At 57.6% G+C, this 55,923-nt stretch carries 58 protein-coding genes, 6 pseudogenes and 1 riboswitch (2 of these 65 cut by a window edge); of the genes and pseudogenes, 36 read left to right on the plus strand and 28 right to left on the minus strand.

The features are described 5' to 3' along the window. Positions 1-848 carry the 5' portion of an NFACT family protein gene (locus tag SELIN_RS10165; protein WP_013506580.1) on the minus strand. 778 nt of this gene lie to the left of the window's left edge, so the window shows 848 of its 1,626 coding nt (coding positions 1-848); it begins with the start codon at positions 846-848; its stop codon lies off the left edge, out of view. Between the two features lie 6 nt (positions 849-854). Next, a complete protein-coding gene (gene hisD / locus SELIN_RS10170) occupies positions 855-2,150 on the minus strand; it encodes a histidinol dehydrogenase (RefSeq protein WP_198007085.1) in 1,296 nt (431 codons plus the stop codon). Between the two features lie 105 nt (positions 2,151-2,255). On the opposite strand from hisD, the gene SELIN_RS14160 reads away from it, so the two are divergent. Next, entirely contained in the window at positions 2,256-2,882 is a 627-nt protein-coding gene (locus SELIN_RS14160; RefSeq protein WP_013506582.1) for a histidine phosphatase family protein, read from the plus strand. A 223-nt stretch (positions 2,883-3,105) separates the two neighbouring features. Here the strand turns inward: SELIN_RS14160 and SELIN_RS10180 are convergent, their stop codons facing one another. Further along, positions 3,106-4,137, minus strand: coding sequence for a TRAP transporter substrate-binding protein (locus tag SELIN_RS10180; RefSeq protein ID WP_013506583.1), 1,032 nt, complete (start codon positions 4,135-4,137; stop codon positions 3,106-3,108). 240 nt (positions 4,138-4,377) lie between these two features. On the opposite strand from SELIN_RS10180, the gene SELIN_RS10185 reads away from it, so the two are divergent. From SELIN_RS10185 to SELIN_RS10195, 3 genes are all read left to right on the plus strand, one after another. After that, complete coding sequence (locus tag SELIN_RS10185) at positions 4,378-5,601, plus strand: SAM-dependent methyltransferase (protein ID WP_013506584.1); 1,224 nt, start codon at positions 4,378-4,380, stop codon at positions 5,599-5,601. A gap of 152 nt (positions 5,602-5,753) precedes the next feature. Beyond that, on the plus strand, positions 5,754-6,125 hold the full coding sequence (locus SELIN_RS10190; protein ID WP_013506585.1) for a hypothetical protein: 372 nt from the start codon (positions 5,754-5,756) through the stop codon (positions 6,123-6,125). A gap of 139 nt (positions 6,126-6,264) precedes the next feature. Beyond that, a complete protein-coding gene (locus tag SELIN_RS10195) occupies positions 6,265-7,227 on the plus strand; it encodes an SLAC1 anion channel family protein (protein ID WP_013506586.1) in 963 nt (320 codons plus the stop codon). 514 nt (positions 7,228-7,741) lie between these two features. Here the strand turns inward: SELIN_RS10195 and acuI are convergent. Together acuI and acuR are read right to left on the minus strand one after the other, a co-directional pair. After that, on the minus strand, positions 7,742-8,722 hold the full coding sequence (gene acuI, locus SELIN_RS10200; RefSeq protein ID WP_013506587.1) for an acrylyl-CoA reductase (NADPH): 981 nt from the start codon (positions 8,720-8,722) through the stop codon (positions 7,742-7,744). Positions 8,723-8,938: 216 nt separating this feature from the next. After that, positions 8,939-9,580, minus strand: a complete 642-nt coding sequence (gene acuR, locus SELIN_RS10205) for an acrylate utilization transcriptional regulator AcuR (protein WP_013506588.1) — start codon at positions 9,578-9,580, stop codon at positions 8,939-8,941. Between the two features lie 158 nt (positions 9,581-9,738). Here acuR and hoxE point away from each other — a divergent pair, with 158 nt between their 5' ends. The 7 genes from hoxE (at position 9,739) to SELIN_RS10230 (ending at position 16,557) form a co-directional block, all read left to right on the plus strand. Beyond that, the gene (gene hoxE / locus SELIN_RS10210; RefSeq protein ID WP_013506589.1) at positions 9,739-10,260 is read left to right on the plus strand and encodes a bidirectional hydrogenase complex protein HoxE; all 522 of its coding nucleotides are present in this window, start codon (positions 9,739-9,741) and stop codon (positions 10,258-10,260) included. Further along, positions 10,257-11,975, plus strand: coding sequence for a NuoF family protein (locus tag SELIN_RS10215; protein ID WP_013506590.1), 1,719 nt, complete (start codon positions 10,257-10,259; stop codon positions 11,973-11,975). Before hoxE ends, SELIN_RS10215 begins: the two co-directional genes overlap by 4 nt. After that, positions 11,975-12,682 carry a bidirectional hydrogenase complex protein HoxU gene (gene hoxU / locus SELIN_RS10220; protein WP_013506591.1) on the plus strand — a complete coding sequence of 236 codons (708 nt, stop codon included), beginning with the start codon at positions 11,975-11,977 and terminating at the stop codon, positions 12,680-12,682. Before SELIN_RS10215 ends, hoxU begins: the two co-directional genes overlap by 1 nt. A 372-nt stretch (positions 12,683-13,054) precedes the next feature. After that, complete coding sequence (locus tag SELIN_RS10225) at positions 13,055-13,597, plus strand: NADH-quinone oxidoreductase subunit B family protein (protein ID WP_041726888.1); 543 nt, start codon at positions 13,055-13,057, stop codon at positions 13,595-13,597. A 435-nt stretch (positions 13,598-14,032) separates the two neighbouring features. Continuing rightward, the gene (locus SELIN_RS15570) at positions 14,033-14,458 is read left to right on the plus strand and encodes a putative iron-sulfur cluster-binding metallochaperone (protein WP_013506593.1); all 426 of its coding nucleotides are present in this window, start codon (positions 14,033-14,035) and stop codon (positions 14,456-14,458) included. A 379-nt stretch (positions 14,459-14,837) separates the two neighbouring features. Next, the gene (locus SELIN_RS15520; protein WP_013506594.1) at positions 14,838-15,236 is read left to right on the plus strand and encodes a GFA family protein; all 399 of its coding nucleotides are present in this window, start codon (positions 14,838-14,840) and stop codon (positions 15,234-15,236) included. A 319-nt stretch (positions 15,237-15,555) separates the two neighbouring features. Beyond that, positions 15,556-16,557 carry a hypothetical protein gene (locus SELIN_RS10230; protein WP_013506595.1) on the plus strand — a complete coding sequence of 334 codons (1,002 nt, stop codon included), beginning with the start codon at positions 15,556-15,558 and terminating at the stop codon, positions 16,555-16,557. Positions 16,558-16,596: 39 nt separating this feature from the next. Here the strand turns inward: SELIN_RS10230 and SELIN_RS10235 are convergent, their stop codons facing one another. Next, positions 16,597-16,839 carry a type II toxin-antitoxin system Phd/YefM family antitoxin gene (locus SELIN_RS10235; RefSeq protein WP_013506596.1) on the minus strand — a complete coding sequence of 81 codons (243 nt, stop codon included), beginning with the start codon at positions 16,837-16,839 and terminating at the stop codon, positions 16,597-16,599. Positions 16,840-17,308: 469 nt separating this feature from the next. On the opposite strand from SELIN_RS10235, the gene SELIN_RS15265 reads away from it, so the two are divergent. Genes SELIN_RS15265 through SELIN_RS15525 form a run of 3 tightly spaced genes read left to right on the plus strand, consistent with a single transcriptional unit; the run spans position 17,309 to position 17,901 of the window. Continuing rightward, positions 17,309-17,539, plus strand: coding sequence for a hypothetical protein (locus SELIN_RS15265; protein WP_013506597.1), 231 nt, complete (start codon positions 17,309-17,311; stop codon positions 17,537-17,539). Then, positions 17,536-17,700, plus strand: a complete 165-nt coding sequence (locus SELIN_RS15270) for a PIN domain-containing protein (RefSeq protein ID WP_198007086.1) — start codon at positions 17,536-17,538, stop codon at positions 17,698-17,700. Before SELIN_RS15265 ends, SELIN_RS15270 begins: the two co-directional genes overlap by 4 nt. A gap of 6 nt (positions 17,701-17,706) precedes the next feature. After that, the gene (locus SELIN_RS15525) at positions 17,707-17,901 is read left to right on the plus strand and encodes a PIN domain-containing protein (protein ID WP_343122656.1); all 195 of its coding nucleotides are present in this window, start codon (positions 17,707-17,709) and stop codon (positions 17,899-17,901) included. Between the two features lie 141 nt (positions 17,902-18,042). Here SELIN_RS15525 and SELIN_RS10250 read toward each other — a convergent pair whose 3' ends face one another. Together SELIN_RS10250 and SELIN_RS15530 are read right to left on the minus strand one after the other, a co-directional pair. Continuing rightward, complete coding sequence (locus tag SELIN_RS10250) at positions 18,043-18,336, minus strand: HigA family addiction module antitoxin (RefSeq protein WP_013506598.1); 294 nt, start codon at positions 18,334-18,336, stop codon at positions 18,043-18,045. Further along, positions 18,336-18,521: pseudogene (locus tag SELIN_RS15530) on the minus strand (type II toxin-antitoxin system RelE/ParE family toxin); the annotation flags it as partial. The gene SELIN_RS10250 and the pseudogene SELIN_RS15530, both read right to left, overlap by 1 nt. A gap of 82 nt (positions 18,522-18,603) precedes the next feature. Between SELIN_RS15530 and SELIN_RS10255 the strand changes: the two are divergent. From SELIN_RS10255 to SELIN_RS10275, 4 genes and pseudogenes are all read left to right on the plus strand, one after another. Further along, positions 18,604-19,300: pseudogene (locus SELIN_RS10255) on the plus strand (IS5 family transposase); the annotation flags it as partial. Between the two features lie 60 nt (positions 19,301-19,360). After that, positions 19,361-20,534: pseudogene (locus SELIN_RS10265) on the plus strand (IS3 family transposase). 33 nt (positions 20,535-20,567) lie between these two features. Further along, a pseudogene (locus SELIN_RS10270) lies at positions 20,568-21,113 on the plus strand (IS3 family transposase); the annotation flags it as partial. Between the two features lie 84 nt (positions 21,114-21,197). Continuing rightward, complete coding sequence (locus SELIN_RS10275) at positions 21,198-22,199, plus strand: hypothetical protein (protein ID WP_013506600.1); 1,002 nt, start codon at positions 21,198-21,200, stop codon at positions 22,197-22,199. A gap of 39 nt (positions 22,200-22,238) precedes the next feature. Here SELIN_RS10275 and SELIN_RS15535 read toward each other — a convergent pair. The 3 genes and pseudogenes from SELIN_RS15535 to SELIN_RS15540 all read right to left on the minus strand — a co-directional run. Next, positions 22,239-22,378: pseudogene (locus SELIN_RS15535) on the minus strand (type II toxin-antitoxin system prevent-host-death family antitoxin); the annotation flags it as partial. A 172-nt stretch (positions 22,379-22,550) separates the two neighbouring features. After that, positions 22,551-23,388 (minus strand): IS5 family transposase gene (locus SELIN_RS14775; protein ID WP_156788060.1). Its coding sequence is split into 2 segments (ribosomal slippage): positions 22,551-22,982 and positions 22,984-23,388, totalling 837 coding nucleotides; the frame shifts between segments, so codons are not numbered across the junction. 154 nt (positions 23,389-23,542) lie between these two features. After that, positions 23,543-23,668: pseudogene (locus SELIN_RS15540) on the minus strand (type II toxin-antitoxin system prevent-host-death family antitoxin); the annotation flags it as partial. 361 nt (positions 23,669-24,029) lie between these two features. On the opposite strand from SELIN_RS15540, the gene SELIN_RS10290 reads away from it, so the two are divergent. Together SELIN_RS10290 and SELIN_RS10295 are read left to right on the plus strand one after the other, a co-directional pair. After that, complete coding sequence (locus SELIN_RS10290) at positions 24,030-24,656, plus strand: class I SAM-dependent methyltransferase (RefSeq protein ID WP_013506602.1); 627 nt, start codon at positions 24,030-24,032, stop codon at positions 24,654-24,656. Between the two features lie 102 nt (positions 24,657-24,758). Then, positions 24,759-25,283, plus strand: coding sequence for a lipocalin family protein (locus SELIN_RS10295; RefSeq protein ID WP_013506603.1), 525 nt, complete (start codon positions 24,759-24,761; stop codon positions 25,281-25,283). Positions 25,284-25,286: 3 nt separating this feature from the next. Here SELIN_RS10295 and SELIN_RS14165 read toward each other — a convergent pair whose 3' ends face one another. Further along, entirely contained in the window at positions 25,287-26,888 is a 1,602-nt protein-coding gene (locus SELIN_RS14165; protein ID WP_013506604.1) for a diguanylate cyclase, read from the minus strand. A 232-nt stretch (positions 26,889-27,120) separates the two neighbouring features. On the opposite strand from SELIN_RS14165, the gene SELIN_RS10305 reads away from it, so the two are divergent. The 5 genes from SELIN_RS10305 (at position 27,121) to SELIN_RS10325 (ending at position 31,150) form a co-directional block, all read left to right on the plus strand. After that, a complete protein-coding gene (locus tag SELIN_RS10305; protein WP_013506605.1) occupies positions 27,121-27,747 on the plus strand; it encodes a Crp/Fnr family transcriptional regulator in 627 nt (208 codons plus the stop codon). 58 nt (positions 27,748-27,805) lie between these two features. Further along, positions 27,806-28,546, plus strand: a complete 741-nt coding sequence (locus tag SELIN_RS10310) for an SDR family oxidoreductase (protein WP_013506606.1) — start codon at positions 27,806-27,808, stop codon at positions 28,544-28,546. 20 nt (positions 28,547-28,566) lie between these two features. Next, positions 28,567-29,121, plus strand: a complete 555-nt coding sequence (locus SELIN_RS10315; RefSeq protein WP_013506607.1) for a class I SAM-dependent methyltransferase — start codon at positions 28,567-28,569, stop codon at positions 29,119-29,121. A gap of 167 nt (positions 29,122-29,288) precedes the next feature. Beyond that, on the plus strand, positions 29,289-30,719 hold the full coding sequence (locus SELIN_RS10320) for a Ni/Fe hydrogenase subunit alpha (protein ID WP_013506608.1): 1,431 nt from the start codon (positions 29,289-29,291) through the stop codon (positions 30,717-30,719). After that, positions 30,719-31,150 (plus strand): hydrogenase maturation protease, encoded by a 432-nt coding sequence (locus SELIN_RS10325; RefSeq protein ID WP_013506609.1) that lies wholly within the window; start codon positions 30,719-30,721, stop codon positions 31,148-31,150. The genes SELIN_RS10320 and SELIN_RS10325 overlap by 1 nt, the downstream gene beginning before the upstream one ends. A gap of 117 nt (positions 31,151-31,267) precedes the next feature. On the opposite strand, the gene mgtE is transcribed toward SELIN_RS10325, so the two are convergent. The 5 genes from mgtE to SELIN_RS10355 all read right to left on the minus strand — a co-directional run bounded on the left by mgtE (position 31,268) and on the right by SELIN_RS10355 (position 37,626). After that, entirely contained in the window at positions 31,268-32,659 is a 1,392-nt protein-coding gene (gene mgtE / locus SELIN_RS10330; RefSeq protein ID WP_013506610.1) for a magnesium transporter, read from the minus strand. A 340-nt stretch (positions 32,660-32,999) separates the two neighbouring features. Further along, positions 33,000-33,785, minus strand: a complete 786-nt coding sequence (locus tag SELIN_RS10340) for an ATP-binding protein (protein ID WP_013506611.1) — start codon at positions 33,783-33,785, stop codon at positions 33,000-33,002. Beyond that, complete coding sequence (gene cooS / locus SELIN_RS10345; protein WP_013506612.1) at positions 33,782-35,755, minus strand: anaerobic carbon-monoxide dehydrogenase catalytic subunit; 1,974 nt, start codon at positions 35,753-35,755, stop codon at positions 33,782-33,784. The genes SELIN_RS10340 and cooS overlap by 4 nt, the downstream gene beginning before the upstream one ends. A gap of 109 nt (positions 35,756-35,864) precedes the next feature. Further along, a complete protein-coding gene (locus tag SELIN_RS10350; protein ID WP_013506613.1) occupies positions 35,865-36,551 on the minus strand; it encodes a Crp/Fnr family transcriptional regulator in 687 nt (228 codons plus the stop codon). A gap of 169 nt (positions 36,552-36,720) precedes the next feature. Next, positions 36,721-37,626, minus strand: coding sequence for an alpha/beta hydrolase (locus SELIN_RS10355; RefSeq protein ID WP_198007087.1), 906 nt, complete (start codon positions 37,624-37,626; stop codon positions 36,721-36,723). A gap of 312 nt (positions 37,627-37,938) precedes the next feature. Then, a riboswitch (cobalamin riboswitch) is annotated at positions 37,939-38,112 on the plus strand. Between the two features lie 212 nt (positions 38,113-38,324). Between SELIN_RS10355 and metE the strand changes: the two genes are divergently transcribed. Continuing rightward, positions 38,325-40,625: a 5-methyltetrahydropteroyltriglutamate--homocysteine S-methyltransferase gene (gene metE / locus SELIN_RS10360; RefSeq protein WP_013506615.1), complete on the plus strand. Its 2,301-nt coding sequence runs from the start codon at positions 38,325-38,327 to the stop codon at positions 40,623-40,625. 58 nt (positions 40,626-40,683) lie between these two features. On the opposite strand, the gene SELIN_RS10365 is transcribed toward metE, so the two are convergent. From SELIN_RS10365 to SELIN_RS15545, 11 genes are all read right to left on the minus strand, one after another. Beyond that, entirely contained in the window at positions 40,684-41,433 is a 750-nt protein-coding gene (locus SELIN_RS10365; protein WP_156788061.1) for an energy transducer TonB, read from the minus strand. Then, positions 41,399-41,803 (minus strand): ExbD/TolR family protein, encoded by a 405-nt coding sequence (locus SELIN_RS10370; protein WP_013506617.1) that lies wholly within the window; start codon positions 41,801-41,803, stop codon positions 41,399-41,401. The genes SELIN_RS10365 and SELIN_RS10370 overlap by 35 nt, the downstream gene beginning before the upstream one ends. Beyond that, positions 41,803-42,426, minus strand: coding sequence for a MotA/TolQ/ExbB proton channel family protein (locus tag SELIN_RS10375; protein WP_013506618.1), 624 nt, complete (start codon positions 42,424-42,426; stop codon positions 41,803-41,805). Before SELIN_RS10375 ends, SELIN_RS10370 begins: the two co-directional genes overlap by 1 nt. After that, a complete protein-coding gene (locus SELIN_RS10380; RefSeq protein WP_013506619.1) occupies positions 42,426-42,953 on the minus strand; it encodes a flavodoxin family protein in 528 nt (175 codons plus the stop codon). Before SELIN_RS10380 ends, SELIN_RS10375 begins: the two co-directional genes overlap by 1 nt. Continuing rightward, positions 42,950-43,474, minus strand: coding sequence for a heme utilization cystosolic carrier protein HutX (gene hutX, locus SELIN_RS10385; protein WP_013506620.1), 525 nt, complete (start codon positions 43,472-43,474; stop codon positions 42,950-42,952). Before hutX ends, SELIN_RS10380 begins: the two co-directional genes overlap by 4 nt. Positions 43,475-43,498: 24 nt before the next feature. Further along, positions 43,499-44,923 (minus strand): ABC transporter ATP-binding protein, encoded by a 1,425-nt coding sequence (locus SELIN_RS10390; RefSeq protein ID WP_013506621.1) that lies wholly within the window; start codon positions 44,921-44,923, stop codon positions 43,499-43,501. Between the two features lie 9 nt (positions 44,924-44,932). Next, positions 44,933-45,709 carry an energy-coupling factor transporter transmembrane component T family protein gene (locus SELIN_RS10395; protein ID WP_013506622.1) on the minus strand — a complete coding sequence of 259 codons (777 nt, stop codon included), beginning with the start codon at positions 45,707-45,709 and terminating at the stop codon, positions 44,933-44,935. Further along, a complete protein-coding gene (locus SELIN_RS10400) occupies positions 45,687-46,244 on the minus strand; it encodes an MptD family putative ECF transporter S component (protein WP_013506623.1) in 558 nt (185 codons plus the stop codon). Before SELIN_RS10400 ends, SELIN_RS10395 begins: the two co-directional genes overlap by 23 nt. Next, on the minus strand, positions 46,244-48,322 hold the full coding sequence (locus SELIN_RS10405; protein ID WP_013506624.1) for a TonB-dependent receptor plug domain-containing protein: 2,079 nt from the start codon (positions 48,320-48,322) through the stop codon (positions 46,244-46,246). The genes SELIN_RS10400 and SELIN_RS10405 overlap by 1 nt, the downstream gene beginning before the upstream one ends. Before the next feature lie 49 nt (positions 48,323-48,371). After that, positions 48,372-49,772, minus strand: a complete 1,401-nt coding sequence (gene hutW, locus SELIN_RS10410; RefSeq protein WP_156788062.1) for a heme anaerobic degradation radical SAM methyltransferase ChuW/HutW — start codon at positions 49,770-49,772, stop codon at positions 48,372-48,374. A 117-nt stretch (positions 49,773-49,889) separates the two neighbouring features. After that, positions 49,890-50,150: a Com family DNA-binding transcriptional regulator gene (locus tag SELIN_RS15545; RefSeq protein WP_083806017.1), complete on the minus strand. Its 261-nt coding sequence runs from the start codon at positions 50,148-50,150 to the stop codon at positions 49,890-49,892. 187 nt (positions 50,151-50,337) lie between these two features. Here SELIN_RS15545 and SELIN_RS10415 point away from each other — a divergent pair, with 187 nt between their 5' ends. The 10 genes from SELIN_RS10415 to SELIN_RS10460 form a co-directional block, all read left to right on the plus strand. Further along, complete coding sequence (locus SELIN_RS10415; RefSeq protein ID WP_013506627.1) at positions 50,338-51,135, plus strand: sensor histidine kinase; 798 nt, start codon at positions 50,338-50,340, stop codon at positions 51,133-51,135. A gap of 139 nt (positions 51,136-51,274) precedes the next feature. After that, a complete protein-coding gene (locus SELIN_RS10420; protein ID WP_041726049.1) occupies positions 51,275-51,595 on the plus strand; it encodes a hypothetical protein in 321 nt (106 codons plus the stop codon). Further along, positions 51,592-52,212, plus strand: coding sequence for a hypothetical protein (locus tag SELIN_RS10425; RefSeq protein ID WP_013506629.1), 621 nt, complete (start codon positions 51,592-51,594; stop codon positions 52,210-52,212). Before SELIN_RS10420 ends, SELIN_RS10425 begins: the two co-directional genes overlap by 4 nt. 4 nt (positions 52,213-52,216) lie before the next feature. Then, positions 52,217-52,525 carry a YtxH domain-containing protein gene (locus tag SELIN_RS10430; RefSeq protein ID WP_013506630.1) on the plus strand — a complete coding sequence of 103 codons (309 nt, stop codon included), beginning with the start codon at positions 52,217-52,219 and terminating at the stop codon, positions 52,523-52,525. After that, positions 52,518-52,835 (plus strand): hypothetical protein, encoded by a 318-nt coding sequence (locus tag SELIN_RS10435; RefSeq protein WP_013506631.1) that lies wholly within the window; start codon positions 52,518-52,520, stop codon positions 52,833-52,835. Before SELIN_RS10430 ends, SELIN_RS10435 begins: the two co-directional genes overlap by 8 nt. After that, entirely contained in the window at positions 52,822-53,166 is a 345-nt protein-coding gene (locus tag SELIN_RS10440; protein WP_013506632.1) for a hypothetical protein, read from the plus strand. The genes SELIN_RS10435 and SELIN_RS10440 overlap by 14 nt, the downstream gene beginning before the upstream one ends. Beyond that, on the plus strand, positions 53,166-55,328 hold the full coding sequence (locus tag SELIN_RS10445; protein WP_013506633.1) for a heavy metal translocating P-type ATPase: 2,163 nt from the start codon (positions 53,166-53,168) through the stop codon (positions 55,326-55,328). The genes SELIN_RS10440 and SELIN_RS10445 overlap by 1 nt, the downstream gene beginning before the upstream one ends. Continuing rightward, positions 55,297-55,533: a hypothetical protein gene (locus SELIN_RS10450; protein WP_013506634.1), complete on the plus strand. Its 237-nt coding sequence runs from the start codon at positions 55,297-55,299 to the stop codon at positions 55,531-55,533. The genes SELIN_RS10445 and SELIN_RS10450 overlap by 32 nt, the downstream gene beginning before the upstream one ends. Before the next feature lie 136 nt (positions 55,534-55,669). Beyond that, the gene (locus tag SELIN_RS10455; RefSeq protein ID WP_013506635.1) at positions 55,670-55,894 is read left to right on the plus strand and encodes a FeoA family protein; all 225 of its coding nucleotides are present in this window, start codon (positions 55,670-55,672) and stop codon (positions 55,892-55,894) included. Then, on the plus strand, positions 55,895-55,923 hold the 5' end (the start) of the coding sequence (locus SELIN_RS10460; protein ID WP_013506636.1) for a ferrous iron transporter B. Its footprint extends 1,738 nt past the window's final position; only the first 29 of its 1,767 coding nucleotides appear in the window; the start codon lies at positions 55,895-55,897; its stop codon lies off the right edge, out of view.

Raw genomic sequence — 55,923 nt, forward strand, 5'->3', positions numbered from 1 at the left:
AGTTGACGCCGCAACAGCTCCATCTTCGCCTGCTGGGCCACTATGGCATCTTCCATGCGCCGCACAAGCCGGCGACGGCGGCGCTCCAGGGCACTTTCCTCGCGTTCCACCGCACTGCCAAGCACCATGGCGCTGACACTGTCAAAGGTCTCCACCGTCCGGGCGTGGGGCAGGGAAACCACACTGGCCCAGAGCTTCCCACCCGTATCCACCCGCGCAAAATCGAACTGCCGGCGCTCCAGGGCATCGCGGTAAGCGGGAAAATCTTCGGGATAGCGGCAGAAGTAATCGATCAGCCAGGGGGGGAAACACAGCTCACGCCTGGCCACGGCGCCATCGCGGAAGTCCTCCGGCGAATCCGGAAAACGGCGCCCCTGGGAAGGGGGAAACTGATAGGGCTGCCCCGTCAGCAGTGGCCGTGCGGTGGAGACATCCCAGTTCTCCTTCAGGGCTGCCAGTACCAGCTTGTCCTCATCCAGCAGAATCACATTGGAATGGCGACCCATGATTTCCACCACCAGGTGGAACTTGCGTTTGATCTGACCCTGCACCGAACCAAAGCTCAGGCGAAGAATCCGCTCATGCTCCCGCACACTGCAACGCAGCAGGTAGGTACCCTTCAGGTGTGTCTCAAGGGCACGGGCAAAGGGGTACTCACGGGAAGTCCGGGGGGAGTGGGGAACCAGAACCATAAAGTTGGGATGGGAGTGGGCGCTGATCTGCACATCCACGTCATCAAGGCGCAGGAAGAGCTGGTGCCAGTCCACCATAATGATATCGCGCACCCGTGTGCGGCCAGCCCTGGCAGCAATATCCTCCGCCAGGGCCACCAAAGAGGGATAGTCCATGTCCCCCTACTTTCTCACCCGGTAACTGACGCTGCGACCATGGGCATCCAGCCCTTCCATGGCGGTGAGAATTTCCACATCGCGGGCCACCTCTTCCAGGCCCATGGGCGTGTAGTACACCAGCGAGGATTTCTTGACAAAGTCATCCACATTGAGGGGGCTGAAAAAGCGCGCTGTTCCGCCAGTGGGCAGAACATGGTTGGGGCCGGCGATATAGTCACCCACTGCTTCGCTGGTGTGGTATCCCATGAAGATGGCGCCCGCATGCTTGATAGCGTGCAGCAGCCAGAAAGGATCGGCTACCGAGAGCTCCAGGTGCTCAGGCGCAATCTGATTGCTGACCCGGGCAGCCTCCAGCAGATCGGGAACCACAATGATGGCGCCATAGCTCTCCAGGCTCTTGCGGGCAATATCACGACGCGGCAGAATGGCCAGCTCGTCCTCCAGGGCCTTGGCCGTTTTCTGGGCCAGCTCTTCGCAGTCGGTAATCAATACCGCCGAGGCCAGCTCATCGTGCTCCGCCTGGGAGAGCATATCAATGGCGATATGACGGGGATCCGCTCCCCTGTCGGCAATAATCAGTATTTCACTGGGCCCGGCAATCATATCAATATCCACGCGGCCAAAGACCATGCGTTTGGCCGTAGCCACATAGATATTGCCAGGGCCGACAATCTTGTCCACCGGAGCAATGGTCTGGGTACCATAGGCCAGGGCCCCCACCGCCTGGGCTCCGCCCACCCGGTAGATCTCCGACACCCCCGCGATATGGGCTGCCACCATCACCGCCGGATTCACATACCCATCGGGCGTTGGCACCACCATGACAATCCGCTCAACCCCGGCAACCTGAGCCGGAATGGCGTTCATCAGCACACTGCTGGGATAGGCGGCCTTGCCACCGGGAACATAGATCCCCACGGAGTCCAGCGGACGGTAACGCTGGCCCAGGATATTACCATTCACTGGATCCTGCTCCATCCAGCTGTTACGCTTCTGCCGCTCGTGGAAGGAGCGGATATTAGCTGCCGCCCTTTCCAGGGCCTGGTACTGCCGGGTGGAGATTTCGGAGCGGCAGGCCTCGATGGTGCCGCCGTTGAGGGCAAGGCCCGTGGCATTCAGATCCAGATTGTCAAAACGGCTGGTATACCGTATAAGGGCTTCGTCGCCATGTTGCTGAACATCTTCGAGTATAGTGCGAACCACCTCTTCCACAGCCTGGTCCTGCGACTGGCCCCGGGAGAGAATGTGAGATATCTTTGCATCAAACTGAGCATCGTTGCGTGAGAGTATGGAAAGCACTGGCAACCCCCTGTCCTGAAATGCGCCAACAGTAAACCGAAACAGACCTTCTGTCCACGGGAAACCGTTGACCATTGTGAAAATATACCACAAACAGGAAATGATATGCCAACGGCTGCCCCCCTCAAGACCTACTATCTGGCCCGCCATGGGCAAGTGGAAGAAGCCTTCCACGGAATCTTTTACGGCTGGCTCGACCCCGGACTCTCAGACCTCGGACACCAGCAGGCCGGCAGGCTGGCCCACCACCTGAACACCCTGGAGCTCGCCTTTGACGCCTGCTACAGCTCCGATCTGCAGCGCTGCCACCACTCCCTGCAGACCATGGCCCTGCACGGCGCTCGCCTTCCCGATCCCCTGGTATTGCCGGGACTGCGCGAAAAGAACATGGGCAAAGCCGAAGGACTGCCATTCCATCAGGTGCTGCAGCAGTACCCGCACCTGCACCCCAAGGGACGCAACTGGCTGGAGGTGGAAGAGGGCGAAAGCCTGGCCCAGTTCACCAGACGGGTGCAGACCGCCTGGGAAGAAGTGCGCCGCAGCGCCCCGGCCGGCAACTCCTTGATCATGTGCCACGGAGGAGTGATCCGCGTCGTCGTGGCGCACCTGCTGCACTGCCCTCTGCGCGCCCTCTCCCATATGCGGGTGGACCACTGCTCCCTGACCATCATCGAGGAGTACGAGGACAGCCTGGCCCTGCGCAGCCTCAACCGACAAATCCACCTCTCATAGCCTGCTGAAATACATAAAACAAGCAGGCAGTTGAAAAATACTCAGGTGCAAGGCGCTCGCGGAGCGAGTTATGAAGCATACTCCCCGTACATTGCAATGACGAGTGACTACGAAAACACCGCAGATGAGGTTTTTCAGCAGCCTGCAAAAAAAGAATCCCCCGGCGACAATCGTCGGGGGATTCCTTCTGTATTCTCTTCACGGGAACATGTCGCGCCTTTGGCTACTTGTCCTTCAGGTACTCCCGCACCTGCTGAACGTACTCGCTGCCAATGCGGGGCTCCCACTGCTCATACACCGGCTTGGCCATACGCTCCAGGGTTTGCAGATCCTCCTCACCCAGGCGCACAAAGGTGACTCCGTTTGCCTTGGCTGCCGCGATCTGGTCTTCCTGCTGCTGACGACCCTTCTGGCGGGCAATGGCGCTTTCCTCGGCCACCACTTCCAGGAATATCTCACGGATATCCTCGGGCAGACGGTCCAGCCAGCGCTTGTTGGTCAGGTGTACATAGAGGCCCTGGGCGTAATCCACATGGGTGTAGTGCTTGGCGATATCAAACTTGCGCGAGATATTCAGCGTGGTGGGGGTGTGATCCAGCCCGTCAATAACGCCGGTCTGCAGGGCCTGGGGGACATCGGGCCAGGGCATGACGGTGAAGCGCAGGTTCCAGGCGCGGTAGATATCGATATTCACTGGAGCCTCGGCAATGCGGAAGTTTACCCGCCGCGCCTCTTCCAGCGTATTCACCGGCGTGCGGGACGCCCAGCCGTAGGTGCCGTAGGTGGTCACGTCGATAGCCAGCACCCCCTGCTGCAGAGGCGCTTCCTGAAAGGTACTGAACAGTTCCTCATTTTCCCGGAAGGCCTCCAGGCGGTCAAAGCTGTTGATGACGAAAGGCAGGTTCACCAGGCCCAGACGGTCATTCAGGTTCGCCGCCGCCACCGATGAACAGAGCATACCGTGCACCGCACCCATGCGCAGTTTACTCAGCACATCGCGCTCGCCACCAAGCTGGGCCAGGGGGCGGAAATCCACATAAAGCTGACCATTGGTGCGCTCCCACACCCGGTCGCGAATGCGATAGCCCACCGCTACGCCTTCAATGGCAGGGTGGGAAACATTGGAGAGAATATAGGTGTATTTGGCGCCACTGGGGTCGAATTTAGGTTGCCAGGAAGCCGTCGGATCTTCGGAACCAATGGCCAGGAAGGGAAAAAACAACAGAGCAAACAGAATCAAAAGTATTTTGCGCATGGGCGAGGCCTCCTCCAGAGTGAACTATCCATGAATCATACCATGAAAATCGCGTTTTGCATGCACAAGTTCACCACCAGTCGAGAAAAAATGGAACAGCGTTTGACAGACAATGACCGGGGGCTTCCATTGAAAAAGGCCATTTTTCTGTGGTAATCTCGTACTGCCGGCACCGAAATCTGAATGGTCCTATCTTCACTCTGCACAACCGTCCAAAGCACCGCACGGAGGGCTCTTCAGATGCTCAAAACCTTCGAGGACGTCGTCCTGGCACTGGCCCACTGCTATCCGGAAGTCAACGGCGCCTTCCGACTGTGGAACGGCAGAACCGTCACCATCGGCAACCATCCACCCTGCTTTACCCTGCACCTCCACTCCGAACAGGCGGCACGCCGCCTGCTGCGCGAAGGCTCACTGGGCTTCGGCGAAGAGTACATGGCTGGCACCATCGACATAGAGGGCGACATCCAGCAGCTGTTGCGCCTGGGAATGGACAGGCGCTTCCGGGACACCTGTATCCCCGTCAGCACCAAAGCCCGCATCTTCCTTGAACACCTGCGTTCCCTTAACACCATTCACCAGTCACGGACCAACATTTCCTCTCACTACGATCACGGCAATGACTTCTACCAGCTGTGGCTTGATACAAGCCTGGCTTACTCCTGTGCTTATTTCCGGACACCTCAGGACAGCCTGGAGGCGGCCCAGCAGCAGAAGTACGAGCTGATCTGCCGCAAGCTTCGCCTGCAGCCGGGAGAGACCCTGCTGGATATCGGCTGCGGTTGGGGTGGCATGATGGTATATGCCGCCCGCCACTACCAGGCGCACGTTCGGGGAATAACCCTTTCAGAGCAACAGTACGAGTACACCCGCGAACGTATCCGGCGCGAAGGACTGGGAAATCAACTTGAAGTGCGCCTGCAGGATTACCGCGATACTGAGGGCCAATTTGACAAATTTGTCTCCATCGGGATGTTCGAACACGTGGGGAAGAAATTCATACCGACCTACATGCAAAAGGTGCATGCGCTCCTGAAACCCGGAGGCCTGGGCCTGCTCCACACCATCGGCAAGGACAATGGCATCGGCAAAAACGACAGAGGCGACCCCTGGATATCCCGCTATATCTTTCCCGGCGGTTACATTCCCCTGCTGGACGAGATACTCAGAGCCATGGGCAACCGTGACCTGGTGGCCCTGGACATGGAAAACCTGCGCCTGCACTATGCCTTGACCCTGGGCCACTGGATTCACCGCTTTGAGCAACAGGTGGACAGAATCCAGGCCATGACCGATGAAAGCTTCGTGCGCATGTGGCGCATCTACTTCCACTACTGCCAGGCCACCTTCCAGTGGGGCCAGACCCGCCTCTACCAGATTCTCTTCAGTAAGGGCCTGCAGAATGACTATCCCCTGACCCGCAACCACATGCAGGTTGCGGGGAATATCACCGAAAACCCTTGAGAGAATATCCCAGAAGCCTATGCTTTTTTTGGAGAAAGACGAAAACTGAACGCATCAACGCCCCCACAACTCCGCAACCGCGACCCGGGTTTACAGGAGCGAAGAAACAGCACAAACAACCAGAACGCTAACCCTTTCCATGGAGGTCTGTCATGGTTTTCCCTCAGCGTATATTGTGGATTCTCTGCCTTTTGATGACACTGGCAACCGCCGCAAACGTTGCCTATGGGAACTACTGGAGCGGAGGTGTAGGGGAAGAGGAACGACTGAATGTCCCCGATGGCAACACCCTGATCATCTTTTCCCAGCGCAGCGGCCCCTACCTGGCGAACATGGCGTTTACTATCAGACGATCCGATAGTGATGTGCAGCTTCAGGGAAAAGCTGACGGACCCTGGGTCATTACAGATCTGCCAAGCGGTGACTATTATGTGACAGCGACCCGCGCCAACGGTGATCGCCAGGGACTGGCTTTTAGCGTACGTGAGGGCAAACAGGCCCGGGCAATCCTGAGCTTCCCGTAGTTTTCGACTTTACCCGCCACGCCCCTGCTGTCACGAAGAGCAGGGGCCATGTTTTCCCCTTGCATTGACATGGCTATTTCGCCATATTTACACGCAGATTTCAATTTCACTGCCCCATTCTGCATTGCCGGAGGAATCCATGTCCGCTCAGGAAAACAATCTCTGCCTGGAAAATCTACCCATACCCCTCTACGGCTCCGTCATGGGCCTGACCGGCCTGGCCATGGCGCTGGCCCACTTCGAGCACCGCCATGGTGATCCCTTCTGGTCCCAGATACTCCTGTACGCCGTCAGCGCCTGGTTTGTGGTGCTCAGCATCGCCTACCTGGCCAAATGGGCCAGGTACCCCGCCGAAGTCAACAAGGAGTACCAGCACCCCGTGCGCATGAACTTCTTCCCCGCCATATCCATCTCCCTGCTGCTGCTGTCCATCGGCTATCTGGAGATCCACCACGGACTTTCGGCAGCCCTGTGGTACACCGGAACCCTGCTGCACCTGTTTTTCCTGCTGCGTACCCTGCGGGTCTGGTTCTTCCGTGGCCTGCAGATGCAGACCTTCAACCCCGCCTGGTTCATCCCGGTGGTGGGCACTATCCTGGTGCCCGTGGCCGGCGTCAGCCATGCCCCCGTGGAAATATCCTGGTTCTTCTTCAGCGTCGGCATCATCTTCTGGGTCGCCCTGCTGGGCATCACCCTCAACCGGGTGATCTTCCACAACGGCCTGCCACCGAAGCTCCTGCCCACCCTCTTTATCCTGATCGCCCCACCCGCCGTGGGCTTTATCGCCTACATCAAGCTGACCGGCAGCCTGGACGCCTTCGCCCAGCTGCTCTACTTCCACGGCCTGTTCATGACCCTGCTGGTGCTCACCTTCACCGACCGCTTTGTGCGGCTGCCCTTCTTCCTCTCCTGGTGGGCCTACACCTTCCCCCTGGCCGCAGCGTCCCTCTCCAGCTTCCTCTACGCCAGCCTCACCAGTAGTGCCTTTTTCGCAACACTGGCAAGCGCCCTGCTGATACTGCTGGCGCTGGTCATCGTCATCGTTGGCGCCAGGACCATCAAGGCCGCTGCCCGCAAGGAGTTGTGTGTGCCGGAGGAGTAATTGATCATACTTTTTGATCGCGCAAAAAGTATGCAAAAACGCGCCCCCCAACGCCCGTTTTTCCGGATCGTTTGCTCGCCTGTTCTGGAGATCCGGCAGCAGGCTGCTCAAAGAGGCCCATCTGCTGCGTTGCCGGTCATCGCTCGTCACTGCGACGTACAGGGAGTACGCCTCCCTCCTCGCTTTGCCCGCGCCTTGCACCTGGGCCTCTTTGCGTTGCCTGACCCCTGCCTCCCTGCAGTGCTGCCGGACCACTCACTTCCTGTGAGTGTCCCGTGCGGGTCTTGCCAGCCAGGCTTCGCTCTCACCGGACGGGCTCAGGGGGGAACGACTTTCCTCTACCTCTCCCCCGTGTGCTGTCACAGCCAAGATGCGCATACGGGAACGCAAAAGCGTCCAGCTACTCTTTCCACAAGTAGCTGGACTCTTTTGTCATCACAAAAAACAAGCTCAGAAAAACATCCGTTTACAGAAAATTATCCAAAAGTCAGGCGCTCACCGAGCGAGCAGAATGTCAGCGGGTTACGTCCACAACAATTCGTCCACGCACCTTCCCCTGCAGCAGCTCCCCACTGACCGCCACGGCCTCTTCCAGGCTGATTTCCCGCGCTACCAGTTCCAGCAGTTTGGGGTCCAGTTCACGGGCCAGCAGATCCCACGCCTGCAGGCGTTTTTCACGGGGGCAGTAGACGCTGTCGATGCCTGCCAGGGTCACGCCGCGCAGGATAAACGGTGCCACGGTGGCGGAAAAATCCATGCCCTGGGCCAGGCCACAGGCGGTGACCACGCCGCCGTAACGGGTACTGGCGCAGGCATTGGCCAGGGTATGGCTGCCCACCGCGTCCACCACGCCCGCCCAGCGCTCCTTCTGCAAAGGCTTGCCGGGCTCCGACAGTATGGAGCGGTCGAGAACTTCCGCCGCCCCCAGGGTGCGCAGGTACTCCGCTTCTTCCGAACGCCCGCTGGAGGCCACTACCGTGAAGCCGCGCTTTGCCAGCAGGGCGATGGCCACACTGCCCACGCCACCGGCAGCCCCTGTCACCAGCACTTCGCCACGCTCAGGGGTCACTCCATGCTGCTCCAGCGCCATCACACACAGCATGGCCGTATAACCCGCCGTGCCAATCACCATGGCCTGACGGGCGCTGAAAGCCTTGGGCAGCGGAATCAGCCACTCGCTCTTCACTCGCGCCTTACCCGCCAGGCCGCCCCAGTGCAGCTCCCCCACGCCAAAGCCGTTGAGAATCACCTCATCGCCAGGCTTGAAATCGGGGCTGTCGCTCTGGGTCACCCTTCCCGCCAGGTCTATCCCCGGCACCATGGGAAACTGGCGCACCACCGGCCCCTTGCCCGTAATCGCCAGGGCGTCCTTGTAGTTCAGGGTCGAGTACGCCACCTCCACCGTCACATCGCCCGCTGGCAGGTTGGCCTCATCCACATTCTGCACCGCAGCGCGATATCCCTGGTCGTCCTTTTCGATAAGTAGTGCTCGCATGATTTCCTCCAATGTAAAAAATACATTTATAAAAGCAGATATCTCTCGCAGAGGCGCAGAGAACGCTGAGTAAGAAAAATTTCAATGGCATTTCTCCGCGTGTTAGCGTCCCCAGTGAGCGCAGCGAACGGGCGAGAGCCAATGCCTTTCCTGGTGGCTTTGTGGACTTTGTGTGAGGCCTGCCTTTTCCATAATTCCAGGCTGAATAATTCCCTGTTACGAACAGCCACCTGACACCATCCGCAAAAACATCCCGCTGAACTGCTCCATGGGCTGCACACTGCGCACCAGCCGGGCGCGCAGCACCGCGCCCTCCCAGCCGATCCAGAAAAACTCCGCCCACTGCTCACAGTCGGCATCGGCTCCAATGGCTCCCTGCTGCTGCGCTTCCTCCAGGCAGCGGGCGACCCGCTGCTGCCACTGGGTGAAGACTTCCTCCAGGCGCGCCCGGTACGGCTCGGGCAGGGAACCCACCTCCTGGCCCAGGTTGCCGATGAGGCAGCCCCGGCGAAAGTCGTACTGCTCCATCCCGGCCATGGCATCGGCGGCGAAGTCCGCCATGCGCTGCAGGGGCGAGCGCTTTTCATTGCCCAGCCAGCGCTCCAGCTTGTGCAGGAAGAAGGCGGCATAGGCGTCAATCACCGCCAGGCCAAACTCCTCTTTGCTGGCGAAGTAGTAGTAAAATGACCCCTTGGGCACACCCACCCGCTTCAGGATTTCGTCCAGCCCGGCGGTGGCAAATCCCTTCTCGGTGAATATCTCCATGCCCGAGCGGATCAGAGCCTGGCGGACATCCCCACGGCTGGTGTCATCTTTGCGGGGGCGGCCCCGGCGTTTTGGTTCGTGTATAGTTTCCATGCAGGAAAAATAGACCAGTCGTCTATAAAAGTCAAACGCCGATCTGCGTTGACCCTTTCCACCGCCCATGGTAATTGTGTTACACATGAATTTCTTTTGGCGACCCGATTACAAAATGGTCAACGTCACGCGTCCTGCTTTCTGCAGAAGGAGAGCTCATGCCAGACACCGCCCCCTCCCCCGGTTCAGCCACCACCGATGATCCCCGTATACGCCTGGTGGAGCGCACCCTCAAGCGCTATGCCCGCCAGCCCGACGCCCTGATTGAAGTCCTCCATACCGCCCAGGAGGCCTACGGCTACCTGCCCGAGGGGATCCTCACCCACGTGGCCCGCGAGCTGGACCTGCCCGAAAGCCAGGTCATGGGCGTGGCCACCTTCTACCACTTCTTCTCCCTGCGCCCCCGTGGCGAACACAGCTGCATCGTCTGCACCGGCACCGCCTGCTATGTCAAGGGCGCGGGGGAGATCGTCAGCGCCGTGGAAAAGGAGTACGGCATCACCGCCGGACAAACCACCCCCGACGGCAAGCTGAGCCTGGGCGCGGCCCGCTGTCTGGGCAACTGCAGCCTGGCCCCCATGCTGACCCTGGATGACGAAGTGCTGGGCCGCGAAACCCCTGAAGGAACGCTGGAAAAGCTCCGCCAGCACATAGCCGCAGGCAGGGGAGAACCAACATGAACCGCCTGGAACTGCAGGAACGAGCCGAAGAGCTGGCCCAGAAACGCCAGCAGTGCCAGCTGCGCATCCTCGTCTGCTGCAGCACCCCCTGCCTCTCCTCGGGGGCAGCCGCCATCAAGAGCGCCCTGGAAAGTGCCGTGGCCGAACACCAGGCCGACATGGCCATTGAAGCCGTTGCCACTGGCTGCATGGGCCCCTGCAGTCGCGGACCCGTGCTCACCGTGCAACAGCCTGGCGCTGCTGACACCGTGTACGAGCACGTTACCGGCGAATTTGCTGTGGAGCTGGTGCAGCACTACGCCCGCACCGGCACCCTTCCCACCCAACAGCAGGTGCCCACCGACCTGCCCTTTTTCCAGCGGCAGCACAAGCTGGTACTGGAGAACAGCGGCCTCATCGACCCCGAAAATATTGACGACTATATCGCCGCCGGAGGCTACAGCGCCCTGGCCCTGGCCCTCACCGAGATGACCCCCGAAGAAGTGTGCGACGCCATCACCAAAAGCGGCCTGCGAGGCCGGGGTGGCGGCGGCTACCCCACCGGCGTCAAATGGCAGCTGGTGCGCAAGGCCCCCGGCGAACGCAAATTCGTCGTCGCCAACGGCGACGAAGGCGACCCCGGTGCCTACATGGATCGCACCCTCATGGAATCGGACCCCCACCGCCTGCTGGAAGGCATGGCCATCGCCGGTTACGCCAGCGGCGCCCAGCACGGCTACCTGTACGTGCGCGGCGAATACCCCGTTGCCGCCGAGCGCCTGCGCAAAGCCATCAAGGACGCCCAGAAAGCGGGAATCCTCGGCAATCAGGTGCTGGGCAGCCGCTTCTCCTTCACCCTGGAAGTGCGCATCGGAGCCGGAGCCTTCGTGTGCGGCGAAGAGACCGCCCTCATGGCCTCCATCACCGGCAAACGCGGCCAGCCCGTCCCCAGGCCGCCCTACCCCGCCCAGCGGGGCCTGTGGGGCTGCCCCACCCTCATCAACAACGTGGAAACCTTCGGTAGCGTCGCCAATATCGTCCGCGACGGCTGGGAAGCCTTCGCCGCCATCGGCACCCCCAAGAGCCGTGGCACCAAAATCTTCGCCCTGTGCGGCGAAGTGGAAAACACCGGCCTCATCGAAGTGCCCATGGGCATCTCCCTGCGCGAAGTGGTCTTTGACATCGGCGGCGGCCTGGGTGAAGGCAAAACCTTCAAAGCTGCCCAGACCGGCGGCCCCAGCGGCGGCTGCATCCCCATCCAACACCTGGATACCCCCATGGACTACGAAAGCCTGCAGGAACTGGGCTCCATCATGGGCTCCGGCGGCCTGATCGTCATGGGCCAGAACACCTGCATGGTAGACGTCGCCAAATTCTTCATGGAATTCAGCCTCGACGAAAGCTGCGGCAAGTGCACCCCCTGCCGCGCCGGAACCGCCCAGCTCTACCGGCTGCTCACCAACATCGGCAACGGCAGCGCCACCATCGAGGACATGGACCACCTGGAAAACCTGTGCGCCATGGTGCGCGACACCTCCCTGTGCGGCCTGGGCATCACCGCCCCCAACCCCGTGCTGGGAACCCTGCAGTACTTCCGCGACGAATACCTGGCCCACATTGAAAAACGCCACTGCCCCGCCGGAATCTGCTCCATGAGCGAAGTCCCCCACCTGCACATGGCCGACGAACTCCTGCGGCGCATTGCCGCCGGACGACTGAACGGGGAGGCCCTCTGATGTCCGTTATCACCCTCACCATCAATAACGAACTCCTCAGCGCCCGCAGCGGCCAGAGCCTGCTGGAAGTCATCCGTGAACACAACATCGACCTGCCCACCCTCTGCCACGCCGAAGGGCTGGAAGAGTGGGGCGGCTGCCGCCTGTGCGTCGTGGACATCCAGGGCTGGGGACGCCCCCAACCCGCCTGCACCACCGAAGCCCAGGAAGGCATGGTCATCACCACCCATAACGACCGCCTCAACGAATACCGCCGCATGATCATCGAACTGCTACTGGCCGAACGCAACCACGCCTGCGCCGTCTGCGTACTCAGCGGACACTGCGAACTGCAAAGCAACGCCGCCAGGCTCGGCGTCGACCACGTGCGCTTCGACTACCTCTTCCCCCAACTCACCATGGACACCAGCCACAGCCGATTCGGCCTCGACCACAACCGCTGCATCCTCTGCACCCGCTGCGTGCGCGTCTGCCGCGACGTGGAAGGCGCCTGCACCTGGGAAATCGCCGGACGAGGCTTCACCAGCCGCGTCGTCGCCGACCTGGACCGCCCCTGGGGCAAAAGCACCACCTGCACCGACTGCGGCAAATGCGTCCAGCTCTGCCCCACCGGAGCCCTCTTCCGCAAAGGTGCCACCGTCAGTGAAATGCAGAAGGAAAAGTCGTTCCTGGAAAGGATTATGGGGAACAGGCAGAAAGGAAAGTGACGTGATGGCGCGTCACAGCGCGCTTGCTCGAATACCGAATATATTGCCATTTTTGCATCGCCAAAAGTGGCGCACAAGCAAGCACCAATGAATATTCGTCCTTTTTGACCGCACAAAAAGGACACAAAAATGCGCCCCCGAACGCCCGTTGATCCGGTTCGTTTGTTCGCCTGCTCTGAAGATCCGGCAGAAGCTGCTTCCCTGCAGCTCTGCCGGACCACCTGCCTCCTGCAGGTGTCCCGTGCGGGTCTTGTCAGTCAGGCTTCACACTCACCGGACGGGCTCAGGGGGGATAGACACAAAGAAGAAATTTCTCTCGCCAGCAGCCTGTTAAAGACCACTTTGAGTGAAACGTATGAAGGGGGAAAAGATATGAACAAAAAACTGCGCCTCGCCACCGTCTGGTTCGGTGGCTGCTCCGGCTGCCACATGAGCTTTCTGGACCTCCACGAAAAACTGCTGGACCTCGCCCAGCACGTGGAAGTCGTCTACAGCCCCCTCGCCGACACCAAGGAATTCCCCAAGGGCGTGGACATCACCATCGCCGAAGGTGCCATCACCAACGTGGAAAACCTGGAACTGCTGGAACAAGTGCGCCAGCACACCACCACCCTCGTCAGCCTCGGCGACTGCGCCATCACCGGCAACGTCACCAGCCTGCGCAACTTCTTCCCCGTCAGCGACCTCCTCAACGCCGTCTACCACGCCGGACCCGGCACCGCCCCCCATGGCAGCGAAGCCGTCAAGGAACTTCCCGCCCTGCTGCCCAAAGTACTGCCCATCCATCAGGTAGTAAAAGTGGATGGATTTATCCCTGGCTGCCCACCAGAACCCCAGGCCATCTGGCAAGCCATGGAGGCACTGCTGAGTGGAAAGCCAGTGGAGTTAGGGGTGGAGCAGAGGGTGTTTGGGTGAAAGACAGGAGAGGATTTCTACCGCGAATGAACTCGAATAGACGCGAATAGCAGAGGTGCCCAATACTCCCTGATCCAACAAGCATGGTTTTTCCTCTTGCATTTAGCAGCTTGCTGAAATACCTCAAACTACGCAGGCAATTGAAAAATGCTCAGGTGCAAGGCGCTCGCAGAGCGTGGAATGAAGCGTACTCGCCGTACGTTGCAGTGACGCGCGAAGGCGAGCAACGCAGCAGATGAGGGTTTTTCAGCAGCCTGTTAGGCCACCGAATATTGGGTGAAAACCTCGAAGATATGGCAACTTCAATAAATAATAACGTTGACGCACCCTGGCCAGGCGGGTACATTTTTATCCATCACGAATGAAGAAAAGTTGAGAATTGCATAGCGTCACTTTTGACGCCTAATTGTAGTTAGCGCAACAAAGAGAGAAACCATGTCAGATTGCTGTTCATCATGCTGTAAACAAACATCTTTTCCAAAAAAGCACAAATGTCCGGTGAATGGAAAAAAATATAGCTTGGTGTCCTCATCAACAATAAAGCATCATATCAAAGACCCCTGGCTATGGAATGAAACATCACAAGGGTACTATTTTTGCTCTGACCCTAATTGTGAAGTTGTGTACTTCGGGCAAGATAATTCAATAATCAAAAAATCATCAATGAGAACAGAGGTCGGGATTAAAGAAAATAATGAAAATTCTCTTATTTGTTATTGTTACGGTGTAACACAAAAAGAAGCAGCAGAGAATCCGGATACCCGGAACTTCATAATCAAAGAGACACAACAACAAAACTGTGCATGTGAATCAAGAAATCCATCAGGTAAATGCTGCTTATCGGATTTTCCAAAGCAATGAAAAGCGCTAACAATCACATGCACTCGGACAGCAAAAAGCGGCGCGGCTTCCGCTCCGCTCCAGCCACACCGCTTTTTGCTGCCGGTGATGTGAGGCGTTATGTGCTGAGCAACAATGATAAGTAGTACTAAAAAATGAATTTTTCTATTTTACTACGCCCAAATGGTGCATTAAATTGGGAATCATTCAACATACTGTGGGGCGAAGGCTATGACGTATACTGCGAAAACTGCTCCTAACAAGGCAAATCCAGCCGACGCGCCAAAGGCGCGCGCGGCTGATTTGCGGCGTTATGTGGTTCGTGCCGTCATCGAGCAAAGGATGAGTCAGAGAGTCTTCAAGACTCAGGTCGAGCCGACAAATTCAGGTGGGTGATGCTGTGAAACATACGGGTGGATGTCTATGTGGGGCGATTCGCTTCGAGGTAACCGGGCCCTTTGAAGGTTTCTTCCTTTGCCATTGTTCGCGTTGTCGGAAAGACACGGGCTCATCTAACGCCGCTAATCTTTTCTCTAGGGCTTCTGAACTGCGCTGGCTGTCTGGAGAATCACAAGTCACCGTTTATAACTTACCCGAAACTCGCCACGTTAGAAGCTTTTGTGCGGTTTGTGGTTCAGCGCTGCCAAGTCTGCAAACGAACGGCACGTTACTCGTGCCCGCTGGGAGCCTTGATACAGATGTGCCACTCCGACCCCAGGGGCATATATTCATGGACAGCAGGGCCAACTGGGATGAGAAGTTGGAAACTCTTCCTAAATTTGGTTCCTTTCCAGCCTAGTATTTCGAGCCTCTTTGGTTGCAATGTTGAGCAGAGTGCGCAAACAGCCAAACGGATAAGGTTAGATTGTGCTCGCGAAGCGAGCCACGATCTGAACCGTTTGTTGGACGGGCCCGGTTATAGAAAATAGCTTTTTCATTTCATGGTTGCTTAGTCAGGTTTTCGAGCCGTTGTGAGGCGGGCAGATGTGTCAGGCTTGCAGATTTGCAACTTCATTGCTCATTAACAGCAACAAACTAAAGGACACCCACTTTATCTTGATGATCTCGCCATATATCCGCTACACTCAAACCACCAAACTCCCAGCAGGAGGTGCCACATGACCATTGCCAGAAGTCAGATTATTGCCCTGGATTCCACGCCCTACTATCACTGCGTCAGTCGTTGTGTGCGGAGGGCCTTTCTGTGTGGTGTTGACTCGGTAACGGGGCAGAGTTTCGACCACCGCAAGCAGTGGATTCTGGATCGGCTAGGGGTGCTGACTGAGGTCTTTGCTATTGATATCTGCGCCTACGCTCTGATGAGCAACCACTATCATCTGGTGCTGCGGGTTGACCGGGAGCGGGTGGAGGCGATGTCTGATTATGAGGTGCTTGGGCGCTGGAATGTGCTCTTTTCCGGCAATCCGCTGATCAAGATGTTCCTGGCGGGGCAGAAGCTCAGTGCGGTGCAGGAGCAGATGCTGGCGGCTTTGATTCGGGATATTCGCCCGCGTCTGTACGATATTTCCTGGTTTATGCGCAGTCTCAATGAATGGATTGCCCGGCAGGCCAACAAGGAAGATGGCTGCAAGGGGCGTTTCTGGGAGGGGCGATTTCGCACCCAGGCGCTGCTGGATGAATACGGTCTGCTGACGTGCATGGCCTATGTGGATCTGAATGCCATTCGAGCGGGGATTGCGGATTCACCGGAGCGTTCCGACTTCTCTTCCATCCAGGCGCGCATAGAGGCCTGGGGAAAGACTTTGGGGGAAGAGGCAGCGGCTCAGTGTCCGCCTTTACTGGGCTTCAACGACAGTGGCACTGATGACGCTCTGCTGCCTTTTACCACCGTGGATTATATGGAACTGGTGGACTGGACGGCGCGCAATGTGCGGGCTGACAAGGCCTGCGCCATGGATGAGGACGCGCCGCCGATTCTGGTGCGCATGGGCATAGACAGTGAGCGCTTTGCCAAGCAGATGCGGGGTGAAGGCGGCAGTTTCCCCACCTTCATGGGAGCCTACCACTGTCTGCGCGATGCGGCCAGGGAGCGGGGGTTGCACTATGTGCGGGGCAGTGGTACGGCCAGGCGATTGTTCTGCGGCGACAGGGCGTCGTAAAAGAACTCCGCCCAATTGGTTTTAAGGCCACCTTCCAATTCACCAGTCCAATTCCTCGCTGCACTCTTCCACCGGGGTCGGCATGCCTTCGCGGATGGATTCGCGCATACCGGGAATGGAGAGCAGGTACAGGCTTTCCCGAATGGAATTCCAGTCTTCTTCAGCAACAAGAACAGCTTTATTCCTTTTCCCGGTGATGGTTATAGGCTGGTGGGAGTGTGCTACCTCATCAATAAGCCGATACAGATTGGCACGGGCTTCACTGGCGCTCACTACCGGCATGGCATGATCTCCTGTCGATGTGCGGGTTTATTGCTCGGGAATATTCAGCGATTGGCAGCGCCTTTCATGAAAGTACGCTTTTTCGTCGCAATTCAATAAAAGTGTGGCTTGCCGTTTGGCTACGCGTTTTTCCATAGAAATTTCCCCTGAACAGGCAATCTCCCTTTGCCCCCCTTGCGGCTTTGCGCCTTGAGTGAGCGCTGCGAACGGGCGTGAGACTCTGCCTTTCCATTCGCGCTAATCGGTGTCCGCAATTCGCGTTCATTCGCGGTTTAATCTTCCCTGCGTCAATCGGCGTCCATTGTATGCATCCGTGGTAGACAGCGGCTGCTTATGCTCTCAGCGCTTGCGGGCCATGGCACGGCCAGGCGACTGGCCTGCGGAGAGATTGCGTCGTGAAAGGTTGCATGGTATAGGATACTATTGAAATTTCATTTTTTAATGCCCCTACACACTATAGGAGCGCGCTATGCTGAGACAAATCCTAGAGCCCAAGACGGAAGAGTACAAACTTCTCATCCCTAAGGAATATATAAACCGAAAGATTGAGATTCTTGTACTGCCTTTTGATGAGCCAACTTGTGCATGCATCGATGGAGCGCAGATATTACAAAATACAGCTGGTCTTCTGCGCAACAAAAAGCTTGATCCCGTACAGTGGCAGAGCAATTTGCGCTCAGAGTGGGACAACCGGCCTTGAAGTATCTGATTGACTCCAACATCATCATTTACCACCTAAACGGTGAATCTGCTGCGACGCTCTTTCTCCAGGAGAATTTTCATCAGTGTGCAATTTCCAGAATAACCGCCATGGAAGTGCTCTCTTATGAATTCTCCAAGGAAGAGGCTCACCAGGTGTAATCTCTGATAAGCTCATTTCCCACCATTGACACAAGCGAGACAATTGCAGCTCAGGTCGTTGAGAATCGCCGTAAGAAAAGGATCAGGGTTCCGGATAATATTATTGCGGCAACAGCACAAGTTCATAATTTGGTGTTAGTGACACGCAATGTATCGGACTTTACTTCCGTTCAAGTAAAAATTGTAAACCCTTTAGATTAATAACGAACGGCGAATGCGCTTCCACAATTCGCGGTTTAATCTTCCCTGTTTTTATCCGTGTCCATCGGTGTTCATCCGTGGTAGACGGCTGTTACCCTTCCATGCCAACAGCGGACCCACTTTGGACTTCTGACTGTAAGTTCACGCAAGATTCATTTCGTAGGGTACAACGTGCACGGCCTGGCGGTTATTTCTCGCCTGCCACAGGTCATAGGCACTTTGCAGCCTGAGCCAATGATCGGCTGAGGGTTTCCCGAAAACCATCTCCAGGCGCAGGGCCATGTCTGTAGTAATTGCACCGCGTCCATTGAGGATTTTTGAAAGCGTCTTACGGCTGACACAAAGATGCGCTGCGGCATCAGTCACGGTGATGCCCAGTTCCAAAATAAGTTCTTTGAGTATTGCGCCCGGATGGGCGGGGTTATGCATGCTCATCAGTGGTAATCCTCATAGTTTACAATTTCTGCATTGTTTCCGGTGAAGCGAAAGGTGACTCTCCAGTTCCCACTCACCTTGACAGACCAGGCACCTTTGCGACTGCCTTTCAGCTCGTGAAGAGCAAGTCCCGGTAAATCCATATCATCTGGCGACTCTGCCAGATCAAGGTTTGACAGAATAAGAGCTTGTCCATAAATAATTATTAACCATTATGATAGTTTGCTATAGAATGATTCAGCGAGAGATCATTCATGGCGGTGATTTATGTCTAAAGTGCAATCATGGGAAGTCTCAGATGCTTTCTGGCAAAGAGTTGAGCCTTTGCTGCCAATCCAGCAAAGAGATCCTGACAAGACCTACAAACGCAAGCCTGGTGGCGGACGGAAGCGACTTGACCCCAGAATGGCGTTTTCCGGCATTGTCTATGTGCTGCGCACCGGTTGCCAGTGGAAAGCCATACCCAAGGAGCAGTTTGGTTGCGCCAGTGCCGTGCACAAGTACTTCATTGAGTGGAGTAAGGCCGGTGTATTCGAAGCTATTTGGCGTCAAGGGCTGGCTGAGTATGACGAGATGGAGGGAATTGCCTGGGAGTGGCAAAGCATAGATGGCGGAATGTACAAAGCACCAATGGCTCTTGAAACCGTAGGGAAGAACCCGACGGATCGGGGAAAAAAACGGGAGCAAGCGTCATGTCCTGGTGGACGGTCGTGGCGTCCCGTTGTCCATCGTCGTAACCGGAGCGAACCGGCATGATGTGAGCCAGCTTGAAGCTGTTCTTGATGGCGTAGTCTTCGAGAAGCCTGCAGAGCAGGAGCAGCATCTTTGCGCAGATTGTGGCTACAAGGGAAAGCAGGCGCTCAGCAGCATTCTTCAGCGCGGATACATACCCCATGTAAAGCAGCGAAAAGAAGAGATCGAGGACAAGAAGCGTGACCCATCAAAGAAGGCGAGGCGCTGGATTGGTGTATGTTGAATAAATCGGACACGAAAGGTAGATAGAGTTATCAAACCGGAGGTGTCTATGAAGCGTCGAGTGGTATCGCGTTACTCCAAGGAATTTCGCGCAGAGGCCGTGAGTCTTGTGAGGGACAGTGGGAAGTCTTCCGTAGAAGTATCTAGAGATCTTTCCTTGCCCAAGTCAACGCTTGAAAGCTGGCTTCGTGCGGACAAGGCGGGCAAGCTTACAGAAATAGGGAGTGATCGCCGCTCCTGACAGAAGTAGAGCAGGAGCTTTCCCGACTCAAGCGCGAGCTTCACCGTGCGCGCCAGGAGTGTGAAATCCTAAAAAAGGCCGCCGCGTACTTTGCCAGGGAGTCGCAGCCCGGTACGCGATGATCAAAGCACTTCAGCCTGAGTATAACCTGCGCCTGCTGTGTGAAGTCCTCGATGTATCCGTCAGTGGGTACTATTCATGGCGCACACGGCCAGTGTCAGAGCGTCGCAAGGAAAACCTGCGGCTCACGGTTGAAATCAAAGCGGCTCACGAGAAAACCCGGAAGACATATTCTCCGGAGCGCCTACAACAGGAGCTGATGGCAAATGGAATACATGTCAGTCTCTACCGGATCAGGAAAGTACGCAAGATGCATGGAATAGTGTGCAAACAGAAGCAGAAGTTCAAGGCAACCACCAACTCGAACCACAAGCTGCCAGTGGCACCAAACATACTGAATCAGGAGTTTACCGCCAGTGCCCCTAACCAGGCGTGGCTTACCGACATCACCTATGTTCCAACAGATGAAGGGTGGCTCTACCTTGCTGGTCACAAGGATCTCTACAGTAAAAAGCTGGTGGGGTATGCTATGTCTGAACGTATGACCAAGAACCTTGTCATGCAGTCACTGCAGCATGCGGTGGAGCTGGAGCGTCCCGGCAAGGGGCTCATTCACCACAGCGATCGTGGCAGCCAATATTGCTCAAATGAGTTCAGGCAACAATTGGAGCGTTATGGCATGCAATCTTCCATGAGCCGTCGGGGAAATTGCTATGACAATGCACCAATTGAGAGTTTCTGGGGAATACTGAAGACAGAGTTGATCTATCACAAGCGCTATGCGACACGCCAAGAGGCTATACGTAATATAACCGAGTACATTGAAGTGTTCTATAACAGACAAAGGATGCAGCGGGGACTTGGGTATCTCTCACCTGCTGCATTCGAACAAAAATATTACAAAGAGAGAAAAACCGCATAAAGTTTTCGTGTCCGTTATTGACAACACATACCATATTCTCCGGAGCGCCTACAACAGGAGCTGATGGCAAATGGAATACATGTCAGTCTCTACCGGATCAGGAAAGTACGCAAGATGCATGGAATAGTGTGCAAACAGAAGCAGAAGTTCAAGGCAACCACCAACTCGAACCACAAGCTGCCAGTGGCACCAAACATACTGAATCAGGAGTTTACCGCCAGTGCCCCTAACCAGGCGTGGCTTACCGACATCACCTATGTTCCAACAGATGAAGGGTGGCTCTACCTTGCTGGTCACAAGGATCTCTACAGTAAAAAGCTGGTGGGGTATGCTATGTCTGAACGTATGACCAAGAACCTTGTCATGCAGTCACTGCAGCATGCGGTGGAGCTGGAGCGTCCCGGCAAGGGGCTCATTCACCACAGCGATCGTGGCAGCCAATATTGCTCAAATGAGTTCAGGCAACAATTGGAGCGTTATGGCATGCAATCTTCCATGAGCCGTCGGGGAAATTGCTATGACAATGCACCAATTGAGAGTTTCTGGGGAATACTGAAGACAGAGTTGATCTATCGACAAGCAAAAGGACACCCACTTTGCACTTGATGATTCCGCCATATATTCGATACACTCAAACACCAAACTCCCAGCAGGAGGTGCCACATGACCATTGCCAGAAGTCAGATTATTGCCCTGGATTCCACGCCCTACTATCACTGCGTCAGTCGTTGTGTGCGGCGGGCCTTTCTGTGTGGTGTTGACTCGGTAACGGGGCAGAGTTTCGACCACCGCAAGCAGTGGATTCTGGATCGGCTAGGGGTGCTGACTGAGGTCTTTGCTATTGATATCTGCGCCTACGCTCTGATGAGCAACCACTATCATCTGGTGCTGCGGGTTGACCGGGAGCGGGTGGAGGCGATGTCTGATTATGAGGTGCTTGGGCGCTGGAATGTGCTCTTTTCCGGCAATCCGCTGATCAAGATGTTTCTGGCGGGGCAGAAGCTCAGTGCTGTGCAGGAGCAGATGCTGGCGGCTTTGATTCGGGATATTCGCCCGCGTCTGTATGATATTTCCTGGTTTATGCGCAGTCTCAATGAGTGGATTGCCCGGCAGGCCAACAAAGAGGATAATTGCAAGGGGCGTTTCTGGGAGGGGCGATTTCGCACCCAGGCGCTGCTGGATGAATACGGTCTGCTGACGTGCATGGCCTATGTGGATCTGAATGCCATTCGGGCGGGGATTGCGGATTCACCGGAGCATTCCGACTTCTCTTCCATCCAGGCGCGCATACGAGCCTGGGGAGAGGTTTTAGGGGAAGAGGCGGCGGCTCAGTGTCCGCCTTTACTGGGCTTTAACGACAGTGGGACTGATGACGCTCTGCTACCCTTTACCACTGTGGATTATATGGAGCTGGTGGATTGGACGGCGCGCAATGTGCGGGCTGACAAGGCCTGCGCCATGGATGAGGACGCGCCGCCGATTCTGGTGCGCATGGGCATAGACAGTGAGCGCTTTGCCAAGCAGATGCGGGGTGAAGGCGGCAGTTTCCCCACCTTCATGGGAGCCTACCACTGTCTGCGCGATGCGGCCAGGGAGCGGGGGCTGCACTATGTGCGGGGCAGTGGCACAGCCAAACGGTTGTTCTGCGCCGACAGGGCGTCGTAGAAGAATTCTACCCAATTGGATTTAAGGCCACCTTCCAATTCACCAGTCCAATCCCTCGCTGCACTCTTCCACCGGGGTCTGCATGTCTTCGCGGATGGATTCCGCATACCGGGAATGGAGAGCAGGTACAGGCTTTCCTGAATGGAATTCCTGTTTTCTTCGGCAGTAAGAATTGCTTTAGTAACTATTCACGGTGAACATAACAGAAAAAGAGGGTCTCACCCAAAGTCCACAAAGCCCTCCAAGAAAAGTAGTCAAGAGAAAACCATATCTCTCGCCCGTTCGCTGCGCTCACTCGAGGCGCAGAGGGCGCGGAGGGAAGAAGAAACAAATTTGTAGCTGCTTTAGAACTTATCCATAAATTACGCCGATTTTCCTGTATGTGATTATGGCTGCCGCAAGACACGTCAACCCGTAGTGAGTGACCTCAAGCTTCTCAAAGCGCACATGAATCTTCCTGAAACGGTTGAACCAGGAAATAGATGCTTCCACTATCCAGCGCCTCGCCTTCTTTGATGGGTCACGCTTCTTGTCCTCGATCTCTTCTTTTCGCTGCTTTACATGGGGTATGTATCCGCGCTGAAGAATGCTGCTGAGCGCCTGCTTTCCCTTGTAGCCACAATCTGCGCAAAGATGCTGCTCCTGCTCTGCAGGCTTCTCGAAGACTACGCCATCAAGAACAGCTTCAAGCTGGCTCACATCATGCCGGTTCGCTCCGGTTACGACGATGGACAACGGGACGCCACGACCGTCCACCAGGACATGACGCTTGCTCCCGTTTTTTTCCCCGATCCGTCGGGTTCTTCCCTACGGTTTCAAGAGCCATTGGTGCTTTGTACATTCCGCCATCTATGCTTTGCCACTCCCAGGCAATTCCCTCCATCTCGTCATACTCAGCCAGCCCTTGACGCCAAATAGCTTCGAATACACCGGCCTTACTCCACTCAATGAAGTACTTGTGCACGGCACTTGCGCAACCAAACTGCTCCTTGGGTATCGCTTTCCACTGACAACCGGTGCGCAGAACATAGACAATGCCGGAAAACGCCTTCCTGGGGTTAAGTCGCTTGCGCCCACCACCAGGCTTGCGCTTGTAGACCTTGTCAAGATCTCTTTGATGGATTGGCAGCAAAGGCTCAACTCTTTGCCAGAAAGCATCTGAGACTTCCCATGATTGCACTTTAGACATAAATCACCGCCATGAATGATCTCTCACTGAATCATTCTATAGCAAACTATCATAATGGTCAATAATTATTTATGGACAAGCTCTTACTCTGCGTTCTCCGCGTGCTCTGCGAGAGAAATTGCCTTTCTCCCATTCGAAACCCTGAATAATTACCTGCATTATTCCTTTTCCCGGTGATGGTTATAGGCCGGTGGGAGTGTGTGGCCTCATCAATAAGTCGATACAGATTGGCACGGGCTTCACTGGCAGTCACTACGGCATGGCATGCTCTCCTGTCGATGTGCGGATTTATTGCTCGGAAATATTCAGCGATTGGCAGCGCCTTTCATGAAAGTACGCTTTTTCGTCGCAATTCAATTAAAATGTGGCTTGCCGTTTCGCTACGCGTTTTCCCATAGAAATTTCCCCTGAACAGGCAATCTCCCTTTGCCCCCTTGCGGCTTTGCGCCTTGAGTGAACACTGCGAACGGGCGTGAGACTCTGTCTTTCCATTCGCGTTCATTCGCGGTCAACATCCCTGGTTTTCACCTCGACCTCCTGCTTGGGTACGGGCCACAGAAAACGGAACTGGTCATTTGTCGCCAGATACCTTACCCTGCTTCATCATCACAATGCGCCAGTGGCGCTGCAGGGAGGGCATTATGAGCAGTCACTTTGACGCTGCCGCCAGCAAATGGGATCATGACCCCGCAAAAGTTGAGCGGGCAAGGGTAACAGCGGAAAGAATCCGGGAACTCCCCTTCGTCAATCGCAACAGCCTGGTGGATTTTGGCAGTGGCACCGGCCTGCTCGGCCTGCAGCTGAAGGATTCCTTCGCCAGCGTTCTCCTGGTCGATTCCTCGCCGGAAATGCTGCGGGTGGCCCGCGAGAAGATCACCGAACAGGGTATAACCAATGTCGAAACCTGCCACGGGGACAGCCTGACCGATGTGGTTTCGCGCCATTCAGCGATCACCACGCTGATGGTTCTGCATCACATGGCCGATGTGAAAGCATTTTTTACTGAGGCCTACCAGGCCCTCGAGCCGGAAGGCTTCCTGATTATTGCCGATCTGGCCAAGGAAGACGGTTCATTCCACAAGCACATGTCATCATTCAGTGGTCACAATGGATTTGATACTGAGGAGCTGTCCGAAATCGCAGCTGAAAGCGGCTTTCGCGTTCACAGCGCTGAGCGCTATCACGAAATAGTCAAAAAGGGTGCGAACGGAGAAAAGCGTGCCTATCCACTCTTCCTGTTTGCCGCCATAAAGCAGGTCCTCCCGTAAAAGAGTCACCCGGCAGCTTATTCACCCTGCCGGTTATTCTGCAGAACTTCACTGAATGCGGCAGCGAGAATACCTGTAGGCATCGCGAATGGAGAATCTCATATGAAAAAACTGTTACTGCTTTTCAGTGCTCTTCTGCTCAAAGGGTGTCTGGGGATGCCGAAAGCTGTCCAGCCTGTTACGGATTTTGAGCTGGAGCGCTATCTGGGAACCTGGTACGAGATCGCGCGTCTGGATCATTCGTTCGAACGGGGCTTAAGCGGGGTTACGGCTGAGTACCGTCTGCGGGACGATGGAGGTATACAGGTGCTCAATCGCGGGTTCTCGGAGTCGAAAAACCAGTGGAAAGAAGCTGTGGGCAAAGCCTATTTTGTGAACAGTGATTCGGAGGGTTTCCTGAAGGTTTCCTTCTTTGGCCCCTTTTACGGTTCCTATGTGATTTTCGAGCTGGATCACGAGAACTACCAGTACGCCTTTATCTCTGGTCCCAACACCGGGTATCTCTGGTTCCTGTCGCGCACGCCAACCGTGGAACAGGAAATGATGGAGAAGTTCCTGTCGGCGGCAAGGGCTCGCGGGTTTGATACGGACAACCTTATTTTTGTAGGGCACGGGCGGCAAGAGTAGCCTTCAGCAAAGCCCGTCGCTGCTGCAATCCAGGCGTCCATGTTTTTCACAGGAGACCTGGTTGCGCCCGGCGGCTTTCGAGGCGTACAGGGCCTTGTCGGCACGGGCCAGAAACCCGGCTTCATCGTCATCGGGCTGCCACGCGGTCACGCCGAAGCTGCAGGTCAGATTCCCTATGATGGGAAACGGATGCCATTCTATCTGCTGCCGCAGTTTTTCCGCAACGATCCTGGCAGCTTTGCAGTCATTATCCCTGAGCAGCAATACGAATTCTTCGCCACCCCAGCGGGCAAAGACGTCACTTGCGCGAATCCCCGCGCTGACAATCCTGGCAATTTCCTTCAGTACGGCATCCCCGGTGTTGTGACCCCAGGTGTCATTGACTCGCTTAAAGTGGTCTATGTCGAACATGATCAGCGCCATGGGGGTGGAGTTGCGTCGCTTTCTGGCGGCTTCGTCATCCAGCACCCGAGTGAACTGCAACCGGTTGGAGATGCCCGTAAGGGGATCGGTAATCGCCAGGGTTTCTTTCTCCTGTATCAGGGCCTCCGCCAGGGAAAGCAGGGTGTTGAAGGTGGTGGCAATATGGGTAATTTCATTCGGCCCACGGGTGGGTATGCGGCTGCTGAAGTCCTGGTTACGCACAATGCGGTCAATACTGGACAAGACGGCACTCAGTGCCCGTAAAAGACTGGTGGTGGCGGATATCGTCAGAAACAGCACCGCGAGGGCGGCAACAGACACAACTGCCATTCCCACATGCATTGACGACTGCAGCTGACTGAGTTCTTCATGGGTGTGCTGTCTGATGATTTCCAGGGAGAGCTCTTCCAGGGACTTCATGTTATTGATAACCATTGACGAAGTGGTCCACCAGCCCATGGTGGTCAGGGATGTGGGGACAACTCCATGGGCCATGATATGCTCCAGAGCCTGAAACATGCGCTCATTGGCCTGGTCACGGCACTTGTCCTCAAAGGCATGGGAGAGCTCGGCAGACGCTTTGCCTCTCAGCCGTCGCACCTGCTCATCATAGAGCCCCTTCAGGCTGAACAGCGTGCGCAACGCAACGGGTTCCGGCTGTTCGCTTTCCAGAATCTGTCCCAGGGTGGCGCGGATCTGACCAAGATACTCCTTGGCTTCAATCAGATGACGATGGGCATCGATGTCACTGGCGGCAATGGTCAGGCGTGGTTCATGGGTGAGGGTATCCATGGCGTCCAGCAGCTGGCGCAGAAGCTGTGTGTACTCCAGCCGTATGTCAGCGAAGCCCGCTGACTGCTGCAGCGTGCTGTGCCGAACCGCGTCAAGTCGTTCACGAAAACCGGGCAGCGGCACTGGTGTCTTCTCCAGGGTGTCGAGGGCGGCATCTGTGTGGCGAAATTGGCGATCCAGATTCTGGTATTGCCCTGTGACAGCCTGCCCTCGCTCTTTTTGCAGTTCGTGCACGGCTCCTGAAAGAGCGCTGACAGTCTGGACGTTCGCGCTGACCCGCTCCACAGCGCGGGTCTGAATGATAAAGTTACCGTATTGCAGCCAAATGGTAAGAAACATGCCGGTTATCGCCATGAAGCTCAAGAGCAGAATTTTCTGTCGCAGGCTCACAAATCCTCCTGTAAACACGATGGTCACGATGGATACAGTGTATCCTATCGGAATCCTGGTAGCAATCCATTAGGAGACTACAGAAAATCTCCATCTGCGACATTACAAAACCACAGCGCCATCCCAAATCTTTCATGGGGCATGGTTGAAGGCCCTGGCCCTTGACACGAGACAGGAAACATTCCATATCTCCTTCTGAATCGACATTTCCCGAAAACACGGTGGTGGTGACATGAAGCATACTCCTGCTGGAAGCGTCTCTGAGTTGCTTGAACATCTGCACTCCCTGCTCGCGCAGCGGATCCGCTTTTCATCGTCCGCCTGGAAGGCTGCCGAGGCGCGGTTTTCGGCACGCCGCTTTGCTGCTGGTGAGCATGTTATCGAGGCCGGGAAGCGCGTCTGCACCGTTGGTTTTCTCCTGCAGGGCTTTGCGCGTTACTATTATCTGACACCCTCAGGAGAGGAGTTCAATAAATCTTTTGCCAAAGAAGGGCAGGTGCTGAGCTGTATCAGTTCCCTGGTAGCGGGTGAACCATCCCCATTTTTTATTCAGGCGCTTGAGCCCTGCCAGTGCCTGTTCCTGGAGTATCAGGATCTGCAGGAGCTCTGCCGTCTGCACCCGGAATGGGGGGAGCTGGTAAGACACCTGCTGGAGCAGCTGGCGCTGAAAAAGGAGCGTCGGGAAGCGGATTTTCTGCTGCTCTCTGCGCAGGAGCGTTACCAAAAATTCCTGCAGGAATATGCGGATATTGCCAGCCGCATCCCCAACTATCACATAGCTTCCTATATCGGCATCACCGAAGTCAGCCTTTCGCGCATCCGCAGACGCATGGGTTACACCGAAATTAACAAGGGATAATGTCCCCGTATCTCCTCAGCGTTATTCTTCGGGTCAAACTCTCCCATGGAGGCTCCCGATGAAAATCTCTGGAAAAACCATTCTGCTTACCGGTGGCAGTGAAGGTATCGGCTTTGAGCTCGCCCGTTTACTCAAAGACGAGAACACGGTGATCATCTGTGGTCGCAACGCGGATAAGCTCGCTCAGGCAAAAAAAGCGTTGCCGGAAATTGTCACCATATCGGCTGACCTGAGCGTGGCAGCACAGCGGAACACCCTGGTTGACCGCGTTCTTTCCGACTTCCCCCAGACAAGTGTCCTGATCAACAACGCTGGCGGGCGACAGGTCATTGATCCGCAAAAGCGGTGTGGGGTCGAAGACGCGCTGTATTCCGACTTTGAACTGAATGTTCTTGCCCCTGTGCTCCTCTGTGAAAATTTCCTGCCACACTTTCGCAGCCAGGGTGCGGCAACTATCGTCAACATCACCACCGGGCTGATTTTCCTCCCCAAAGCCTCATATCCCTTCTACTGCGCTGCCAAGGCGGCACTTCACTCCTACACCCAGAGCCTGCGCTGGTCACTGCGCGCTACACCAATACGCGTTCACGAGGTTATACTGCCCCTGGTGAATACCCCTTTCCACAAGGGGCAGCTGCCCGGAACGGTTCGAGCCATGGATGCAGCGCAAGCCGCCAGCCTCTGTCTGAAGGAGCTCACCAGGGGAACTGAAGAAATTTCTATCGGGAAGGCCCGGCTCGCGCGTCAACTGGCATTTCTGTTCCCCCGCAAGGGCATATCACTGATAAACCGTATTTAAAAAAGCAAGAAGGAGTTTCCATGGAAAGCGCACCCCCCAGGGTCTGTCCGGCACAGCGGGCTGGGAGTCTCGATAACCGTTTCCGCCGTTTGCTGCAGAATCCCCGCAGGATGCTGTCTCCCTATGTCCGGGAAGGAATGACCGTCCTTGACATCGGCTGCGGTCCCGGTTTTTTTACCACTGACCTGGCAGACATGGTTGGCGATCGCGGCCGGGTCATCGCCTGCGACATTCAGCCTGCCATGCTGGAGAAGCTGCGGCATAAGGTCAGGGGAACTGCCCTGGAAAGCCGCATTGTTTTCCACCAGTGCCGCGAAACAACCACAGGGCTCACCGAACCTGTGGATTTCATTCTGGCCTTCTATATGGTTCACGAAGCCGCAGACCAGACGCTGCTTTTGCGCGATCTGTGCACTCTGCTCAAGCCTCAGGGCCTTCTTTTTCTCGTGGAACCGCCCATACATGTCAGCAAAACCGCATTCGCCGAAACCCTCCGCAAAGCACAGGAAACCGGACTGACCATGATTGCGCAACCGGCAGTGCGGTTCAGCAAAACCGCTTTGCTGCAGAAGTAGTGTTTTTTCTTTTTTGGTAAGCTATGCTACTCTTTCACCCAACAACAGAGCCCACGCAAGAGCTCTGCCAAAAAAGACTTTAACAGATTGCTTGTTTGAGGCATTTCAGGAGGCTGTGAAAAGCCGTTTTTCCTTAACCGCACGTCACCCATTCGAGCGGAGGCACCATGCGCAGAACCATCACCATTGAACCCGTCACCCGCATTGAGGGTCACGCCAAGATCACCCTGCAGCTTGATGATGCCGGGGCAGTGGCCGATGCCCGCTTCCATGTCACCGAATTTCGCGGCTTTGAAAAGTTCTGCATCGGGCGCAGTTTCCAGGAGATGCCCGGCATCACGGCCCGTATCTGCGGCATCTGTCCCGTCAGCCACACCCTGGCTTCGGCCAAGGCGGGGGATGCCATTCTGGGGGTGCGCATACCGCCAGCGGCGAAGCTGCTGCGTCGCCTGATGAACTGGGCCCAGATTGTCCAGAGCCACGCCCTGAGCTTTTTTCACCTCAGTGGCCCCGACCTGCTGCTGGGAATGGAGAGTGATCCAGCCACGCGCAATATCTTCGGTCTGATGGAAAGTCATACCGACCTGGCCCGCGACGGCATTCGCCTGCGTCAGTTCGGGCAGGAGCTTATCCGCCTGCTGGGAGATCGCAGTGTTCACCCAGCCTGGGCGATTCCCGGCGGAGTACGCGAGCCTCTCTCCTCCAGCGGACGGGACACCATCGCCCGGGATCTGCCGGAAGCCCTGCTGATTGCCACCCGCGCTCTGGAACTTGGCAATAAAGTACTGGAACGGCACGGGCGCGAAGCGGCAGCCTATGGTAATTTTGACAGCATGTTTCTGGGAATGGTGGGTGAGAATGGCGCCCTGGAGCACTACGACGGCAACCTGCGACTGATTGACAGCAGTGGTAAAAACGTTGAGGAGTGCGACCCGGCGCGTTTCCTGCCCCTGATCGGTGAAGGGGAAGAGGTCTGGACCTACCTGAAATTTCCCTACTATAAACCGGCTGGCTATGAACAGGATCGGGGCATGTACCGGGTGGGGCCCCTGGCACGGCTGAATGTGGCCGACTTTGCCAGCACGCCCCTGGCAGACCGGGAACTGCGCCGTTTCCGCCAGTGGGGCAAAGGTGGCCGGCCGGTTCTGCAGAGCTTTCTCTACCACCAGGCCCGCCTGATCGAGATCCTTCACGCCCTGGAGTCCATCCAGCAGGCGCTGGAGAATCCCGTCCTCGGCGAGGAGCACGTGCGCAGCCATGCCAGTGTCAACCACGAAGAGGGCATCGGCGTCACCGAAGCCCCCCGCGGCACCCTCTTCCACCACTACAAGGTGGATGAAAACGGCCTGCTGACCCATGTGAACCTGATTATCGCCACGGGGCAGAACAACCGGGCCATGAACCGCACCGTCCTGCAGATCGCCCAGGCGGAGCTGCGGGGCCAGGAGATCACAGAGGGTCTGCTCAACCGCATTGAGCACGGTATTCGCGCCTACGACCCCTGCCTCTCCTGTTCCACCCACGCCACAGGCAGCATGCCCCTGGATGTGGAGCTGCTGGACAGCCAGGGCAGGCTCCTGCAGCATGTGCAGCGCTGATGAAGCTGCTGGTGGCCTGGGGAAATCCGCTGCGCCGCGACGATGGCGCGGCGCTGGAACTGGCACAGCGCCTGGAAGAGCACTACCCCGCCCATGAGCTGCGCATTGAGCGCAGCCACCAGCTCACCCCCGAGCTGGCCGTTCTGGTGGCAACACCCGGCGCAGAGGCCATCATCTTTGCCGATGCCGCACTGGACACCGCCACTCCGCGCCTGGAACCCCTGGCAGCCGCCTCGGCTTCACCCGGCTCCTTCAGCCACCATATGAGCCCCCAGGAGATCCTGTCCCTGGCCTGTCAGCTGGGCGCTGCGCCTCCGCCAGCCTGGCTGGCGCGTATTCCCGCCTTTGACATGGGAATGGGCGAGGGGCTGAGTGCCAAGTGCCAAAGCGCTCTGGAAGACATGATACGGCTCTTTCGGGAGTCGTTTTAACAGCGTGCGATGCCTTTAGGTGAGATGGGCGTCCCAACCCGCAGCACATACTGACGGATCCAGACGTAATCGACGGTCAGCTTTTCCAGCGGTTTGCATGACCATCATGGCGCGCTCCTATCCGCCAGCTGCCACAATCATGTCCCGCAGGAACCAGGTGGCGATGGAGAAGTAAATCAATACGCCCCCGATGTCGGCAATGGAGGTAATCAGCGGAGCGCTGGCAGTGGCGGGGTCCATCTTCAGTCTGCTCAGAATGAAGGGCAGGGACATGCCCACCAGGGAGCCGAAGAGCACGGTACATACCATGGTCATGGCGACAACGGCGGCCACTTCAGGGCCTGCGCGGAAGATACCGATTGCTGATACAGCCACAGCCATGCCCACGCCCAGCACCAGAGCCACACCAACCTCTTTGCCCAGCAGCCGGAACCAGTCTTTCATATGGGCGCGGCCAGTGGCCAGGGCGCGGATCATCAGGGTGGAGGACTGGCTGCCCGCGTTGCCACCGCTGTCGATGAGCAGCGGCAGGAAGAAGACCAGGGCCACCACGGCCTCGATGGTATCCTCAAAATAGGCAATTCCCGCACCGGAAAAGATGTTCATAAACACCAGCACCAGCAGCCAGGGGATGCGTTTCTGCACGATCAGCCAGGTGCTGGCCTCCAGCATGTTCACATTGCTGAGTCCAGGAGATTTGTGGGAAACACCCCCCATGCGGTGGATATCCTCGGTGGCTTCGGCTTCGGCCACGTCCATGGCGTCGTCGTGGGTGACGATCCCGGCCAGCTTGTCGTCGCCATTAATGACGGGCAGGGCCAGCAGATCGTACTTGGCGATCTTGCGGGCAGCTTCGCTTTGGGGGTCACGGGCGTTGATGGAGATAACGTCCGTATTCATGAGCGCGGCCACCGGGGTTCCGGGCTTGCTCAGGATCAGATCCTTCAGTGACACCACCCCCAGCAGGCGTCGCTCGCCGTCAATGACAAAGGCGTGGTAGATGGTCTCCTTGTCTGGTGCTTCATGGCGCAGGCGCTCGATACATTGCGCGGCAGTCAGGTTCAGGGGAAGTGCCGCGTAATCGGAGGTCATGATGGCGCCGACCGTCCCCTCAGCATAGGAGGAGAGTTTGCGGATATCTTCGCGTTCCGCCTGGGCCAGGCCGGGGAGAATGGCCTGCTGGTGCTCGCTGTCCAGGTTGTTGTAGAAGTCGGCCCGGTCGTCGGCATCCATGGCGCTGATGATGCGGGTAATCTGGTGAATGTCCAGCTGATCCACCAGCGTCTGCTGGACACTGGCACTGAGGTAGCCGAAGACTTCCGCCTGCTTCACGGTCTGCATGCACCGCAGCACATGGGCAGCCTGGTCAGGCTCAAGCTGATCCATCACGCTGGCAAGGTCAGCGGCGTGGTGCTTTTCCACAAGCGCGAGAATGCTTTTTTCATCTTCAGGGGAAAACTGATTCTGGAAGAGTTCGAGAAAGGTGAGGTAGAGCGTTTCTTTGTGCATGGGCGCCTCCACGGTTGTTGCCCGGCAACAATCCGCTGCAGGCGGCGCACGCCCTTACCTTCGGGGCTGGTTGGAAATACCCCGTGCACGGCACACACCACCGCGGCAGCTGTGGCCGGGGAGGTTCATCGACTGGTCGCGAAAGCTCATGGAGCTTCGCAACGGCGGGTTGGAACTGCTACTGGAACTGTCCATTGCGGTTCGCTGCCTCCTGTGGTGTGTGAAATCCGATCGTCCCAGGACCATCGTTGCCGGTTCAAAAAAGCCTCCGGCGCAAAACCAGAGGCTTATAGCAAAAGGGGGAAGGAGTGTCAAGAAAAGTCAGAGGCTGTGACGCGAATCAGAGGCGACTCTGGACTCTGTGCAGCACCTGCTCCACCTCACTGACAAGAGCGGGACAGGCGTCCACCACCCGGCGCCCCTGGAAGTCGCAGGTGACAGCAGCCGGGGTATAGGGAATGGCTCCCACAAGCTCCAGTTCACTGCCCAATTGTCCCTGCAGGACATCCAGGGTCGTGTCCACCAGCTTGTTGGCAATGCCGTAGACGCGAGGTATGCCCAGATCCTCTGCCAGTTTCACAATGGTTCTGGCCGTGGTGAGGCTGCGTTGCCCCTGTTCCACCACAATCAGCAGAGCGTCAACGCTCTGGGCCGTACCCCGACCCAGGTGCTCAAGCCCCGCTTCCATATCGACGACCACCGCGTCCTGCTCATCCACGATCAGGTGGTTGAGCAGGGTTTTCAGCAGGGTGTTTTCAGGGCAGGCACAGCCGCTGCCCCCCGCTGAGACCGCGCCCATCTGCAGCAGCCGAATGCCATCCTGGCTGACCACGTAGCGCTCGGGAATATCTTCCACCGACGGATTCAGCGAAAACCACTGGCCGGCAGAGCCGGGTTCTGCACCGGTGCGCTCTCGAATAAGCTGACGATCGTGGGCGATGGTGACCACCTGTTGCAGCGCCTGTGGGGGAAACCCCAGGGCCATGCCCAGGTTGGCATCGGGGTCGGCGTCAATGGCGAAGACCTGTTTGCCCTGGCGGGCAAGAATATGGCACAGGGATGAGGCAATGGTGGTCTTGCCGACACCGCCTTTGCCGGAGATGGCAAGTTTCAATCCGCTTTTCATAGGTGCTCCACGGTATCTTCTGATTGCGGGGCGTCACTGGCGACGGACAGCCCCAGGGCGCGACGCTTGAGGTCGATGCGATCAAGCATTTTCTGGGCTGCCAGAAAGGGATCGGTTTCGTAGATCAGTTTGCCACCGAACAGTTTATCCAGATTGAGCTCTTCGTCTGTCCGGTCACCGGTCAGGGTTTGGGTCACCCACTCCGATCCTTTGACCTGGGGGGAGACGCCCACATGGACATCCACGCCGTGAGCCAGGAAATAGGTTCCGATGGAGAGGGCCTTGGGGCTGTGGGTTTCGGGACAGGTTCCCACCACGGGCAGTTGTCCGATGTGGACGTCCAGGGTATCGGCGATGGTCGTCAGCAAATCGGCGGGACGGGAGTTGTCCACACAGCTGCCCATGTGCAGGGTGGGCGGCAGACTCTCCATGCCAACGGCATTGCCAACCGCTTTCAGCACAGCACGCAGGCCTTCGCCACAGTACTCCAGGCCCTTTTCATTCATCAGGTCGTGTTTGGCCAGGGAGTGGGCAGAGCAGCCGGTAGCCACTACCAGTACATTGTGTTTCAGCAGCTCGCGGGCCACGGCCACATTGCCCACGTTCTGCTGCTCGCGGGGATTGGTGCAGCCGACAATAGCCGCCACGCCGCGAATCTGGCCAGAGACGATGGCATCCAGCAGTGGGGCCAGCGGGTTCTGTTCATTGAGGGCACTCAGGGCACCGACGATTTGCTCAACGGAAAATCCGGCGTAGGCTTCGGTTTTCACGGTGGGAATGGCAACCTTATCGGGATTGCGTTTGCCATAGTTGGCGATGGCGCGACGCACAATGGCCTGAGCCGCTTCATCGGCATTGTCGGGATGGAAGTCCACGTGGTTGGCACCGGGGATTTTCACATAGGGCAGGGTGGTGATGATTTCCGTGTGATAGCACTCCGCCACCTGCTGAATACCGGGCATGATGCACTGCACATCCACCACCATGGCCTCCAGCACGCCAGAGACAATCACCAGCTCCTGGCTGGAAAAGCTGGTGGCGACGGGGACACCCTGGCGCATCAGCAGCTCATTGCCCGTGCAGCAGACCCCAACCAGATTGATCCCTTCGGAACCGGCTGCCAGGGCTTCATGTCGCAGCTGCTTCGCCCAGGTGACAATCTTTTCCGACAGCAGGGGCAGGTGACCGTGCACGGCGATATTGATCTTCTTCGCGTCCAGGACACCCATATTGTACTCCGCCTTGACTGCCGTAGGGGTGCCGAACAGGATATCCTGCAGATCCGTGGACATGTGCAGACCGGAATACCCATCCACCAGTCCCATGCGCAGGCCACCCAGCAACAGGTTCAGCGGGTCGGCGTCACAGCCCATGGCCGTCCTGGTCACAGACTGGGCGATTTCCAGGTGCGCGTTGACGGGCAGCAGCCCAAGTTCCTCCCACTTGGCAACAGACTTCTTCTGTCCACGATACCGCAGCCAGTTGAGGACACCTGTCTGCTGCTGAAAGTCCTCCAGCGCCTTCAGGGCAACCGCCCTGGCAATTTCATTCACCTCGCGCCCATGGGTTTCAATGCCCAAACCATCGGCAACGCGCAGCAGCTTCTGGGGATCACGGATTTCGTAGGGCGCCTTGCCCTCTGCGGCTTCCAGCAGAGCCAGGGCAACTTCACGGCCATGTTCGGCATGGGGAGCCGCGCCTTCGGTCAGTTTCATCAGAAAATTGCGGGCCACGATGGTATCCAGGGAGGCTCCGCAAATTCCCCGCTGGGGGCCTTTTCCATTGGGCGCAATGCGGCAGGGGCCCTCCAGGCAGTGGTTACAGCAAACGCCTGTAGCGCCAAAACCGCAGGCGGTATGGGCATCGGCCCGATCAAAGGCCGTTTCCACACCTTCCTGGCGCGCTTTGGTCAGCAGCTGCTGCACGGCCGGATCCATACTCACTTCTTCGACGGTACGTGCTTTCTTCATGGCGTAACCTCCAGATTTTGAAGAGAAATCGAGTTACGCATCATCTAGCACAGACACCAAAGGGAAAAATGTCACCGGCACGACACTTGTGGGGATTTTTTGCAAGCGGCTACAGGGAGGGGGAATCCGCCGTGCTCTCCAGAAAATACGCGGGCTGAAGGATGAGGATTTTCCGGCTGCGGGTTCGCAGAATGCCTTTGTTCTCCAGCTGTCGCAGCTGGGAACTGACCGTCTGCCGCGTGCTGCCAATGGCCGTGGCGATCTGCTCCTGGGTCAGACCCATATCCAGGAGAATACCTTCGCGCACCGGCTCTCCACTGCGGCGAATGGCTTCAGCCAGGTAGTGCATGAGCCGCTTGTCCACCTCGCGGAATGCCAGGTTTTCAATAATATTTACCGTATTTTTCAGGGCATCACCCAGGATGGCCACCACACTGAGCATAAAGGCCGGGTTCTGCTCCATGATTTCGCGAAAATCGCTGACATGCACCAGGGCAATCTGGGTCTGCGCGGCCATGGCCATGCCGAACCCCCGCGCATGACCGCTGTAGACACCGCCGCGCTGCAAAACGGATATGGTGAATTCCTTGCCGTTGGGGCAGCTCAGGAAGATGCGCACACTGCCCTGCAACACCATGTAGATAAAGTCGGGAGCCTCGTGAGGGCCGAAGAGGATGCCATTTTTGTCAGCTGTTCGCCGTTGACATCGCTCCAGGTAAGTGTCAAGCAGATCGGCGGGCAGCTCCGCCATATTCTTCATGGTGTGAAAACCCGAGTCGCTTTTGCCGCCGCGCACACGAAACCTCCTGCCTCTGCCTTCAGAAGACCGTACAGTGACACAGGCCGCCGGAGGAATCAACCACGGAACACGCAGACACGTGCGGGCTATCTCCTCTGCATATTCTGGCAACAGCAGCCATACCGGCTCCCGGATGGGATATCTGGGTTCTGCAGGTTCGCAGAGCCTATGGCAGCTCCTCTGCTGGCACGAGGGCTTCATTCAGAAAATTCACCAGCTGCCGCACCAGTTCCGGTGCCAGCGGCACATCCGGATTTTCATAGGAAATCCGCTGCGCCTGCGGATCGTCTTCAACCAGCTTGAGAATATGATTCATGCCGGGAATCACATGAAGCCGCGCGTCGGGATTCGCCGCCTGAAGCGCCTGAGCCTCAGCGACCGGCACCTGCATGTCGGTCTGCCCATGGAAGATGGCAACGGGAGTACTCAGTTTCTGCAGCTCCTCGGCAGGCTGGTAAGGAAACCAGGAGATCAGGTATGGCTGCACACTCTCACGGAACAGAAGGGCCAGTTCCTGCGGCACAACCGGCACCGTCTCCCCCATTTCGAGGGACCGGATAATCGCCGCCGCTGCACGCTCAAGATCCGTCGGCAAAAGCCCGGATAACTGGTGGCGCAGCAGATCTGCGGCACTTCCTGACGGGCTGGCAAGGGTGACACGGGCGCAGTGTGGCTGCTGCTGAGCTGCCAATATGCCGATCAGGGCTCCCTCGCTGTGACCGATAACCACAACACAGTCAAAACGCGAATCGGCGACAAGCATTTCCATCCAGCTGGCGGCATCCTGAACATAGGTGTCCAGCCGTAGCTGCGACTCATCCAGTGCCGCCTGGTTGCTGGCCCCGATGCCCCGCTTGTCATAACGCACGGAAGCATAGCCCGCACGCGCCAACTCCTCAGCCAGCATCTTCAGACTGTTGTTTCGCCCCGGCAGCCCCACGGTGTTTCCGTCGCGATCCGTGGGACCGGAACCAGCAATAATCAGCGCCACCGCCGCCGTTTTCCCCGCCGCTTCCGGCAACTGCAGGGTACCGCGCAGCGTACCCGTGGCAGTCTGCAGGTGAATATCCACAGCGTGGCTCCCAGCGGACACTTCGGCGTAAACTCCCAGGATCACTGAGAACACCAACAGAAAACGCAACACTTGTACACGGCGACCTGAAAAACTCAGAGAGCCCATGACACCTCCAGGCAAACATGCTTCCTAAGAAAATTCACCATACCTTCCTCCCTCGAGAATGTCCATGCCCGTAGAAGGCAGAACCACCAAAGCGTGACTCCAGGAATGGCACGCCATTCCAATTGCATTTTACCGGTTGACCTGCCATGCCAGAGTGCGGTATCCATAGAGACAGATGAGGGCAGATCCCGTATTACTGGTGAAAACCCTCCCTCCCATTACAGATTCGAGAGCAGGAAACGGAAGACGGTGAAAATCCGTCGCGGACGCGCCGCTGTAACCGGACACATGCTGCATGGTCACTGGATAGTTATCTGGGAAGGCCATGGAGCGAAAAAAGCCGGAAGCCAGAAGACGCCCTGTTCTCAGGCCTGACAGCACCTCGCGCCAGGGTGTAGAGCAGGGGTACACGAATTCTGCTCATGGCTGAACACCGCTGCAGATTCGCGATAACTCTTCCTTACACCCATTTCCTGCCAGCAGGGGATGGGTTTTGCGTTTTCTGCGTGTATGTCCGTCATCGGGAATATGCACGCTGAGCGCTGTCAGTGCCTTTACTTTGGGTACCAATTCCAGAAAAGGAGCTGACTATGCTGACGCACACACTTGGATTTCCCCGTATGGGTTCACGCCGTGAACTGAAAACCATTCTTGAAGCCTACTGGAAGGGAACAGCCACCCTGGAGAGCCTTCAGGCCGATGGCCGCGTTCTGCGCCGTCTGCACTGGCAACTTCAGAGGCGCGCCGGTATTGACCTGGTCCCCGTAGGAGATTTCTCCTTTTACGACCACATGCTCGACATGATCGCCATGGTGGGTGCAGTACCTGAACGCTTCCGCCGGGAAGGTGAACAGGCAGACCTGGACACGCGCTTCTTTATGGCACGTGGAGTGAGGGGCAATGCGAGTGCTCCAGCCATGGAAATGACGAAATGGTTCAATACCAATTATCACTATATTGTGCCGGAGTTCTTTCCAAAGCAGCAGTTCCGGCTCTCCAGCAGTGATCTTTTTGATCACCTTGAAGAGGCGATCCAGGCAGGTTTTCCCGCCAAGCCCGTACTCCCCGGCCCCTTCACATTTCTGGCCCTGGGCAAGGAGACGGTGGAAGGTTTTGACCGCTGGCAGCATCTGGATGCCCTCGTCTCAGTGTACGAGGCTATTCTCACCCGACTTGCCACTTGCTGCCAGTGGATTCAACTGGATGAGCCCATCCTGGCCAGTGATCTCCCCAGGGCGGCCCGTGCTGAATTCACGGCCGTATACAAGCGCCTGCAAAACGCGGCAAACCCGGCGCGGATACTGGTAGCCACCTATTTTGGCGGCCTGGAAGAAAACCTGGAACTGGCTCTGGATCTGCCTGTCACTGGCCTGCATGTCGACCTGGTAAGCGCGCCGGATCAGCTGCCCGCCCTCCTGAGCCAGTGGCCAACATCCAGGTATCTCTCTCTGGGGCTGGTGGACGGCCGCAATGTGTGGCGCACCGATCTTGACCAGGCACGCGAGGTGGCCGAATACGCGTCACAGTGGATTGGCGAAGAGCAGGTCATGCTGGGAACCTCCTGCTCTTTACTCCATGTTCCCGTTGACCTTGAACTGGAGCATGAGCTGGATCCGGAAATTTTCAACTGGCTTGCCTTTGCCCGCCAGAAGTGCGGCGAACTGAATCTGCTGCGCTCCGCCCTTGCCGGCGAACCAGTCGCGGCACCCTTCGAGGAGAATCGCCAGGCGTTGGCGGCACGGGCAGGCAGCAAACGCGTCAGGCGTCAATCCGTACGACACCAGATGGAAGCCCTCACCCCCGAAATCTCTGTGCGTCAGGAGACCTCTGATCAGCGGCGCATCGCCCAGAGTGAACGTTTCAACCTACCCCTGCTGCCGACTACGACCATAGGATCTTTCCCGCAGACACCGGAAATCCGGGCAGTCCGTCATCGCTTCCGCCAGGGGCACATAACCGCGGAAGAGTATCAACAGACGATCAAGGAATACATCTGTCAGGTCATTGACTTCCAGGAAGAGTCCGGCCTTGATGTTTTTGTGCATGGAGAATTCGAACGTACCGACATGGTGGAGTACTTTGCCGAGCACCTGGAGGGTTTCTGTTTTACCCGCCACGGCTGGGTACAGAGCTATGGCAGCCGCTGCGTCAAACCACCGGTTCTCTACGGCGACGTGGAGCGACCGCATCCCATCAGCGTACAATGGACCCAGTATGCTCAATCCCTGACAGGAAAACCGGTCAAAGGTATGCTTACCGGCCCGGTAACCCTGCTGAACTGGAGTTTTGTACGCGACGATCAACCACGCCGCGAGACGTGTCTGCAACTGGCTCTTGCCATGCGCGCTGAAGTGCTTGATCTGGAAGAGGCTGGTATAGGAATCATCCAGGTTGATGAAGCCGCTTTGCGCGAAGGACTTCCCCTGCGACGGGAACAGTGGCGCGACTCTCTTTCCTGGGCTGTTGATGCCTTTCGACTGACCACCTCAGGGGTCCGGAAGCACACGCAGATTCACACCCATATGTGCTACAGCGATTTCAATCACATTGTGGAATGGCTAGCTTTCATGGATGCCGATGTCATAAGCATTGAAGCGAGCCGCAGCCACATGGAGCTCCTTCAGGCCTTCCAGAATGTCCGCTATCCCAATGACATCGGCCCCGGTATCTGGGACATCCACAGTCCACGCATTCCATCGGTGGAAGAGATATCCAGTCTCCTCTGCCGCGCGCTGCAGATCCTTCCCGCAGAACGCCTCTGGGTAAACCCGGACTGCGGACTGAAAACCCGCACCTGGCCAGAGGTTCGCGCCAGCATTCATAACATGGTCAGCGCCGCCACCGCCATGCGCTCAGCCCTGAGTCCTGCAATGGCCGCCAGCCAATCGTAATCGTGACGGCCTGAAGGAAAATGCTGAACCCACCGGAAAACAGGGCAGTCCACGCTTCTCACTCAAGCACATAGCGCAGGGGGAAGCGCAGGGACTCCGGTGATGACCCGGAAAGGTCGGCCACAAAGGAGCGGGCGACCCGCTCCAGGGTTTGTTCGGCGGCACGTCTGAGCAGGCGGTGGCTGCCCTGCTCTTCGATGAGAAACTCCACCAGGCGACCCTGTTCGTCGAGAGTGACCGTAATCATCAACTCCCCTTCCAGGCCCATGCGCCGCGCTGGCAGGGGGTAGAACTTCTCCGACTCCACGGCGCGCAGCAATTCATCCAGCAGGTCTGCCTGCCGGTGGGATTCATGCGCAGCCTGGCTGACGGGGGCATTCGCCTCAGCCACCGCTTCAAAATCCGCTGGTGGCACTTCGGCAGTTTCCGGAATCACTTCGTCCGGAACCTGCTCCTGTTCAGCTTCCTGAACGACGGTTTCGGGTTCAGGCGCAACTTCCGGTATCGGCTCTGCGGGAACCGGCACGGGGTTCACCGGAACTCTTTCTGCCGGTGGTTCGGGCAGGGTCACGGGCTTGACGACCGGTGGCGGTGGGGGACTGGGAATCTCCGGCAACGCAGGTGGTGACGCGAAGGCCATGGTGAGTGGCTGCGCCGGTGGGCGCAGCGGCTCACGCGCCGCAGGCTCAGGGGCAGCCATGGCTGCCAGCAGGCTGATGCCAAGCAGGACGGTCAGCAGCAGGGCCAGACGGGAGCTGAGGCGTTCATACGACTCAGCGTCGGTCATGGGGAAGAGTCGTGACCACAAAGTCCACTCTTCCCTGGGCCTGAGCCTGATCCACCACATGGGCGAAAGATTCAAAAGGCGCATGTTTATCCACATAAAAGTTCAGAGGTTTGTCGGGGTGATGCTGAAGCAGTGCCGCCACTTCCGAGCGCGATATCACGTCATCGCCATGGTAGATGTTCCCATCCCTGGCAATGGTGATTACCAGCCAATCGCGCTGCTCCAGGGTTGCCGCGCTCTCGCTGTCGGGCAGGCTGACTTCCAGGGCCGGGCGCAGAAAAGTGGTGGCCATGATAAAGAAGATAAGCAGCAGGAAAACCGCATCGATCAGCGGGGTCAGGTCGATGCGCTCATCCATGAGATCGTCGTCATGATCAAAGGGACAGTGCATCAGGATGCCTCCCGCTCCACCGGGCAGCGCACGTCCAGCAGCTCCACTGCCCGGTAGCTGTGCTCAATGGCTTCAATGCGAAAGCCTTTAAGTTTCAGGCTCAGCACATAGTAGAACACCAGGGTGGGCACAGCGATGCCCAGCCCCAGGATAGTGGTCAGAATGGCCTCCCAGATACCGGCGGCCAGCATATCCTGCTGGGGAACGGCACTGGCGGCAATCTCCTGAAACACCCGCACCATGCCCACCATGGTGCCCATGAGCCCCAGCAGCGGTGATATCACCGCAATCAACCGCAGGTAGGTCACGTGCTTGTTCACCCGCTCAAAGTTGCGGTGGAAGAGGTAAGCCACTTCCGCCCGCAGATCCTGGGAGTGCTCAGCGTGGGTTTTCACCACACTGGCCACAATCTGGGTCAGGGGATTCGTGGTGGTGCCGCACAGCTCGTCAATGTAGCCCTGCTGGCGATTGCCCAGATTGTCAAAGCGGCGGCAGAAATCCCGGCCCACCAGGTGCAGGTAGATGCCGTTGCGCAGGCACAGGTAGGTGGCGATGCCGCCCAGTACCACCAGGATAACGCCAATGGGGCCAATGAAGCCCGCCAGGGTCAGCAGAAATTCCATCAGGGGCGTCCCGCCAGCGCAAAGTGCTCTTTCACGGCCGCAGAAAAGACCTTGGCGGCATTCATGGTATCGGTTTCATCGGGGTGTTTGGCAGCTTCCTCCAGACGCGCCTTGCGCTCCGGAGTCATGGGGTGGCGCTCCGGCGCGTAGCGGGCCATGGCCTCCACCACCTTGGGATCCACCTTGCCCTGGCACATGAAGCGGCAGATGACGCGATTATCATTCTCCTCCATCATGCGCACGGCACTCTCCATGCACTCACGGGCATGATCGGAGTCGGGCCAGGCCCCCAGGGTGCCGAACAGGCCAACCACCGTTCCCCGGAGACGCTTCATGAATTCCTGAGCCTGTTCATCGGGCACCCCTTTATCCACCCAGAAGCCGATGGCGACAAAATCATGGTCAAGGGTCTGAGGGGCGCACTCCACGGAGACGGTTTCCACGTCACCGGGCAAAACCGGAGCAATGGCGTCGGCAATCATGCGGGTATTGCCAGTGCGGCTGGAATAGGCAACCAGAGCTTTCATGAATGGTCTCCATATTTGGCTTTCAGCGTGAGGAAGTGGTTTTTTACCTCTTCGAGCAGTTGACGGGTTTCGGGATCACGCCCCACATAGACGGCAAACATGGGCTTGTTCTCACGGGTGAAGAAGTGCACGCTGTGACTTTCCACCCCGAAGTGGGGCTTGGACAGCAGCCAGATGGAGCCCAGCTTGCCGATAAAGATATGTCCGCCCAGGGGATTGTCGGCCTCGTGCAGATTAAACATGCCATGCCCGCTGCTGCCCTGGGGCAGGGTGCCCTTCACCTCCACCACCATGCCTTCATTGACGACGATAAAGGTAATGCGTTTCCATTGCGATATTTCCTTCCACAGATCCATAAAATGGTCTGCGGGTACGGCAACTGCCATGTCCGGGGACAGCAGGGGCATGATCTGGCCTTCTTCCAGGCCATGCTCGCGGGCCAGCTGGGAAAGCATGATGCTGGGGTTCTTTTCAACGATGGCTCGTATTTCGTCTTGTAAGGTTTCTGGCACTGATGTCATTGACATGGCTCCTTATGGGATTTTTCAGGATACGTTCACGAGGTCTTTTTCTGCTGGTGCGCCCAGCTCCAGCTTGCAGGTGCAGGACCGCTGCAGCAGCTCCAGGTCGTGGCTGATGAGCAGGACACACCCCCCCAGCCCGGCAAAACGGGCCAGGTTGTCGGCGATAATGGCCATATTTTCCCCGTCGAGCCCGCTGGTGGGCTCGTCCAGGATAAAGATATAGGGTTGGCGGATCTGTCCGCAGGCGATGACCAGGCGCTGGCGCTCTCCGCCGGAGAGAGACTGGGGGTGGCGCTCGGCCAGGTGCTCCAGCCGATACTCCCGCAGCAGCTTTTCCACCTCTGCGGGACGGACACCGGCGTGGGAGCTGGCAGCGGCCGAGTGCAGTTCCGAACGCACGGTCTTCATATGCAGCTGGTGGTCGGTGTTCTGCAGCACAATGCTGGTGCGGCGCAGCAGCTCGCGGGCGCTGACCTTTTCCCCGCCAAGGGCAATACTGCCCCGATCCATCTTCTGCAGGCCAGTAAGCAGGCGGGCGAAAGTGGTTTTCCCCACGCCATTGGGACCGAGCAGGCCGATGATTTCGCCACGGGGCAGGCGGAAGGACTCGCCGTGAAACAGGGGCGGGTTACGGCGATAGGCAAAGTGAAGCTCCTGCACGTCTATAAACGGGTCGGTATCGGCCACACTGCCCAGGGAAGCGCGAACATCATCAACCCGGGTGCTGCGCAGCCCGTAGCGGGACTGCAGCGCGCGCTCGTCCAGGCGGCAGTAGTCGGTCACTTCGGCGATACTCCCGCCTTCCATGACAATCACCCGGTCCACCACTTCGCGCAGCCAGTACAGGCGATGATCAACGATCAGGAGGGTCATTCCCGCCTGTTTCAGTTCCAGCAGGGTCTTGGCCAGTTCTGCTGTCGATTCAGGATCCAGGTTGGCACTGGGCTCATCCAGAATAAGAATCCGGGGAGCCAGGGACATGACCGAAGCCAGGGCCACTTTCTGCTTCTGTCCTTCCGAAAGGTGATGGACGCTGGCACCCGCCAGGCTCGTGATGCCAAACTGCTCCATGGCCACCTGTATATGGCGCTGCATCAGGCTGGGCTGGGTATTGCGCCACTCGTGGGCGAAGGCCATTTCGTCTTCCACGTTGAGGGCGAAGAACTGCTGCTCGGGATCCTGGAACAGGGTGCCCACATCCCGACTGATCCCGTGAATGGAGCGCTGGCGATTGTCGTGACCATTGACACTCACTGTGCCCTGCAGATCGCCCTGGAAGTACCAGGGCGCCAGGCCATTGAGCAGACGGATGATGGTGGACTTGCCCGAGCCCGAAGCTCCGGTGACCAGCACGGCTTCGCCGGGGGCCACGTGGAAGCTGAGGTCGCGCACAGCGGGGGTACTCTGAAAGGGATAGGTATAACTCACGGCGTCAAAGGTAATCATACATACTCCTTACATCCCCATGATGCTGCGGGAAGGCAGTTGTACATGGGCCACCAGGGAAGCAGTGATCATGGCAAAAAACAGCGCTCCGGCCACGGCGTCGCGCCAGGTGAGGGTGTTGGTGCGGTAACGACTCACGTCCCTGCTGTAGCCCACTCCTTTGAGTTCGGCCGCCATGCCCAGTTCATCGGACGTGCGCAGAGCCCGAAAGAGGATGGGAATAAAGAGCAGGCGCAGGCCCATCAGGGGATGGCGCAGCAGAAAGAGGGGGTTCAGACGGTATCCTTTGATTTTCAGGGATTCGGATATCTGTTTGATATCCTCGAGAAACGAAGGGATAAAGCGAATCATCACCGTGGCTGGGATATAGAGCCAGTAGGGCAGACGCAGGGTCTTCAGCGCCGTCATGATGCCCTGCACCCGTGACGAAAGCGCCATGGCCAGCAAGGTGTTCATGAGCACTGCGGAGCGCAGGAAGGGCACCAGCAGGCTATCAAGCCCTGACGCACCAAAGCGCGGCAGGAACAGGCCCATCAGGTGGAGAAAGCCGATGGCCATCAGCCACATGAGACCCAACACTCCGTAGGCAATGGCGATAACGCCAAAGCGCCGTGACAAAAAGGCGTAGATGGCACTGGCAATAGCCAGGGAAGCCAGAATCCAGGGGTTACTGAGAATGATGACCACAATGGCGGCCACCAGGCTGATCAGCATCTTGGTGCGCACATCCAGCTGGTGCAGCGGGGTTTCATCGCGGCGGATATCAGTGGCGGATAATGCCGGCATGGCGCAACTCCTTGACAAAATAGCGGCCCACAAAGAGACCGATAATGGAGCCGATGTACCCGATGGCCACGATAACGGCGACCATGGCGATGATGCGGGGCTCCTCCCGCATCATCAGCCAGGAAAACCCAAGGCCAATGGTCTTGGAGAGAAGGTCATAGATAGCCACCCCCACCATGATGCTCCAGGTGAAGCGATAGCCACCCAGCGCCATGATGACTCCCTCGGCAATCAGCCCCGCCAGAATGGAGGCGGGAATGAGCACCAGGCTGCCCCCCAGCATCAGGGCTGAGATAATGGCGCTGATGACGAGAAAGAGGGTCAGGGTACCGAACTTGCGCACCTTGTAGAGCATCACCACCAGCAAAGCCGTGAAGATCACATTTTTGAGGATCAGGGTCAGGGGGTTCATGCCGCCGCCCATCAAGGCCACCAGAATACTGGATACCTTGACCACAGCGGCAAATATCCCCACCACCACCAGATCCGGTACCTGCCAGTAGCGATTGAGGGTAAGAACCTGGGCATTGCTCATCAGAAGGCCCCACTGATACCGACGACGAAGTGTCGGCCAGCCATGGGAATGGACTCCTGGGAGACGGTATACTTCTCATCGGTGAGGTTGTTGAGGTTGAGATTCAGCTCATACTGCTGCCGACTGCCGAAGGTGAATCCCATGGTCAGATTCAGGGTCTGCCAGGAATCATCAGTGTCGATGGTACCATCGGAGTTTTCCCGCTCCGCCTTGCCTGCTGCCCGCACATAGGCGTCCAGATTGGCGTCCACACCAGCAGCGATGGCGCGCTCATGGCGCAGGCCGATGCGGCCCTGCAGCTCGGGATTCCCGGTTTTCCAGGTGTTCAGGTCTTCCGACTCGAACTTGCGCTTCAGCCAGGTGGCTGAGCCGTAGGGAGTCAGGTTCAAAGATTCCACCAGATAGGCTACCGCAACCTCCATACCGTGGGTGGAGGCCTTGTCCACATTGGCAAAGGTGTTGGCATTGTTTATGGTCGGGTGAGCCGCTGTGGTGATGTAGTCCTCGGTCTTGCTGGCAAAGAGGGCGGCGTCTACCAGCAGGTTCTGGCCAAAGTGGCGCAGGCCGATCTCAACGTTGTCGGAGGTCTCCGGCTCCAGATCCGGGTTGCTGTAGGTGGGATTCTGACTGCCGTGAACCGTGCCGATAAAGAGCTGCTGCAGGGTAGGCAGCCGGTAGCCCTGGGAATAGCTGGCCCGCAGAGCCGTGTCCTCCAGTCCCTGCCAGGTCAGGCCGATGGAATACACCAGTTTGCTGTCGCGGCTGGAGTCCTCTTCCAGTCCCGGCTCCTCGGCGGAGGTCAACTCATTGCGAGCCCAGGTCTGACGAAGGCCCAGGGTCAGAATGGTATCGGGATTGAGGCTCCACTCGTCCTGCACATACAGGGCGTAGAAGTCACTTTTGGCTTTATTGGTGTAGCTGGACTCCACAAATTCCTGCGGCTGCGCGTTGAACGGGGGCATAGGCGCCCATGGCCCCCGTTGGCGCCTGAACTCGTCTGCCTTCAGGCGATCCTGGATGAGCTCCACCCCGGCAACCACATAGTGATCATCGGCCACCAGCCAGTCGGTCTGTACCGCCAGGCCGTAGGTGTCCTGATCGTTTTCCGTGCGGTTACGCATCTGCAGGGGAATCTGTACCGCAGGCATGGGCCTGACATCCATATCCATGCGGAAATCCTTATAGGTGTTCTGGGCGTAGGCGTCGGCCCGCAGCTTCACCAGGGCGTCACTGAGATGCTCCGCTTCATAGAAGAACGACACTTTCTCCCGCGACCACTCGGGCAGATCCTGGGCAAAATGCTCCATGGTTCCGGAGATGGTGCCTTCCGGGACATAGGTGCGATAATCGCCATTGTAGGTGTCATAGCGGCCACCGACGATGAAGTCGTCACCCTGGTAATCGATGTAGGCAAAGATGCTGGATTCTTTATAGGCGGTTCCATCTGCTGTGCCACCGGGGGTGTCGCGGTCATCGTGGTCCGACCAGGCGCCTCCCACCCGGTACCCCATGCGGCCGCTCTTGCCATAGACCGAAAGGTGCTGGCGGGTTCCCTCGGTGGAGGAATCATAGGAGAGTCCCACATCAACCTGCACCGGGCGTTCACCGCCTTTTTTGGTGATAATATTCACCACGCCACCAATGGCTTCAGATCCGTAGAGCACCGATGACGGGCCCTTGATGATCTCGATGCGCTCAATCAGGGCCGGGTCCATCAGAAACACCGCACCGGTCATGGCCTTCTGCTCTGAAGTTTTCTGGCCATCAATCAGGATCAGAACCCGCGCTCCCGACTCGCCGCGGATAAAGACGCGCTTGGCACCACTGACGGAACCATCGTGCACCTCCACGCCGGGAATGTCCCGCAGGGCCTCAGCCACCACTGCGGCACCGCCGCGCCGGATCTCCTCGGAACTCACCGAGCTTACCGACGCGGGAACCTCCAGCAGCTCCCGTTCAGCGCGGGTAGCGGTCACCGTCACCCCACGCTGGCCTGTTTCCTCCTGTGCCTGAACCGGCAATGCTGCAGCGCTTATCAACCCCGCCATACACAGGGCACCGACTCGTTTGATACTCATATCCACACTCCACTCGTTTGAATTTCCATGCAACGGGCATGGCTCATGTTCACTGCCCCATTGCCGCTGGCATGGTCGGTTCTCGCAGACTGGCAAGGTATTCCAGCAGGTACTGGGCCATGGTCACATTCCAGAACTGCCCGGCCCGAGTCAGCACCACCCAGTGCCCACTTTGCTCAAGCAGGCCCGCCTTGCCCCACTGTTCAAACAGGGGCAGGCACCGCTCCAGAAGCTCCGTTCCCAGCAGGGCAGCCAGCTGCTGCAGATTCAGGGCGGCCACATCGAAGCCACCGGTGATCGCTCCCGTCACCTCCCGATCCGTATCGGGACGGGCGGTAACCATGGCCAGCGGCTTGCGGCCCTCCCGGATACTGTCCAGATAGCGTTCCAGGTCGCGTTCGACAAAATAGCCGTGACCGTGCAGACTGCCGCCGGCGCCACAGCCGAAGGCCAGGATATGGGCTTTGTTTTTGACCAGTTGATTGTAGAGATTACGCTCGCGGGTGGTGCGACCCCAGTGGCTGACGGAAAGGCGTCTCCAGCGATTGGCTTCCATGACGTCCAGCCCCTGTGCAAACATGCGGGCCTGGCGGGTCATGTCGGCGGCAGGCTCAATGGCACCCTGAGCCATACGCTTGGCCAGCTCACTGTGGGGCAATACGTTCAGCTGGTACAGGTCGGCACCATCAAGAGCCAGAGAAGCGGCAGTGCGCACGTCCTCCTCCCATATTTCCATGGTCTGCCCCGGAAACCCGTATACCAGGTCGATCACCACTGCCGCCTGATCGGTGGCCATGAGGCGTTCCAGTGCCTGCAGAACGGATTCCCGATCATCAATGCGAGCCATGCTGCGCCGCACATTGGTGTCAAAGCTCTGCACTCCGATGGAGAAACGGTTGGCACCCCCCTCAAGGCAGGCGTCAATTTTGTCTTGACCGAAACCGTGTATTCTCCCCTCCACCGTGATTTCACAGTCATTGGCCAGGGGCAGGTAACAGGTGGCCGCATCCAGCACCCGCCTGAGGTTCTCTGCACTCAGGGCGTTGGGCGTCCCTCCCCCCAGATAGAGGGCATGGACAGGACCGGAGGTCACGGCCGGATCACTGGAGCTCTGCTTCAGTTCGCCAATAAGGGCATCCACATAGGCGGCTTCCAGGTCATCCCGGTGAAAGCGGTTGAAAAAACCGCAATAGAGGCAACGGGTCTTGCAGAAGGGAATACTGATGTACGCTGCACTTTTGCCGGAACGGGGTCGGGCCATGAGCGCGCGGAATACCTCCTGAAACTTTGTGACATCCAGGTTGGGCATCTGCATGCCGGCGTGCACGGCAGCCTTTTTCTGAAAAGCGCCAGCAAGGGGGTCGCCATCGGTGCGCGCATAAAAACGTTCAATAACAGCTGATACTGGTGATACACCCGACATGGGTGACGCGTGAGAAGGTGGTTGCATAATCCAGACCCTGAAGCACCGGCTCAGCACAGGCTGAACAGATGACGCGTGGTAGTGGTTCGGGATTTACAATCCTCGGGAAAGAGGTGCTTGCAGCACTCAGGTCAGCAACGATAGTCAACTCGGATCCGGGTGACGCTCCCTGCACTGATAGGCGTAGTCAAAACGCTGTATGGCCCCGCACTTGGGGCACTTCATTTCAACTTCCACGACATACCCCTTAAAGAGCAGTCGTTTGCAGCGTTTACAGCGAACCTCAGGGAGCGCTGCGTCTGCTGCGCGGCCACACCGGCAGGGGGAAGTTTCCTGATGAGGGAACATACGCTTCTCCACAAGGAATTTCGGTGCATCTGGTGCCGCATGTCCAGAAATGAACATTCAACATACCATAACGTCGATTGACGTCAAGAATATATTTAGTCGCCCCTAATGATCATTTTCGCCACTATCACCCTGTGCATTCCTTCACTTTTCTGCAGTTGACCGGCAATCACTCCACGGATATACTCGATTGTTAATCGGGACTAATAAGTCATTCCCCATGTCACAAGGAGGTGTCACAACCATGAACCACGCAACGGACCTGGAAAAACAGCTGGCAGCACTACAGGCAGAAAATCAAAGACTCCGCTCCACCCTGGACGAGCAGGCCAGACTGGCCAGCGTCGGCATGATGGTCAGCGCCATCGCACACCAGTGGCTGCAGCCCCTGAACGCCCTCTGGGTATCAGCGCAGCATCTGGCCTGTATCTGCGAAGAGGAATCGACTCCGGCAACCTGCATTCGTGGCAATGTTTCCCAGATTATGGAGTACCTGCGCTTTATGGCCCAGACCGTGGAGGACTTCCGCGACTTCACCAGTCCGGGTGCAGGGGGAGAGTGCTTCGCCCCGCAACAGGCTATCGAGATCACCCTGGGAATGCTGAAAAACCTGCTCCTGCAGCACCAGGTGGACGTTCGCCTCCATGGAGAGCCGAACATGAATATCCGGGGCAGCGCCGGTGAATTTCGCCATGTGGTGATTATCCTGTTGAACAACGCCATCGATGTCTTCCGCGAACGGGCCACCCCGCACCCCGTCATCCACATCACCATCAGCGGGCAACAGCAGTTCATCTCCATTGAGTTTCGCGACAATGGCGGAGGCATCGACCCCGACCTGCTGCCATCGCGCCTGTTCGAACCATTCACTTCCACGAAGGAGCGGGGCATGGGTATCGGGCTGCACCTTGCCAGGCGCATCGTGGAAGAGAAGCTCCAGGGGACCCTGCGGGCCGAAAATATCCCTGGCACCGGAGCACGTCTTCTTCTCTGGATACCCCAGCCATCCACCACAACGGGCAACCTCAAGGACGAGCTTTAAATCTACACGCGCATGAATAGAGCTTGACAAGACTAACTTCGTGCAATTACTCTCTCAGAGATACACCCTTATAAGTCTCTCCCCCAGCACAAAAATGGCAAGGGGCATTGAGCACGATAATGGCACCACAGGTGAATTCATGTCTCTCCTCTCGGAAACCCGACGCGAAGAACTGCTGACCCTTTTTGAAAGGGTTCAGGTTGCCCACCATATACCGGGACGCATCCGCCTGAAAATCAAAGGACGCGCTCCACAATGGCTGACCAGCGACCCCGCCAGCACGCAGACCCAGATAGAGGCGCTGCGCGGCGTGCTTCAGGTAAAACTCAACCCACTGGCCGGCTCGGCCACTATCACCTACGAACGTACCCCTGAGGCTTTTGAACACTTCGATGCTCTGCGCAGCGGCAATGTAGCCCCTCTGCTGGAGTACTTCACCAGGGAGGTGTCACCATCGTGAAAGATCCCGTCTTCTGCTTCTGCCCCGATCCGCTCGCCGAAAGCTCCCCGCAGCAACAGGCCCTGCAAAAAGCCCTGGAGAATACTCGGTTCCTCCTGGTTTTTTATGGGAACGCACTTCGTCGCTGGGGATCGGACGAGCTTCTGCGCTCCATTCAATACCGTCGCCAGCAACAGGAAGCCGCTTTGCTGTGGCTTCTGGAACAACATTCACCGCAGGCCCCGCCACCATACCCGGAGGCACTGGACGCACAGGAAAACCTGCTGGAGTGGGTGGAGAGTGCTGTCGTCGCTGAGTCCTGGACGATGCACCTCTATGACTGCCTTCTTCCCTGCACGGAAGATACGATTGTCCGTGACACTTTCTTTCGCATTCAGGCAAGCATCGCCGAGGAAAATCTGCCCTCCCTGCGCAGCGGGATCGATCACCTGCAGTCGCCCGACCCGCGGGCACTCATAGAAGAAGTTCATAAGCTGATCAGCGCTCCCGATCCCCAGCGTCTGACAGAGTTGTTTACCCGTCGAAATGGACCACTGCTGGGCGGAGCCCTTTTGGGTGCCGGTGCCCTGTGGCTGCTGAAACAGACCCTGATACGTCAGGAACAGGAAGAGGAGTAACCCGATGGCCTATCACTTTGTACTGGGCGCGGTCGTTGGAGCTGCAGCGGTTCTGCTGCTCAACAACCGGCGTACACGAGAGTACCTTGATCGTGGACAGCTTTTGTTAAAGGAAAACGTGGATGAGGGAATCAAAGCCGCCAGAGCCACGGCTGAATGCATTCGCGAAAAGATGCAGACCCCGGACGATGAGCACCAGGAGAGCAAAAGTGCTGCGGACGCCTCTGCCGCCTCGGAACTGCCCGCCACCACAGAGGAGCAGCCTCCAGCCAAGCGCAGCCGCCGTACCCGGAAACCCGCTGCCGATGAATAGACCATTTAACCCCGCTGCTGTCTTCTGGGCCGGTGTCATCAGCCATGGCCTCCTGGGAATTGCCCGCCATGACCCAACCCGCGACAAAAGCCTCCCTGAGCACGCCCTGCTCCACGGACTCCAGGGAGGCATAGCCCTTGGCAGCGGCGCCCTCGCCTACAACTGCTTTGCATCCCGTGAACCCATGGCGGGCGTAGCCGTGGTGCTGACCGGAGCTTCACTCATGGGACTCCTGCGCTCACCATCCGCATCGAACGCCAAGTCACCCCCTAAATCCATATCATCAGGAGAGCACCATGTCCGACCATAAACAGGAATATTCTTCAGCCTACGGCTACAACCCCGGAAACTCCACCATGCACAACCCTTACCTGCAGCATCACTCCGCTCAAGCCGGCGGCTTTATGGGTGGTGCCCGCTCAGCCCTTTTCGGCGGAAGCCAGAGCGACCGCTTCATCAAGGGTCTGCTGATCGGCGCAGCAGCCACTTTTCTGCTGACGAACGAAAAAGCGCAACAGACCATAATCAAAGCAGGCGTCGCCCTCTTCACCCAGGTTGCCTCCAGCGTCGAGGAACTCAAGGAAAAAGTCGAAGACGCACGGGCTGAAGCTCAAGAGGAGAGGATGGCGCAAGAGGACTGATGCCACTGTTTCACTCCCTGGAAATCATCCACCAGACACGACAACGGGTTCGCCTGCGCTACCGAGAGCAGGTTGCCTTCGACAAGCACTCCCTGAAGCGCCTGCTGGAGCTGAAAGCCGGGGTGAACCGCGTTGAGCTCGGTCGGGTCAACCGCACCATCCGCATCGTCTTCGATCCCCAGGTTCACCAGGTACCGGATATTCTCACCCTCCTGAGGGAGATCCGCTCCGATACGTTCGCCGCTTTGGACACTGCCGCTCATCTGCAAAGTTCCGAGCAGGTGCACAGCGTCCTCAAAGGCCTTGTCGCCTTTGCCCTGACTCCGCTGCTCCCCCCTCCCCTGCGGGCGGCCTTCACCCTGATGGCCTGCAGTGCAGCGCTTCTGCAGGGAGGGCGACACCTGCTCAAGGGCAAGATGACCTCGGAAGCCATGGAGGCCACGGCCATCGCCATTTCTGTCGGTCGTCGCGACTACACGGCTGCCCATGTGACCAACCTGTTGATCTCCCTGGCGGAATACATCGGCCACCGCATCGACCGCCAGTCCGATGAACTGCTGCTCTCCCTGGTTCAACCTGAAGCCGAAGAAGTCTGGATTCACCGCAACGGCGAAGACATCCTCGTCAATGCTACCCAGGTTACCAAGGGCACCATTGTCATCGCCCAGGCCGGGGAAACTGTGGCAGTGGACGGCACCGTTATGGAGGGACAGGCCTCCATCAACGAGGTCTCCCTGACCGGCGAAGCCCTGCCGGTGGCCAAGGCGCGGGGAGACCGCGTGATTTCTGGAACCATCGTGGAGGAAGGCCGGGTTCATGTCTACGCCGAACAGGTTGGGCAGGAGCGGGTCTCCTTCCGCATCGCCCGTTACGTGGAAAACTCCCTGCAGTCAAAGTCCCAGGCGCAGCTTAACGCCATCCGGCTGGCTGATCGCCTGGTCCCCTTCTCCATTGGCCTGGCCTCGGCAAGTTATGTCCTCAGCCGCAACCTGGCAAAAGTGGCCGCCGTTCTGCAGGCCGATTACTCCTGCGCCCTGAAGCTGGCAACTCCTGTGGCATTCAAGTCTTCCATGTACCGCGCCGGCGCCCACCAGGTGTTGGTGAAGAGTGCCAGCGCCCTGGAAAGCCTGGCCCAGGCGGAGGTTTTTATTTTTGACAAGACTGGCACCCTGACCTCCGGCGACCTGGAAGTACTGCACACCGTCTCCCTGGACAGCCGCTGGAGCAGTGAGGAAGTCCTCAATCTGGCAGCCTCCATAGAGGAGCACTACTTCCACCCCATCGCCCAGGCAGTGGTCAAGGCCGCCCAGCAGAACTCCTCCAGCCGCAAGCACTTCCACCACAGCGAAGTGGAATTTATCGTAGCCCATGGAGTCATGGCCTATGTTGATGGCAAAAAAGTCGTCATCGGCAGCCGCCATTTCCTCGAAGACGATGAAGGCATTCGCTTCCCCGACAGCACTACCGGAATCCAGTGCCACTATGGCGAAAGCATAACGCCCCTCTATATCGGTTATGACGGCAAACTGCTGGGAATCATCTGCCTCAAGGATGAACTGCGCCCGGAAAGCCCCCGCCTGATGGCCAATCTGCGCGCCCTGGGAGTGCAGTATATGGTTCTGCTGACAGGGGATCGCCGGGAAAAGGCTCTGGAGATAGCCAGTGAACTGGGCTTTGACGAGTGCCACTATGAACTGCACCCCGAACAAAAGGCCACCATCGTGCAGAGTTACAAAGATCGTGGACTCCGTTGCGCCTTTGTCGGAGATGGCATCAACGACGCCCCGGCCCTGTCACTGGCCGATGTGGGAATCGCCATGCAGAAAGGGGCCGATATCGCCCGCATCAGCGCAGACATCGCCCTACTGCACGACGACATTCTGCTGGTCAGCGATATCCGCGCCCTGGCAGCCTCCACGCTCAGAAGAGTCACCACCAACTACCGCCTCACCATTGGACTCAACAGCGCCATCATGCTGCTGGCCGCCATGGGGCGCATCTCGCCCATGGCAACGGCAGTGCTCCATAACGGAACCACTATCGGCATCCTGCTGAATGCCGCCCTGGGTGGCCGCAATGCCATGCAGAGCCCCAGAAACAGCATCAAAGCACCATCCACAGGTGAACCCTATGAAGAAGCCTCCGAAACATTCCCAGCGTGAGCTGGCCAAACTTGCCATGACCGCAAGCCTCGGCCTGACGGTTATCACCGCATTGTTTATGAAAGGAAAAATGGCCAAACGCCTGCACACAGGTGCCGGTATCGCCCTGATTGCCAGCTCCATCTGGCACCACCAGCTCTATCAGCCAGTCAAACCGTCCAAAGAGGTGAGAGAATTCCCTGCCGGGGAAGAGAACCGCCTCTGAAGCACTTGTATCAATAACAGGAACCACTATCGGAATTAGTGAAACTTAACTCTTGCAGTCGAGAGTATTTTATGCAAAATGTTCAGATCAACTAAGAACTCTTCCCTTAATGAATAATGTCATCCAGGAGAAACATATGAAATCCTGCACTCTGTACACCGCTTCCAGAAAGAAACGCTGCATCCTTGAAAGTATCCCCGACGAAAAACTCCTTCAGTCCCTCGGAATCCGCTCAGGTGTTGAACTCTCCATCGTCTCCCGCCAGCCCTTTGGCGGTCCGGTCACCATTAAGCTCGGTGACCGCTGTCTAGCCATATCCAAGTCCATAGCTGAGCAGATCAGTATCCGGGAGGTAGGTTAAGTGGACTGCCACGGCAACCCGAAGCCCAT

This window comes from Desulfurispirillum indicum S5 (assembly GCF_000177635.2).
GTDB classification, from domain to species: domain Bacteria; phylum Chrysiogenota; class Chrysiogenetes; order Chrysiogenales; family Chrysiogenaceae; genus Desulfurispirillum; species Desulfurispirillum indicum.

Coding starts and splice junctions, on each gene's coding strand:
- SELIN_RS14160 (WP_013506582.1), top strand. CDS start 2,256: ATGCCAACGGCTGCCCCCCTCAAGACCTACTATCTGGCCCGCCATGGG.
- SELIN_RS10180 (WP_013506583.1), bottom strand. CDS start 4,137: ATGCGCAAAATACTTTTGATTCTGTTTGCTCTGTTGTTTTTTCCCTTC.
- SELIN_RS10185 (WP_013506584.1), top strand. CDS start 4,378: ATGCTCAAAACCTTCGAGGACGTCGTCCTGGCACTGGCCCACTGCTAT.
- SELIN_RS10190 (WP_013506585.1), top strand. CDS start 5,754: ATGGTTTTCCCTCAGCGTATATTGTGGATTCTCTGCCTTTTGATGACA.
- SELIN_RS10195 (WP_013506586.1), top strand. CDS start 6,265: ATGTCCGCTCAGGAAAACAATCTCTGCCTGGAAAATCTACCCATACCC.
- acuI (WP_013506587.1), bottom strand. CDS start 8,722: ATGCGAGCACTACTTATCGAAAAGGACGACCAGGGATATCGCGCTGCG.
- acuR (WP_013506588.1), bottom strand. CDS start 9,580: ATGGAAACTATACACGAACCAAAACGCCGGGGCCGCCCCCGCAAAGAT.
- hoxE (WP_013506589.1), top strand. CDS start 9,739: ATGCCAGACACCGCCCCCTCCCCCGGTTCAGCCACCACCGATGATCCC.
- SELIN_RS10215 (WP_013506590.1), top strand. CDS start 10,257: ATGAACCGCCTGGAACTGCAGGAACGAGCCGAAGAGCTGGCCCAGAAA.
- hoxU (WP_013506591.1), top strand. CDS start 11,975: ATGTCCGTTATCACCCTCACCATCAATAACGAACTCCTCAGCGCCCGC.
- SELIN_RS10225 (WP_041726888.1), top strand. CDS start 13,055: ATGAACAAAAAACTGCGCCTCGCCACCGTCTGGTTCGGTGGCTGCTCC.
- SELIN_RS15570 (WP_013506593.1), top strand. CDS start 14,033: ATGTCAGATTGCTGTTCATCATGCTGTAAACAAACATCTTTTCCAAAA.
- SELIN_RS10230 (WP_013506595.1), top strand. CDS start 15,556: ATGACCATTGCCAGAAGTCAGATTATTGCCCTGGATTCCACGCCCTAC.
- SELIN_RS10235 (WP_013506596.1), bottom strand. CDS start 16,839: ATGCCGGTAGTGAGCGCCAGTGAAGCCCGTGCCAATCTGTATCGGCTT.
- SELIN_RS15265 (WP_013506597.1), top strand. CDS start 17,309: ATGCTGAGACAAATCCTAGAGCCCAAGACGGAAGAGTACAAACTTCTC.
- SELIN_RS10250 (WP_013506598.1), bottom strand. CDS start 18,336: ATGAGCATGCATAACCCCGCCCATCCGGGCGCAATACTCAAAGAACTT.
- SELIN_RS10275 (WP_013506600.1), top strand. CDS start 21,198: ATGACCATTGCCAGAAGTCAGATTATTGCCCTGGATTCCACGCCCTAC.
- SELIN_RS10290 (WP_013506602.1), top strand. CDS start 24,030: ATGAGCAGTCACTTTGACGCTGCCGCCAGCAAATGGGATCATGACCCC.
- SELIN_RS10295 (WP_013506603.1), top strand. CDS start 24,759: ATGAAAAAACTGTTACTGCTTTTCAGTGCTCTTCTGCTCAAAGGGTGT.
- SELIN_RS10305 (WP_013506605.1), top strand. CDS start 27,121: ATGAAGCATACTCCTGCTGGAAGCGTCTCTGAGTTGCTTGAACATCTG.
- SELIN_RS10310 (WP_013506606.1), top strand. CDS start 27,806: ATGAAAATCTCTGGAAAAACCATTCTGCTTACCGGTGGCAGTGAAGGT.
- SELIN_RS10315 (WP_013506607.1), top strand. CDS start 28,567: ATGGAAAGCGCACCCCCCAGGGTCTGTCCGGCACAGCGGGCTGGGAGT.
- SELIN_RS10320 (WP_013506608.1), top strand. CDS start 29,289: ATGCGCAGAACCATCACCATTGAACCCGTCACCCGCATTGAGGGTCAC.
- SELIN_RS10325 (WP_013506609.1), top strand. CDS start 30,719: ATGAAGCTGCTGGTGGCCTGGGGAAATCCGCTGCGCCGCGACGATGGC.
- mgtE (WP_013506610.1), bottom strand. CDS start 32,659: ATGCACAAAGAAACGCTCTACCTCACCTTTCTCGAACTCTTCCAGAAT.
- SELIN_RS10340 (WP_013506611.1), bottom strand. CDS start 33,785: ATGAAAAGCGGATTGAAACTTGCCATCTCCGGCAAAGGCGGTGTCGGC.
- cooS (WP_013506612.1), bottom strand. CDS start 35,755: ATGAAGAAAGCACGTACCGTCGAAGAAGTGAGTATGGATCCGGCCGTG.
- metE (WP_013506615.1), top strand. CDS start 38,325: ATGCTGACGCACACACTTGGATTTCCCCGTATGGGTTCACGCCGTGAA.
- SELIN_RS10370 (WP_013506617.1), bottom strand. CDS start 41,803: ATGCACTGTCCCTTTGATCATGACGACGATCTCATGGATGAGCGCATC.
- SELIN_RS10375 (WP_013506618.1), bottom strand. CDS start 42,426: ATGGAATTTCTGCTGACCCTGGCGGGCTTCATTGGCCCCATTGGCGTT.
- SELIN_RS10380 (WP_013506619.1), bottom strand. CDS start 42,953: ATGAAAGCTCTGGTTGCCTATTCCAGCCGCACTGGCAATACCCGCATG.
- hutX (WP_013506620.1), bottom strand. CDS start 43,474: ATGACATCAGTGCCAGAAACCTTACAAGACGAAATACGAGCCATCGTT.
- SELIN_RS10390 (WP_013506621.1), bottom strand. CDS start 44,923: ATGATTACCTTTGACGCCGTGAGTTATACCTATCCCTTTCAGAGTACC.
- SELIN_RS10395 (WP_013506622.1), bottom strand. CDS start 45,709: ATGCCGGCATTATCCGCCACTGATATCCGCCGCGATGAAACCCCGCTG.
- SELIN_RS10400 (WP_013506623.1), bottom strand. CDS start 46,244: ATGAGCAATGCCCAGGTTCTTACCCTCAATCGCTACTGGCAGGTACCG.
- SELIN_RS10405 (WP_013506624.1), bottom strand. CDS start 48,322: ATGAGTATCAAACGAGTCGGTGCCCTGTGTATGGCGGGGTTGATAAGC.
- hutW (WP_156788062.1), bottom strand. CDS start 49,772: ATGCAACCACCTTCTCACGCGTCACCCATGTCGGGTGTATCACCAGTA.
- SELIN_RS15545 (WP_083806017.1), bottom strand. CDS start 50,150: ATGTTCATTTCTGGACATGCGGCACCAGATGCACCGAAATTCCTTGTG.
- SELIN_RS10415 (WP_013506627.1), top strand. CDS start 50,338: ATGAACCACGCAACGGACCTGGAAAAACAGCTGGCAGCACTACAGGCA.
- SELIN_RS10420 (WP_041726049.1), top strand. CDS start 51,275: ATGTCTCTCCTCTCGGAAACCCGACGCGAAGAACTGCTGACCCTTTTT.
- SELIN_RS10430 (WP_013506630.1), top strand. CDS start 52,217: ATGGCCTATCACTTTGTACTGGGCGCGGTCGTTGGAGCTGCAGCGGTT.
- SELIN_RS10435 (WP_013506631.1), top strand. CDS start 52,518: ATGAATAGACCATTTAACCCCGCTGCTGTCTTCTGGGCCGGTGTCATC.
- SELIN_RS10440 (WP_013506632.1), top strand. CDS start 52,822: ATGTCCGACCATAAACAGGAATATTCTTCAGCCTACGGCTACAACCCC.
- SELIN_RS10445 (WP_013506633.1), top strand. CDS start 53,166: ATGCCACTGTTTCACTCCCTGGAAATCATCCACCAGACACGACAACGG.
- SELIN_RS10450 (WP_013506634.1), top strand. CDS start 55,297: ATGAAGAAGCCTCCGAAACATTCCCAGCGTGAGCTGGCCAAACTTGCC.
- SELIN_RS10455 (WP_013506635.1), top strand. CDS start 55,670: ATGAAATCCTGCACTCTGTACACCGCTTCCAGAAAGAAACGCTGCATC.